The sequence below is a fragment of the Agrilactobacillus yilanensis genome (genome assembly GCF_003946725.1).
Lineage (GTDB): Bacteria > Bacillota > Bacilli > Lactobacillales > Lactobacillaceae > Agrilactobacillus > Agrilactobacillus yilanensis.
Genome location: NZ_RHOY01000004.1, coordinates 1 through 57,671, shown reverse-complemented (window position 1 = coordinate 57,671; position 57,671 = coordinate 1). Strand labels below are relative to the sequence as shown.

Genomic DNA, 57,671 nt, shown 5'->3' with positions numbered 1-57,671 from the left:
TTTGTCTGCTGAAGCCGCACTTTATTTAAAACAAATTATTAAGCCAAAAGATATTGTAGGCTTTGCCTGGGGCTCAGTGCTGGCGGGGATGGTAGGACAGTTGAACAATCCGATCAAAACCGAAGCAACTTTTGTGCCCTTAGTCGGTGGCCCCAGTACGGCAAATATGCAATATCACGTGAATGGCATTGTTTATGACGCAGCGCGGCAATTTGGTGGCCGTAGTTTATTTGTGGACGCAGCGGCGGTTCAAGAATCTAAGTATGTGCGGGATGGTATTATGAATGCCCAATACTTTCAAGAAATTCAACATTGCTGGGCAAATTTAGATATTGCGTTTGTCGGTATCGGTGGTGGTTTAAACAGTCATACCAGTCGCTGGCGTGATTTGTTAACGGCTACGGATCAACAGCTGTTAAAGGCGCGTCAAGCAGTGGGGGATTGCTGTTGTACATTTTATGATCGTTCTGGGAAAATTTTGACGGGTGATTTATTAAACCGGACAATTGCCATTGAATTGGCTGCCTTGAAGCAGACGCCTAATGTGGTGGGCGTGGCCCGTTCTTTGAGTAAAGTGCCTAGCATTAAGGCGTTATTAACAATGTCTGTTCTAAATACGTTGATTACAGACGAAGTGACGGCACAGCGTATTTTAGATATATCATAAGTGTGCTATAACTATTGATCAGCACATATGTGCAAAAATCAGCGAATTAAATTTGACGAATGGTGTTGGCTAAGGCTTGAGTAAGGTGTTTCGGAATTTTTGATTTAAGTTTCGTATGAAAGGTAACGTAAACTTGTTAAAGTAAAGACATCAAGTTCATTACTTTAAGGAGCGAATCATTATGGAATTTTTATTAGACACCGTACACCTTGCAGATATTAAGCGGTACCAAGCGATTATACCTTTGAGTGGGGTCACGTCCAATCCGACAATTTGCAAAAAAGAAGGTCAATTTCCATTTTTTGAGCATATGCGTGAAATTCGGCAGCTCATTGGCATAGATAAATCATTGCATATTCAAGTGGTTGCCCAAACGACAGCTGGGATGGTGGCGGACGCTCATCGTATTTTGGCGGAAGTGGATGATCAAGTCTATATCAAAATTCCAACGAATGAAGCTGGTTTAGCGGCCATTAAAATTTTGAAGGCGGAAGGTGTACACATTACAGCAACCGCAATTTATACAACGATTCAAGGACTATTGGCCATTGCGGCGGGTGCTGATTATATTGCGCCTTATTACAATCGAATGGCAAATATGAATATTGATGCTGCTGAGGTTGTACAAACTTTTGCCCAAGCGATTGAACGGGACCAAGCTCAGACTAAAATTTTGGCAGCAAGTTTTCATAATGTGGCGCAAGTGACAACGGCTTTGGCGCAAGGCGCCCAAGCGGTAACCGTGGGAACGGATATTTTGAAGAGTGGTTTGGGGATGCCGGCCATTAACCAGGCTGTTGTAGATTTTACAAATGATTGGGAAACGACATTTGGTGCGGGGACAACGATTGATACCTTCGCCTAGTCTCGTTGGACTATAAATATAATTAAGAAAGCAGCCGCTCAAAATTAACTTTTGCGTCAGTTGCTTTTTTGATTAGCTTGAGGATTAATTTACGGTAAAGCTAAGTTTAGTACAAGACATAAAAATAGCACACGCTTGGGGGACGTGTGCTGGATTGGGAGGAAGAAAATGAAATTAAATTTATTTTTATGGTATCAAGTAAAGGATACATTTTGGGAGGAAGTAATGATTTACTTGATGACCTTATCATAGCGGTGAAATGTGACTAAATTATGACCGAATTATTATAAAATAATGTTAATTTTAAAGACAGACTAAATCCGCTATAAACAAGGGATTAATCACATTATTTTTATAAAAATTAATGATTTAATTTTGGATTTTAAAAAAAATAGAGTTGACAAATGTTAAAAACAAATCTATAGTATCATTAAATTTTAATTTAAATGTCATAAAAAAACTTTGCGGAGAAGAGTAGCCCAACGCGTCAATAGCAGTGACTCTGACTAGTGAAAACAGAGATTGATAAATTTGGTGAAGATGAACTCTAAATAGTTAGTGATGTGTTAACGCACATGACTCGGTGGTAACCGTTAGCTTACAGAGTATCAACAGGTACTTTTTGAGTTGTAATATTGCAAAATATTACATAAACAAGGGTGGTAACGCGAATGTTCGCCCCTTACTATGTGCATCACGCCGTAGTAGGGGGCTTTTTTTATGACAAAAATGGAGGGAATTAATATGACACAAACTGTTCAAAATAAAATTAGCGCCCCATTTCGTTATGATGTTGTTGGTAGTTTATTGCGGCCGGCTGCTTTAAAGGCAACGGGTAGCACACCAGTTTCAATCGAAACGCAGCACAACGAAGTTAAGCGGGTCGTGACCGAAGTTGCCGGTTTAGGCTTCAAAGTCGTAACCGATGGTGAATTTAGCCGACGTTGGTGGCATTTAGATTTTTTATGGGGCTTAAACGGGGTTACCAATGTACCGCATGAAAATAATTATGGCTTTAATGGTGAAGTGGCCAATACCGATGATTTAACATTAACTGGTAAAATTGCCTTTAATCCAGAACATCCCTTCTTTGACGCTTTTACATATCTAAAAAGTGTTACCCCTGATGGCGTTTTGGCCAAACAGACGATTCCGGCGCCATCTTTAATCATTCGGGATAACTTAATTAAAAATGTGACCGATTTTTATGAAGATCGTGCGGCTTATTTGGCAGATATTGTCAAAGCTTACCGGCAGACAATTTTACATTTCTACGAATTAGGGGCCCGTTATATTCAACTGGATGATACGTCTTGGGCTTATTTAATCGAACAATTAAATGACACTTTAGATCAACCAGAAGCCCATGAAAAATATGAAAAACTCGGTGCTGAATTTACAACAGTGACCCAGGCAATTTTGAAGGATTTACCTGAAGACTTAACCGTAACAACGCACATTTGTCGGGGAAATTTCCACTCTACCTTTTTATTTAGCGGTGGTTATGAACCAGTTGTGAAATACTTAAAGCAATTGCCTTACGACGGTTTCTTCTTAGAATACGATAATGAACGTTCAGGGGATTTTTCACCATTAAAAGCCCTTCATGAAGGCCAACCTAACGCAGTTATTGTTTTAGGCTTAGTGACTTCTAAATTTCCAGAGTTAGAATCTAAAGCCACTTTAAAGGCGCGGATCAAAGAAGCAACTGCTTATGTACCATTAGAAAATCTAGCGTTATCCACCCAATGCGGCTTTGCCTCCACTGCAGAAGGCAATAAATTAACGGAAGCACAACAATGGGCCAAACTAACTTTAGTTAAAGAAGTGGCGCAAGAAGTTTGGCATTAAGCACAATTTATTTATAGCAAGCTGTTAATGAGAAGAGTAGTTCTACGAGTAAATTTTTAGCGACCACCGATTGGTGAAAGGGTGGATTTGAAAGTAGTCCGAAGATGAACTCATTTGGCATTAATTAGTGCAAGCTAATTGATCGTTAGGGTACGTTACCACCCCAGACATGAACACGTGTCGTTAAGGCTGAAAGTTTAAAATTCAGTGAATTTGGGTGGTACCACGGAATATTTTTCGTCCCTGTCGTAAAGATAGGGGCGATTTTTTTAGCCAAAAATAGGGGTGAGACACAGTGTTAAAGATAGATACAGCACAAATTGTGCAGGCTGATGAGATAAAAAAATTATTAAATGAAGCTTATGCCGCTGATAAAAAAATAGGCATTTATTTTAAAGCCGCTGATGTGACAACGCAACAAGTTCGCCAACACATTCAGACAACGCCTACTTTTGTTTTAAGTCAAGACAGCAAAATTATTGGAACCATTTCGGTACGCCTGCCTTGGTCAGCAAATCCCGGACCTTATCCGTGTCCGCACTTAGGCTGGATAGCCGTCGCCCCAAAATATCAAGGGTTAGGGTATGCTAAGCAGCTGATTCAATGGGCGGAACAACATTATGTTTTAGAAGTTTTAAAAGCACCAGGGGTAACTTTAGGCACAGCGTATGAACATCCTTGGTTAAAAAGAACTTATTTTAAATTAGGTTATCATCCGCTAGTTATTGTGGATAAATTTCCCGATCACCGGACCCTTTATCTCATGAAAATATTTGATGAAGCCCGTTTAAAAGCAAAGATGGCGCCACAGGTTACCCAATACTACCAACATGAAATTCTAATTTCCTAAGGAGGACTGTACTTTATGGCATTTGATTGGTCTTACTTTTTTAAAGCTTTTCCGCAGCTTTTTTCATATATACCCAGCACTTTATTCATGGCGTTTTTAGCCATGGCTTTAGCAGTTATTTTAGGAATTATCGTCGCCTTATTACAAGCGTCATCAATCACTTTTGTACGTAATATTGCCAAAATTTATGTCTCTATTTTTAGAGGCATACCTACATTGGTACAGTTGTTTATCGTTTATTATGGCTTACCCCAGATTTTTCCCGTCTTTAAAGGAGTGCCCGCGCTAATGACCGCTATTTGCGGGTTAGGGATTAAACAATCGGCTTATTTGGCGGAGATTTTCAGGGCAGCCATTAATTCTGTGGACCAAGGCCAAATTGAAGCGGGATTGGCTTTAAATATCAAATATCCAAAGCTATTGATTCATGTCGTTATGCCCCAAGCAGTGATTAATGCGATACCTGCCACTAGCAATACTTTTATCAGCTTATTAAAAGAAACGTCTTTGGCCTTTACCTTAGGCATTACAGAATTATTTGCACAAGGTAAAATGTTAGCCGGTGCGTCCTTTAAATACTTTGAAACTTACGTTGCAGTGGGACTTGTTTATTGGCTCTTGATTGTCGTGATCACTTGGGGCCAGCATCTCATTGAAAAAAGCTTAAATAAACCCTATAGGAGGTTCGTTCATGTCCCTAATTCAAGTACAAGATTTATCCGTAACCCTGGGAAACAGGCCAATCTTGAAACACATTAATTTAGAAGTTGAGGCCGGTAAAGTAACCGTCTTTATAGGGCCCAGCGGTTCTGGCAAAACCACGTTATTACGGACTTTAAATTTATTGCAGTTACCAACACAAGGCACGTTGCAAGTTGATGGCATTCAAGCTACTGCCGGTGCTATTCAAAAGCAGACCATTCAGCAAATAAGAAGTCATTCAGCAATGGTATTTCAACAATTTAATTTATTCAAAAATTTAACTGTTTTAAAAAACGTCACCGCTGCACTAGTTTTAAATAAACAGCTTTCAAACGCAGATGCTGAAAAAAGAGCAAAAGAAGTCTTAGAAAAAGTCGGGCTTTTAGAGGTGGCTGATCAGTATCCCAATACACTTTCCGGCGGGCAACAGCAACGGGTTTCGATCGCTCGGGCAATTGCCGTTCGGCCTAAAGTAATCTTGTTTGATGAGCCCACTTCTGCATTAGATCCAGAATTGGTAGAAAGTGTCTTGAATACGATTGCGGCTTTAGCAAAAGAAAATATCACGATGGTTATAGTCACCCACGAAATGGCCTTTGCCCGTAAAATCGGTGATCAAGCCGTTTTTATCGAAGATGGTGAGATTATTGCTAAAGGCCCGGCAGCGCAACTTCTGTCGGGGACAGTACCTGGCCGGATTAGCAGTTTTGTGAATTCTTTAAACACAACTACCGTGGCATAGTATTTTAAAAAAGAAGGGAATTTTATAATATGACTGAAAAAACATTAGCAGAACAACTAGAAAAGATTGATGTTACAGAGAATCTATCGGCTTGCCCGATCGATTTTTCAAAAAGTAAGGTTGCCAATCCTAGAGAAAGTACAGAACAAAAGGTTTATAAAAGCAACGGTGTTAACTCCAATTTTAACCAACGGCAAAAATTTGCTGAAGAACAAGGACCGCAATTTAATTTGAAATTCACCGACGGAACCTTACCGGTGACCCCCCAGCGCTATCGGTTAATCTGGTCTAAACATTGCCCTTGGGCCACACGCATTGCCATTGCGATTGATTTGCTGGGCTTAGATCAAGTCATTTCCAAAGGTGTGGTTGACCCTTTAAGACCTGCTGGCGTGGTGGGCGATTGGTTCTTTACGTTAGATCCAGACAATGAAGATCCTGTGCTTCATGTGAAATCATTATCTGAAAACTATTTAAAGGCCGATCCAAACTACAAGAAACGGACAACCGTCCCAGCTTTAGTGGATATTAAAACAGGAAAAGTTGTCAATAATAATTACAATACATTGATCAATGAATTAACCTTGGCTTGGCGGGATTATCAAGCTAAAGATGCGCCGGATCTTTATCCTGAAGCTTTACGTTCAGATATAGATGCTTTAAATAAAATTCTTTATGCAGATGTTAATGCTGCGGTGAATGAAGCGGGGTTAGCCAGATCTCAAGCAGACTATGAAAAATATTATAACCGCGTCTTTGATCGTTTAGATTGGTTGGAACAACGGTTAAGCCAGCAACGGTACTTGTTCGGCAATCAAATTACAGATAGCGACATCCGCTTATACGTTACACTGTCAAGATTTGATCTTGTTTTTTATCAAAAATACTATGTTAATAAAAAGAAATTAGTAGAATATCCCAACCTTTGGAACTATACCAAAGATCTATATTCAATTCCTGCATTTAAGAATAATACTGATTTCGAATCTATGAAGCAACGGTTTTATCAAGTAGACCATACACCACAATCAGATCTAGTGCGGATCATTCCTGCTGGACCAGATTTGACAATTTGGGAGGCACCAAATGACCGAGATCGATTCACTGAAACAAACGAATAGCGTTGAAAATAAAAGTCAGCAGCTGGCAAATTTGATTGTGCAGTCCAAAGCTTCAGAACATGCAGAATTACTACCGTTAGCTAAACTGAGTTTGATTGATTATTTAGCAGCGGTCCTTGGGGGCTGCAAAACAACGGCGGTCCAAAAGGTGATACAAACTTTAGCTTTACCGGTTCAAAAACTGCCGGTGTTTGGTGCTGAAATCAATCAGAATTTTGAATGCAGTGCTTTTGTTAATGGTTTTGCTGGTCATTATTTAGATATTGACGATACCCATGCAGATTTAAGAGGGCATCCCAGTGCGGTCATTGATGGGGCGTTGTTTGCGGTCAGTACGGGCAAAGAAACGTTGAACCAATTTCTTTGGGCAACAGTAATCGGGATCGAAGTTGCCGCCCAATTTGGCACCATTTTAAATCCTAAATTAGCCCAAAAAGGAATTCATACAACCGGTGCCATTGGGGCCATCAGCGCAGCCGCAGCGATTGCCGTTTATAAAAAACTGACTTGTGCCCAAACCCAACAACTGTTATCCATTGCGGCAACACAAGCTTTTGCCCTAGAAATTCAAGCGGGGAGTGACACAAAACCATTGAATGCCGGCTTTGCTGCTAGAAACGCCGTATCAGCTTGGCAATGGTGTCAGGCAGGTTTAAGCGCAAATGAGGATGTTTTCAGCGGCGCTCGGGGTTGGTTTCGAGTCATCGGGGATGTGGATTTTGAACTGCACAAAATAGCCCAGCAATGGTTGCGACCGGGCAAAATAAAGGCACCCGGGATGTGGTATAAAAGTCAGCCGTTTTGTTCAGCGGCAATGGCCGGCTATGATGCCGCCAGAATCCTTTATCAACGGGGATTTTCGCTAGAGAATTGTTTAGAAATCAGCCTTAATTTTCCTAAAAATGGCGATCGGCCTTTACGTTTTACAGCCCCTAGAACTGGACAAGAAGGCAAATTTTCCATCGAGTATATTGTCTGGCAAGTTTTAAAATATGGGAAACCGACTAAAACAGCTTTTGATAATCAGCCGGTACCCGCTGAATTTAAGCACGCATTAAGCAAGTTTAAACGGCATCACAGTTTAATTGCCAAAGATTGGCACGATCGGCCAATTGAAATAACCATCACCACGCAAACCAATGCGGTTATTTCCGTCCGCGTAGATCAGCCAAAAGGTGCGCCTAAAAATGCTTTAAACTTGGATGAGGTTATCGAAAAGTTGCAGATACAAGTGATGACCGATAGCCGCTATTTAAAACAAACGTTACAAAATCCAAAGCTTACAATGGAAGCTTTAATCCAAATTGTCAGGAGTGCTTAAATGTCTAAAAAATACAGAAAAATCATCACGGCCGTTATGGCTTTATTCGTTGGCATCACCAGTATTGCCAGTTCAGGGCAAGTATATGCTGCTAAAAAAACGGTGACTTTTGCGGCTACGGGGACGAGTTTTCCGACGGCTTATCAAAAAAATGGCAAACTTGTGGGCTTTGATGTGGCCGTTGCCAATACAGCTGCTAAACGATTAGGCTACAACGTAAAGTGGGTGACGGGCTCGTTTGACGGGCTATTTGGTCAGCTGGACAACGATAAAGTCGACAGCATTCCCAATGACGTTGCGATTACACCTGAACGGGCTAAGAAGTACTTATTCAGCACAGTTTATAACCGAGAAGAGACAACAGTCGCTGTAGCTAAAACAGCCAAATTAAAGACATTAAAAGATTTAGAAGGTAAAACGGTGGCTGGTGGGGCAGAATCAAACAACACAACAAATTTACGGAATTATGATAAAAAAATTAACATTAAGACCTTTGAAGGCCGCGATGATATTTATCAAGCATTACTATCAGGACATGTGGATGGGGTCATTAATACTAGAACAAACCTTAAGGCAGTGATCAAAGCAAAGAAGTACGATTGGAAAGTACTTAAAGGTCAGGCAGCGAGTGTTAACGTGGCTTTGCCCTTTAAAAAGACGGCTAGAGGTAAAAAATTAAATCAACAATTCAACAAAGCTTTGAAGCAGATGATTAAGGATGGAACGATCAAGAAACTATCTAATCAGTATTTCGGCTATGATATTACCCCAAATTTAGTACAGAAAAAATAAAGCGGCACCTTTAAAAAAGGTTGATTCAAAAAAATTTGAATCAATCTTTTTTTGTTGCAAAAAAATGGAATATGTTATATGGTTAGTTACACAAGTAATTAACCAACTACCTAGGCTGATTTAAGGAAGTGATATTCGTGAAATTTGATTTTAACAGTACAAAACCGTTGTTTCAGCAAGTTAATGATGAAATTGAAGCTGCCATTTTAAGCGGTGCTTTTCCTGAAGAAAGTCAAGTACCCTCCACAACTGAAATTTCTAAAAGCTTTCAAATTAATCCAGCAACGGTCTTGAAAGGAATGAATTTATTGGTTGATCATGATTTACTCGAAAAAAAGCGGGGGATTGGAATGTTTGTTAAAACCGGTGCCCAGGCAAAAGTTAAAACAATTCGAAAAGACAAATTTTTACACGAATCGGTTGTAACGGTTGTAAAACAGGCACAAGCACTGGGAATCACTGAAGCTGAATTAAAAGAATTAATTGAAAGAGGGTATCAACAATGACTTTGACCATTGCGCAAGTTTCAAAGCAATATAGAGATGTTAAAGTACTGGATGAAATTAGTTTGACCTTTGAAATCGGCCATATTTATGGTTTGTTAGGCCGTAACGGCGCCGGTAAAAGTACGTTGTTAAATATTATTAATAATCGCATTTTTGCCACCAGCGGTACTGTTGTCTTAGATGGACAAAAAGTGTCAGATAACGAAAAAGCACTAAATCACATCTTTTTAATGAGTGAGGATAATTTATATCCCGATGATCTGAATATTTTGAAACTATTTAAATTAACTGAGCATTTTTATGGTAGTTTTGACTATGAATTTGCAGCACATTTAGTTCGAGCTTTTAAAATTAATACAAAAACAAAGTTTAAAAAACTGTCCACCGGCTATCGTAGTATTGCCAAGTTGATCATTGCTCTTTGCGTACCGGCGGATTATATCTTTTTAGATGAACCTGTATTAGGATTGGACGCGTCTCATCGAGATGTTTTTTATAAATATTTATTGGATACATTTATGAAACGGCCCCGGGCATTTATCATTTCTACTCATTTAATTGAAGAGATTACGACCATTGCCGATGAAATTGTGATCATTGATCAAGGCGCCATTATGCAAAGTGCCACGACGGAACAAATTAAACGTAGCGGGGTTCGTGTTGTTGGCCCTGAAGCATCAGTTTTAGCTTTTACAAAAGAGATGACGGTCATGGACCAAGAAACTTTAGGCGGTTTGACCACAATTTATGTTCAAAATTATCCAAAAAATAGTATTGTTCCAGAAGATTTGACGGTAAGCCCCTTAACTTTACAAGATTACTTCATTCATATGACTTCGAAAGCAGGTGAATCAAATGAAATTTAAAACAGCATTTATTTATCAAGTGAAACGACAATTACTCTCTTTAGGTATTTTCTTAGTTTTTTGGTTCGTATTTACTTTTGGGATTTCCTTTATTTTGATGATTGTCTCAAAAGGAGATGTGCACACAACTAACGATTTTACCTTTGCGACGATCGCGTACATCATATTGCTCAGCTGTATGATGATGAAAAAAGATTTTCGCTTCTTTATTCAAAATGGCTTATCTAGAGGGCACATATTTTTAGTGAATGTCTTGTCAACAACGCTTAGCGCCTTGCTTTTAGGGTTGATGACCCAGTTTACCCTGCACCAATTCACCTTTGGTAATGGCGACACCTTTCGCTTTACCAACATATTTGTTACCATCTATAAACCGAGTCAATGGCTCATTAGTTTAGGTCTAATTTGGATGTTACTGCTTTGGATCAATAGCGTGGCCATATTGGTTGGCGGTTTCTTAAATCGAATTCGGGGTTGGCTGAGAATTTTATTGATCATAATATTTATTATTAGTCCAACGATACTCGTTGGCTTTGTTGGGGCAACAATGCCAACCAATCATCAAATCACAATTTTTGTAGCGCAATGTGTTGGTCTCCCAAATGGCTTACCTAATATCGGGGGACTCAGTGTAACGTTAAGTATCTTGATACTAATTAATTTAGGGCTGACGTATTTATTTAATCGGCGACAACCCATTGTCCGCATTGACGGCTAGTATTTTTGACCAAAAAAATAGCACACGCTTGGGGGACGTGTGCTAGATTGGGAGGAAGAAAATGAAAAATTTTTATTCTATTTTTAGGGGTATCAAGTAAAGATTAAATTTGGGAGGAAGTAATGATTTACTTGATGTTTATATAGTACCCAGAAATTGTGAACAAATTGTGAGACAACTGTTATAAAAAAAGGCTATTTTAAGCTAAATAAATAATCTGCAGCCAGTATTAGTTTTCTGGTTACAGATTATTTTTTTTGCTAACTTACTTTTTCTTCAACAGTTTCATAAAGTTACTGACTTTGGTGCTATTGACGAATTCAGTTACGTCTTCGGTTACTTCGATGCAGCCCAAATATTGGCCTTGGGCATCATGGAGAGCATAAAAAGCGATATGTACTTGTTTGCCCTTAGCCGGGATGGTCATTTCAATGCTGTCACGGGTACCGCTGTGCATTTCGGCCAGAACTTTTTTAACACGATCTGCACTATGTTTTGGATGGACTTCAAGGACGTGTTTATTTAAGACGTCTTTTTGCCTTGAAAAAATTGTATGGTTATCAGAATACCAACGGACAATATCGTTTTCGTCAATAAAGTCTAGTTCTTGAGGGATTACTGAGAAAATAGCTTCTAGCTGATCTATGGTTAACTGGCCAGTATCTAAATTAATTGGGATCATCATCATTAAACTCCTTTAAAAAATAGAATATTACCTATCTATCATAGCACATAGTTATAAAACGCTTTCAAAAAAATAATTGAATCTTCAAATAGAATAACAGCCAAACTTAATAATAAAGGCAACCGTTAAATAAATTGGAAGAATTGTTTGGATTTTTGAACTAACTTCCAAGTGGGGTAAATTGTTATTTAAATTTCATAAGTCTAAATATTTGCATTTAATTAAAAAACGTGCTATGTAGCCACAACACCATGTTAGATATGCGTTATCTTGATGAATTAAAACAAAAATAATGCAAAAAAAGTGTATCTTAAGACGACTTGTGATATTATGAACTTGTTAAAAACGTAATTATTGAATCATTGCTTAGTGTCAATTATTTGGAAAGGGAGTTGTGAAGGATGAGTCGTTTGTCTTTAGATACAACAACAGCAGCCGAACAAACAGCCAGCGCTTTGTATCAGTCATTACAATTGCGTATGGCTGCTGCCCCGACCGCGAGTTGTCCTGTAGAAATTGCCAGTGCCTACACCCATCTGTGCCACAGTCAAAGCTGTGGTAAGTGTGTGCCTTGTCGGATTGGCTTAGGACAATTAGAAAATCTCTTGGAGGCCGTTAAAAAAGGGGAAGCTACCGAGGCAACTTTAGATGTGATCGAGCGGACTGCCCGCAGTATCAAAAATTCAGCAGATTGCGCCATTGGTTATCAGGCGGCCGCTGAAGTTTTGCGGAGCTTAGTCGCTTTTCGACCAGATTTTGAAAATCATATTCAAAAAGGCTTCTGTTCTGCACCAAGACAAGGTATTCCGTGTGTTCAAGAATGCCCTGCCCACGTGGACATTCCAGGTTACATTGCTTTAATTGCCGATCATCGACCAACAGATGCTGTCAAGTTAATTCGTAAGGATAATCCGTTCCCAACGGCTTGCGCGTTCATTTGTGAACATCCTTGTGAAAATCAATGTCGGCGGAACTTGATTGACCGCAGTATTAACATCAGAGGGTTGAAGTCTTATTGTGTCGATAAAGCCACTGAAGATATTTTCCCAATGGATAAAATGGCGCCAACCGGTAAAAAAGTTGCGATTATCGGCGGTGGCCCTAGTGGTTTAACGACGGCGTTTTATCTAGAATTGATGGGGCATGACGTAACTGTATTTGAAAAACGCAAACATTTAGGCGGTATGTTACGTTATGGGATTCCTAGTTATCGGTTGAATCGGGATAACTTACAACGGGATATTAACTTGATCTTAGATAGCGGCGTTGAAGTTCACCGAGATTATGATATTGATAGCGCTGAAGCTTTTGAAAATCTAAAAAATGAATTTGATGCAACTTATATCGCCATTGGTGCTCATAGCCATAAAGCCTTAAAGATTGCCCATGCTGATGCCCGAGGCGTTTTGTCTGCCGTTGAGATGTTACGGGGCATTGGGGATGGTAATCTACCAGACTTCAAAGACAAAAAAGTCATTGTCATTGGTGGTGGGAATGTGGCCATGGACGTTGCCCGTTCTTCAATCCGTTTAGGTGCAGACGTGACCATTGCCTATCGTCGGCGTCAAGAAGATATGACAGCGCTGCCTGCAGAAGTTGAAGGCGCTATCGCTGAAGGCTGCCACATGGATGAATTAATGGCACCTGCAGAAGTTGTTGTAGATGAAAATGATCAAGTCACCGGCTTAAAAGTGCAGCCACAAGTGATTGGTCCTTATCGTAAAGGCCGGCCATCACCACGGGCAGCAGACGTACCACCAGTTGTTTTAGATGCAGATATTATTGTCATTTCCATTGGTCAAAGTATCGACAGTCAAAAATTTGAAGATGCCGGTTTACCAAGACAATGGGATCAATTAGATGCAACAGCTGAAACAACATTTGAAGGCCATAATGGCGTCTTCTCTGGTGGGAATTGTGTCACTGGACCAGCAACCGTTATTAAAGCAATTGCCGCTGGGAAAGTTGCCGCAGCCAATATTGATGAATATTTAGGTTATGATCACAAAGTTGAGACCCATATTGAGATCCCAGAACCACTGCTTCATGATCGGGTCCCTTGTGGTCGGGTCGAAATTAAAGAACGGCCAATTGGCGATCGGAAAGATGATTTTGATGATGTTGAATTGAAACTAAGTGATGAAGAAGCCTTGCAAGAAGCTTCCCGCTGCTTACGGTGCGATCATTTCGGCTATGCAGCGTTTCGTGAAGGGCGGCAACGGACATGGTAAAAATTACAATGGATCGACAAGAGATGGATGTACCAGCAGGGACAACGATTTTAGATGCCGCTGAAAATCATGGCATCCATATTCCAACTTTATGTTATTATGCACATTTGAATGAAATTGGGTCCTGTCGCATGTGCCTTGTGGAGATGCAAGGCAAAGATCAGTTGGTGACGGCCTGTAATACAAAGGTTTCAGAAGGTATGCGTTTAGCAACCAATACTCCAGCTGTCCGTGAAGCTCGGCAGACAAATTTGGAATTAATTTTAAGCCAGCATAGAGTGGATTGTACTAGTTGTGTGCGGGGGGATAATTGTAGTCTGCAGGATTTGGCCAACAATATGGGGGTCACGAGTCAAGACTATGAAAAAGAATTAGCAGCTCAGAAATGGGATATGGCTTTCCCATTAATTCGTGATAATAGTAAATGTATTAAGTGTATGCGCTGTGTCCAAGTCTGTGACAAGATTCAGCAGCTGCATGTGTGGGATGTGTTGCATCCTGGCAGTGAAAGCGATATTGGTGTTCGGGAAAATCTACCAATTAGTGAAGTAAATTGTTCATTATGTGGTCAATGTGTCACCCATTGTCCAGTTGGGGCGTTGAGTGAACGAGACGATGTGCCAAGAATGATGGCGGCTTTAGCTGATCCAGATGTTACGACTGTCGTCCAAATTGCCCCATCCATTCGGGCAGCTTGGGGTGAAGACTTTGGGATGACCCCTAAAGAGGGGACGGTTAAACGTTTGGCCAGTGTGTTACGGCATATCGGCTTTGATTATATTTTTGATACCAGCTTTTCTGCAGATTTGACCATTATGGAAGAAGCTTCAGAATTCTTACATTTTATGGGTGATCGACCAGATGATAATTTACCACTATTTACATCCTGTTGTCCGGGTTGGGTTCGGTTTGCTAAAACAGAATATCCAGAATTATTAGGGCATTTATCAACTTCTAAGTCACCACAGCAAATGTTTGGCGCCGTGACAAAAACTTGGTATGCTGAAAAAATGGGCTTAAAACCAGATCAAATTTTCTCTGTTTCAATTATGCCTTGTATTGCCAAGAAATCCGAAGCGGATATGCCAAGTATGACTCGTGAAGATGGGACGCCGGATGTAGATCTTGTTTTAACGACGCGGGAATTAGATCGGATGATTAAGAGTGAGTATTTAGATCCACGCAGCTTCCCAGAAAGCGAATTAGATGATCCTTTAGGCGTTGCCAGTGGTGCCGGTGTGATCTTTGGTTCAACCGGTGGGGTTATGGAAGCGGCTTTGAGATCAGCTTATTATTTCGTTAATGATAAAAATACCGATGCGGATACTTTTAAAGCCGCTAGAGGGCAAGACGGCTGTCGAGAAGTGGATACTGAAATCAATGGCATCCCAATTCGTGGGATTGCGGTAAATGGTTTAGGAAATGCGCGGCATTTGATTGAAGATCTAAAAGCTGGCAGACGGCAATGTGACTTTGTAGAAGTCATGGCCTGCCCTGGTGGCTGTGTTGGCGGCGGTGGTCAACCAATTCACGATGGTGAAGAATGGGCAGCACGCCGGGCACCAACTTTGTATAATTTGGATGAGCGGAATACCATTCGCTTCTCCCATGAAAATCCATCAATCAAAGAAGTTTATAAAGAATATTTTGGCACCCCACTTTCTGAAAAAGCAGAGGCTGTTTTGCATACGCATCACTCCGCAGCAGAGCGCTAAAATAATTATAAAATTAATAGAGATGACGAACTATGAAAGCTTCACCTGCAAAATGGGTTGCTAAGACGGCACTTTTTTTGGCAATTCTGATTGTTTTTCAAGCAGTAACAGCGCCTTTGGGGATGACTTTGGTCACAGGTTCTTTAGTGAATCTCACCTTAATTATCACCGTGATGTTAGGCGGTTTATCCAGTGGGGTAACGGTGGCTATTTTATCGCCGGTTTTGGCATCTATCTTAGGTATCGGACCTAAAGTACTGCCGTTATTACCTTGTATTATGATCGGTAATGTGGTTTTAGTTTTAATTTGGCATTACTTGACGGCTAAGCTAAATTTGCCGCAGTTAGCAACTTATATTCTAGCAACGATTGTCGCTGCTGGCTTAAAGTTTATCGTGTTATATTTGTTAATTGTAAAACTGCTGGTTCAAAATATTCTAGCCGTGGCACCACCGCAGAGTACTATTTTAACAGCGATGTTTTCAGCACCCCAGCTGATTACAGCATTAATTGGTGGCATTATCGCAACGGTTCTATTACCAATTTTGCGACCATTAATGAATAGCACCAAGTTAAGTTAGTTCACACTAAGCAAAGAAGCTAGATCAATTTAACGTTGATCTAGCTTCTTTACGTGCTTTTAAAGGCTGTCACTGCTTTGCTGAAGTAGGCCAAACAGCAATTGCTCTTGCTGCAAAGCTTCTTTTTTCAAATTGTGATGTTCTTGGGCGTCAAGAATTTGAGCCACTAGGCAATAATAGTTGGCCAATAAATACTGGGAATCATGGGCGCTAGTAAATTGAATACCCCGGTCTAAAAGCTGCAGGCTGCCAATGAAATCATGCAGCTGGTAGCAAGTCAGCGCCGTTAAGTAAAAACAAATATTTTGATTCTCATCATAAGCCGTGGCTGTTAAATCAGCTAAGGCCGTGTAAATACGTTGCTGAGCCTGTTTATTCAGGCCACGTTTGGCAGAGATGCAAGCTAAAGAACTGTACGTTAGACGGCTGAGCGTGGATAAATTGGCGGCCATGGGGGCGTTAGCTAAAGATAGTTGCCAACTTTGTTCAACTTGGGGGAGGCTTTGGTTTAACTGGAATTTAGCGATACCCAAATAATAGTAGTAGGCCTGTAATTGAGTGGCGGTTTGAATACTATTGATAGTTTGATCGATGGTCAAAAATTGATATAAATCTTTGTAGTTATGCTGTTCACATAATTGGCTTAAAGTCCGTTCGATTTTTAAATTATTACTAATATTGAAGGGCTGGGCTAAGTCGATTTGGGCCACTTCTAAAGTCAAACGCCGACATAAGGCAATCAGTAATTTGGCATTAGGGGTACAGCAATTGCGCTCAATCGCAGAGATAGTTGGCTGGGAACAGATATTTTCAGCAACTTGTTTTTGAGACAGGTGCTGGGTTAAACGGGCCTGTTTTAAAATTTCACCTAAGGCATGCTGCATTTTAAACACCTCGCTTGATTGGTTAAAAGATAAATTATATTTACTATATTTTAAAATAAAACCAGAAAAGGAGGCAATGTTTTTGCCTTGGAAATTTATAAATGGCATAATTTATTAAAATAAAATGGTAATGTGATTTAAAATACTTAAACGGTTATATTTCAGGTAAGGGAATGGAAACTGAAAAATTATTTCTGAAATCTGTGGGGGTGTAGCCGATTTCTTTTTTAAATAAGCGCATGAAATATTTGATATTTTTAAAACCCAAATAATAACCGATTTGTTTGACAGACATATTGGTTGTTAATAATAAGTCTTTGGCTTTTGAAATTTTTAAATTATGAATAAATTTAATTGTTGACACACCTTCATAAGTTTTAAATAGATAGGTTAAGTATTCAGGGGTGATATCAAATCTATTTGCAATTGCAGTTACTTCTAAAGTCTCATCGGCATGCAGTGCTAACCACTGCATGATTCTTTCAAATTTTGCTGGTGTACGCTTTAGTGGGGTATTTTTAGGACTATTTAATAGGTTATCTACAAATTGATCTCGAAGTTCGATTAAAATTTCAGATAAGAGATAGTCGTTACTTAAAGTGGATTTATAGGCCAGCTGGTTTAAATTGGTTTCCAATTTATTTAAGTAGGTTTCAACGGTATGAGTATTTTTAGGAAAATCAAATTCAGGCAAAGTCACATCAAAACCGTCATGGTGATCTAAAAAAGAAGTTGCAGCTTGATGAATCGTCGAGGACGAGGCGAAAGTCAGCAAATAGAATTGCGTTTTTGCAGTAGCTTCTATTTTTTGAATCATTTTTTGATCGGGGTTAAAGTACCATTGCCCTTGCTGTAAAGCCATATTTTTATCGGTAGTCGTTACATTCAATGCGCCTTCAATAACAAAAATTAGACAGCAGTTAGAGATTGGTATAGGTGTTGAATGGACTTGATACTTGTTTAATAGATACTTATGGCATTGATCAAAATGCGCAGGTTTGGCTAAATTAAGATGATAAAACAAATAAAAGCCTCCTCGAAAAAAATGAATATTTGATTTGTGTACCTTATTAATTAGTTTGTTAGTTTCTATGCACTCGGTAAGCGATTACACTAATTGTTAAAGTTTAGAATATTAATATATCACTTAATTGTGTTTAGTTTAATATTCTCTGCAATTATTTAATTTAAGGGAGTGTGTGGCATGGCTTTTAACAAGTTATCTAAGCGGATATACACTAAGCGAGATATAACGTTAGGTACAGCGGTTTCATTTGGGATTACAGACTTTATTGGTGGTGGGGGTCAAACAATCATCGGCGCATGGATGTTGTTTTTCTATACTTCCTACTGTAATTTAACGGCGACAGATGGGGCTATTATTGTTGGTGTTGGGAAAATTGTAACGGCCATAGTTGGTCTACTTATGGGTGGCTTTACCGATAATTTCTATAAACATCGTTTAGGTAAAAAATTTGGTAGACGGCATTTCTTCTTATTCATTGGATCACCGCTACTATTGTGTTTTGCATTGATGTGGGTCAGCGGCTTAAATTTCTGGTATTATCTATTGACCTTTGCCGCTTTTGATGCCATTTCCACTGCAGTAATGATTCCTTTTGAAACATTACCAACTGAAATGACGACTGACTTTAATAAACGGACAAAATTATCCACAGCACGGATGTTCTTTTCAGCAAGTGCGACATTTTTAGCAACATTTATTCCTGGGCAATTATTCAGAATTTTAGGCCAGAACAGTCCAGTACCTTTCTTTATTAATGGGTTACTCTTTGCCATTATTTTTGCGATTGCCATGTTCTTTACGGCATTTAACACTTGGGAACGGCCAGTAAGCGAAATTGCGACAGATGATGTTGATGAAAAAGAAAGCTTCTTCAAAGTTTTTGCCGAAGATATCAAAGCTTATTTCTCTACTTTTAAGATCAAGAGTTTTAGAAAACATTTAGCTATATATTTATTCTCATTTACAGGGAAAGATGTTTATAACACCGTATTTACTTATTTCTGTGTTTATGTACTCGGGGTAACCGCTACTGTAGCAGCTAATGTCTTGTCACTATCAATTGTTGGGGTTGCTATGACCTTAGTAGGTGGCTTTTTAATCATTAAATTTGGGCCACGTTGGTTATATATGTTCGGTTACAGTTTAATGTTGTTGATGCTAGTGGCTTATTACTTGATTGCTAAAACAATGCCTGAACATATTGTTGCCTTATTATTTGTTGTTTCATTTGTTTATCAAATTGGTCGGTCTACATTAGAGTTCACCCCTTGGAATGTTTATCCATTTATTCCCGACGTTGATGAAATCGTCGCTGGTAAAAATAGAGCTGGTGTTTTTGCTTCAGTAATGACCTTCTTAAGAAATGCAACGGCAGCTTTAGCAACGGTACTTGTAGGGGTATTTTTAGATGCCAATGGTTTTGTCAAAGGTGCTAAAACACAGCCTCTAGGGACACAACATGCCATTTTAAATGCGTTAGTATTTGGTGCAGGTGGTTTAATTATTATTGCCTTATTATTCGCATTAACTTTCAAAGTCAATAAAAAGACCCATGGTATCGTGGTAGACGAAGTTAATCGGCTTAAAGCTGGTGGTTCAAAAGCAGATGCCACTGAAGAAACGAAGTCAGTTGTCAAGACGTTAACAGGGATTGACTACGCTAATGTTTGGCCTGCTGGAAAAACGGTTAAAGGTAATAAGTAGTCGACTAATTTTTGAAGGATGTCGTGTAGATTATGGATATGTTTTTTACTCAGGAAAAGATTCAGAAACGTGTTCAGGAATTAGAACCTTATCGCTATCAAAATAAGCGCCCCATCCCTAATTGGCGGATGTATTTTGATAATACAAAACAAGTGAACTATCCGCCTAAAGCTGTGGCATGGCAAGCAGTTGAACCTGGTTATGAGTGGCGAGGCTTAGATCAGTATATTTGGTTAACAGCTGATTTTGAAGTGCCCGATCAAGATAATACAATTTTGTTATTTGATTTGGGCTTACCTAGTAATTTACATCAGACTGGTTTTGAAGGGCTACTTTTTATTAATGATGTACCTTATCAAGGCATTGATGCCAATCATAAAGAAGTTATTTTAGATAAAAAATGGCAGCATCAAAAAATTACATTAGCCATTAAACTCTGGACAGGGTTATACGGTCGGCATGGAGATCCTAATCAAGAAATTATTAATAAATTTCAAATGGCGGCTAGTGCGCACTTAGACCGGTCTGTTGATAATTTGTATTTTACAGCTAGAAATATGGTCGATACGGTGGCTATTTTAGCAAAAGATAGCTCAGATCGAGTTGAAATGTTAAATACCTTAGATCGGGGCTTTCAGTTAATTGATTGGCAAGTTCCGGGCTCAGAAGACTTTTATCTTTCCTGCAAAAAAGCAGATGCGCTATTAACGGATTATTTGACACATACAGTCAAAGGCACTAAGGCTAGTGTCACGGCTATTGGCCACACCCATATAGATCTAGCATGGCTATGGCGTTTAAAGCATACCCATGAAAAGGCAGCACGGTCATTTTCAACGGTCTTAAGATTAATGGAACAATATCTAGATTATGTTTTTTTACAGTCAACACCACAAATCTATCAATTTATTAAGGCGGACTATCCAGAAATCTATGCCCAAATTAAGGCACGTATTCAAGAAGGCCGTTGGGAAGTTGACGGCGGCATGTGGCTGGAAGCAGATTGTAATATGCCTTCAGGGGAGTCTTTAGTTAGACAAATTTTGTATGGCACCGAATTTATGGCAAAAGAGTTCCATAAGAAACCACATTATCTGTGGTTGCCAGACGTTTTTGGTTATTCTTGGGCTTTGCCACAAATTCTCAAGAAGTCAGGATTAACAACCTTTATGACAACTAAAATTAGTTGGAATGAATATAATCGTATGCCCCATGATACCTTTATGTGGCGAGGTATTGATGGCACTGAAATTTTGACACATTTCATCACAACACCAGATCCAGGTAAAATGGCAGAGAACCCAGATTCTTGGTTTTACACGTATAATGGGCTGATGACGCCCAGTTCGGTAAAAGGTATTTATGACGCTTATAGTGACAAAATATTTAATGAAAACCTATTATTGGCTTATGGCTATGGTGATGGTGGCGGCGGTGTTTCTCGGGATATGTTAGAAAGTCGGCGCAAATTAGATCAAATTCCAGGTCTGCCTCATGTTAAAACAGCAACCGCCAATGCTTTCTTTGATAAACTCCATGATACCGTTGCTAAAACAGACCGATATGTACCAACTTGGGATGGTGAACTTTACTTAGAATTTCATCGAGGGACTTATACTAGTCAGGCTTACATGAAAAAAATGAATCGTAAATTGGAATTAAAACTTAGAGAATTAGAATTTCAGACAATCTTTAATGGTAATTTTCCTAAAGCTTTGTTGCATCAAGCTTGGACGATTGTTTTGAGAAATCAATTCCATGATATTATTCCGGGCTCAGCAATTCATGAAGTCTATGAAGATGCGCACCATGAATATGACCAAGCGCTAGAAATTATTCAAAAAATTCAAGCAACACTGACTTCAAAAACAGCCGCTTCAGAAGCAGAAACGACGTACACTTTGTGGAATAGTGCCGGATGGGCTCGATCTGAAACCGTCTTTATCAGCGAGCAACGGGTTGGCCACTTTACAGATGTTAAAGGTCAAGCATTAACCAGTGTCAAAAAGGCAACGGGTTATCAAGTTTTTGTCCCTGAAATTCCGGGATTGGGCACTAAAAAAATTAAGTTCACACCTGTAAAATTAGTTAATGCTACCCAGGAAGCACCGGTAGCTACTATTTCAGAAAACACAGTGACTACAAATAATTACAAAATAACTTGGAATGATCAAGGTCAGTTAACTGAAATTTATGATCGACAGAATCAACGTCAAGTTTTAACGGAACACGGATTAGGTAATGTTTTTGAAATTTTTGAAGATAAACCTCGGGATTATGATGCTTGGAACATTGATGCTTATTATATTCAAAAAAAGCAAATCTTGAATGCAACTCAAATTAAAGTTGTTGAAAATACGGCTTTGCAAGCTGTAATCAATTTTGAATTCACTTATTTAAATTCTAAAATTCAACAATCTATGATTTTATATCGAGACTCAAGAAGAATTGATTTTAAGACGAAAGTGCTTTGGCAAGAGCGGCAAAAGCTATTAAAAACCGCATTTGAAGCCAATATTCGGGCAACAGAAGCGCGTTATCAAATTCAATTTGGTAATTTGACTCGGACGACAACTTGGAATACCAGCTGGGATTGGGCCAAATTTGAAACAGTTGGACATCAGTGGGCAGATTTATCCGAACACAATTATGGGGTTGCTTTATTGAATGATTCAAAATATGGCTATGCGATTAAAGATCAGCAGCTGACATTGACTTTGCTAAAGGGTGCCGTTAGCCCAGATCCTACGGCAGATATTGGCACACATGAATTCACATATAGTTTATTACCGCATGCTGGCGATTTTGTAACGGGGGCTGTGGAGCAAAATGCTTGGGCGCTAAATCAACCCATTACAGTAAGCAAAAATGAATTAGCTGAAAAAGAAGCTGTCTTATTCGAAATGCCAAAAACGCAAGTGCTTGCTGTCGATGCTATCAAACAGGGGGAAAATGACGAAACAATGATTTTGCGGCTTCATGATCATACTGGTGGACAAAGAAAGGTAACCTTAACCCCTAAATTCAAATTTAAAGAATGGGCAGAAGTTAACTTGATGGAAGAAGATACTGAAGAAACGGTTTGGCAGGACACGCCCGTTGTTACATTGACACTGGCACCTTATGAAGTAAAAACAATTCAGTTTCGGTTTAAATAAAAAAGGTGGCGAGACATGTTAGTTGGTAGTATAGAAGCCGGTGGTACAAAGTTCGTTTGTGCTGTAGGTGATGATAATTACAATATTGTAGATTCTAAATATTTTATTACAGAAAAACCAAGTATTACCTTAAAAAAGGTAATTGATTATTTTAAAAATTTTAAAATTGAAGCGTTAGGTATTGCCTCGTTTGGTCCATTAGAATTACGGCAGGATCATGCTAAATACGGCTATATTACAACTTCTCCTAAGCTTGATTGGCGGGATACAGACTTATACGGTATTTTAAAAGCGGGTCTAGAAGTACCAATCTATCTTACAACCGATGTTAATGGGTCTACTTATGGCGAATATATTATGTCCCGAATGACGGGTGAAAAAATTAATTCGCTAGCTTATTATACAATTGGGACTGGTGTTGGTGCAGGGATCATCAATAATGGTCAATTCATTGGGGATCTAGGGCATCCAGAAATGGGTCATGTGAATGTGAAACGACATCCTAAAGATATGGCTTTTGCGGGAACTTGTCCGTATCACGGGGACTGTCTGGAAGGTTTAGTTTCTGGACCAACATTTGAAGCCCGGTTAGGTAAGCGCGGTGAGACTGTGCCGCAAACAAACTTTGTATGGGATATTATGGCTTATTACGTTGCACAGGCGCTAATTCAAACAACATTAATGTTTCGCCCAGGAAAGATTGTTTTAGGCGGCGGTGTGATGAATGGTGAATTTCTAAAGAAAATTAAACAGCAATTTGTGAAATTACTAAATGGTTATGTTTCAACACCAGCAATTGATAACTATATTGTAATGCCGTTGATTAAACATAACGGCTCAGCAACGATTGGTGATTTTGCTTTAGCTTTGACTAAGGTTGCAATTTAAAGAGGAGCTGACATTTAATGAGCTTACAGAAACCTACAAATCTAAGGGTTAATTTGCAGAAAAAGGCAACAAATATTACTTCTGAACCTAAGTTTAGTTGGTGGGATGAAAGCACATTAGCCAATACCTATCAAACACAATATCAACTGGCATTTGCCAAAACAAAAGTCGATTTATTAAATAAAAACGATTTGTTATTAACGGATTGGCAAGTATCTTCACAAAATACAGCAGTGCGTTGTCTAGAACTTGAGCCTTATTTAGAGGCTGCACAAGTTTATTATTGGACCGTTCGGATTAAGGATAATTACGGCACTATTAGTGATTTTGCAGACGCAGGTACTTTTTTAACGGCTTTAACGACTTTTAATGCCAGTGGCATCTGGGCTGCAGAAACGGCAACTGCGGTTAATGGGCGGCCTAGCCTAGGTAATTTTGCTTTTATACGTAGTCCAAAATTTATAGCGCCAATTGCCCAATTAGATAGCGGCTATTTACACGTATTTATAACAGGTAATGAAAAAACATTAGCTCAATCTGGTGATATTTATCTTAATGATCATTGCCTAGGCGTGGGCACACCGAGACCCTATGAATATTATCATGATCAAGATAAAAAGGCTTATTTTTATGAAACATTTGATGTGACCACCTTGTTGCAGGCTGAAGATAATGTTATTGCAGCTTTAGTTACAGGCACAATGGCCAAGCGCGCTTTCTTTGCAACGATGACGGCGTTTTTAAAAAATGGTCAAAAAGAAACGTTGATTTTTACCAATGATCAATGGCGCAGTCTTGACGGTTCCAGTGCATTTGGTGATTATGGTGCAACAATAGGCAGTCAATATTTTCAAATGCCTCAAGAAAATATTGATCTGAATTTTTACCCGCAGCATTGGGCAGCAAAAGATTTCTCAGATCATGATTGGGAAAAAGCGACTGTGATACAGCCAACGTTAACATTAGGGAAAAATGAACTATTATTAGCAACACCAGTTGAGCCTACAAAACGTTTTTTGACAAACGAACCTTCTAAAAAAATTACTAAAATTGCGCCAATGACTTATATTGTAGACTTAGGAAAAGAAATTATTGGTGGTTTAGCAGTAGACCTGATAAGTTCAAAAGCTCAAAAGATTAATGTTTATGGTGGAGAACAGTTAACAGATGAGGGGCATGTACGCCATCATCTGGCTTGCGGACCAGATTATGTTGAAAATTGGCAGTTGACGGCAGGGCGTAATTTATTTACAACACTGCAAATGAAAAATTTTCGTTATGTTGAATTGCAAGGCTTTTCGGATGAGCTGCCGATAGACGCTATTTCAGGTTGGGCAATGCATCAAGATTTTGACGATCAACTCAGTTATTTTGTGTCAGATCAGGCATTATTGAATGAAGAATACGCATTGTCTAAATATACCATTAAGATGACTAATCAAGATCTATATGTAGATTCGCAAGCTAGAGAGCGTCGGGCTTACGAAGGCGATCTACTGGTGAATGCCAATAGTAGTTATGTTGTATCAGATAATTATGCTTTGGCCAGACATTCGGCGGATTACTTACTAGATAACCCAACTTGGCCTGAAGATTATAAGTTATTTAATGTTGAGGCACTTTGGTACGATTATTTATATACTGGTGATCCAACTGTGTTAATTCAACGGTATGATAGCTTAAAAGAAAAATTGAACCGTGGTGCTACGAAGACAGACAATACAGCGGCATCTTGGCGACCAGGTAAACAAGCAGATAACTTTGATCCAGCAGTTGGTCTTGTCACCAATAATGGGTTGATTGATTGGCCCATTAGAGAACGAGATGGGTATGTAGAGGGTAAATACAATACACCATTTAATGCAATTTACGTGGGTATTTATCAAATAATGGCACGAATTGCTAAACTAACAGGACATCAAAAAGACTATGAACTTTACGAATCTCGAGCGCAGCAAATTAAAAGTGCGATGTTAACACATTTATATGATCCAACCCAAGGCCGTTTTTATGATTCAATGAATGCAGATTTAACGGTTAATAAGCACTGCTCACATCATGCTTCGGCTTATGCGTTATGTTATGATGTTTATGATTCAGATGTGATGGCTGATAAACTTAGTACATTTGTTGCGAATGATGGCCAGTTTATTGGCAGTATTTACTTTATGTATTTTATGTTAAAAGGGTTATTGAATAGTGGGCATGCTGAAGCAGCGGCAAAATTATTATTAAATGATGATTGTCGTAAAGATCAAAAAACATTTGCAGCCATTATTAATCAGCTGCAAGCGACAATTGCGCCTGAAGCTTGGAGTAATTATTATAAACCAAACTTAACGTTGTCCCATCCTTGGGGTGCAACGCCGGGATTGACGATTGTTCAAGGCATTGCAGGTATCTTACCACTTAAGGCTGGTTTTGAAACTTTCATGGTACGGCCAAGAGTAGGCCAAGCAATTAAGCACTTCAAATTGAAGACGATTAGTGCCCGTGGTCCGATTAGTTTAACGTATCAACGGACAGAAACGACTACAGAATTAATGATCCAGGTACCAGTTAATACAACGGCTATCGTGGACTGCCAAACAATGCAAACAACAGTGCAAGTGGATGATCAAGCAATTTTATTGAAAGATCATTGTGTTCAGCTTTCATCAGGATGTCATCGTATTATTTATTGATAAGCCGTATTTAGAAAAGCCGTGTAAAACTGGGTTGACCCAGCGATACATGGCTTTTTAATCATTGGTTTATAAAAACTTTGTACTACATCATCAACTTCGAGTATAATAAAGCACATACAAAATTAAGGAGGTGGCTGAAAATGAGTTCTGATTCTTATGCAGTTTTGGGGACATCTATTTTGATTTGCGTTATTTTAATTGTATCAGGCATTCAGTTACTTCGCGGTCATTGGTTGGCATTATTATCCGGCAGTTCACGAAATCGTGATGAGGATAGCTTGAAGCGGGCAAAGTCATTAGGCCGAAGTTTTTTAGTGATAGGGGTAATTGCGCTAGTTGCTTTATTAGTTAATACATTTGTGCTTCACCGACCAATTTGGTAGTATTCTTTTGGATTTTATGTTATACTAATATTCGGTTTATTCGGGGATGATACGGATTCGACATGCGTAGGTGAGCGTGGGTTGCGGTTCGTAGGTTACGTCTACGTAAAAACGTTACAGTTAATATAACTGCTAAAAATGAAAACAACTACGCTTTAGCTGCCTAAAAGTAGCTTTGCGTGATCTCGCCGATTTCTCCCAAGGGTCGGATTTGAGGTCTCAAATTAATTGGGATACGTTGCTTATTGCCGTGTGAGGTAAGTAAAAGAGATTTGCATGCTAGTCATGATAAGCTTGCCCTGATAGGTGGCGCATTATTGTGGCGAATTCTAAAGTAATCTATCTATGATCGTAGAGGCCTGCGTGGCAATGCGTATGGACAGGGGTTCAACTCCCCTCATCTCCAATTATTAGTTTTACCCGAAATAAAAAAGTCTTAAAATACTGATAAGTCAGTGTTTTAAGGCTTTTTTGTTTTTCTTGAATATACATTTAAAGTCGTGGATCGATAAAATAAATGCAAAAAGTCTTCACTCGATTAGTTTTGAGGATATGGCGTTAAGCAATGCAAGAAAAAAACAAATAAAAAATGGGATGATCGAAACCAAGATAAGAAAAAAGCCCTATCGATACCGTTTCTATTCAAGAAAATTTATTTGAGTCTTAGTAGACATGGATAATTTAATAAGACTCGAAAAAATGATTAAATAAAAAAGAAATTATATATTAATAATTTGCTCTTTTGAATAGAATACGTGAGTTGACTTATCGTTGTAATTGTTATTTGAAATAATAATTAGATAAGAATTCAAACTTATATAGTCTTGACTTTTTGCTATTTGGCAAGACTTGATTTTAACATAAATAGTTATTTTAAATGGAACATATAGCTTTAAAAGACATTCTATAATATAATGTGTGTTATTTAATTTTAAAAATTAATGTTATTATATTTTATATGTTAAAGCCCACTCCACAATTATAATAGTTATATTTTGAACTTGTATATACTATCTTTTCGGATATAAATTAAGTGATTTATTATTTTGGATCATCAATAATTAGTATTGACATTAATAAAAAAGTGAATTATTCTTAACCACAAGAAAACGTTTTCTATATTTAGGTTTTTAAGGAGCGATCGCTATTGGTAACCATGAGGGATATTGCTAACGATGTTGGCGTTTCTATTAGTACTGTCTCTCGGACATTAAGTAGACCGGATGCAGTAGATTCAGAGACAAGAAGGAAGATACTCGAATCAATAGATAAATTAGGTTATACAACTAATCTTTTAGCAAGTGGCCTAAAGAAAGGTCAAACAAAAACACTAGGGTTTGTTATTCCGAACTTGGAAAACCTTATTTATCCGACACTAGCGACAAGCGTAGAACAAGAGGCTGAAAAACGCGGATATTTTGTTATATTCTGTAATACTTATGAAGATCTGTCCATTGAAGCGCAATATGTTAAAAGATTAAAGGGACAAGCGGTTGATGGATTCATTTTTTCGACAGGTTTATCTGATAATGCTTCTAAAACAATTCTGGAATTAAAAAAAGAACACTATCCACTGGTTTGTTTAATGCGTGATATTGGCGATAAAAAGGATAGTTTTGTATCTGAAAATTTCGAAGGAGGATATGCCGCTACCAAATACTTATTAGATAAAGGCTATAGAGATATTTATACATTAACTGGCAGAAAAGAGTTAGAACTTTACCGACAACGTACTTTAGGCTATAAAAAAGCTTTAGAGGATTTTGGAGTAAAGTATAAAAAAGATCATGTTTGGAATTGCGCTCGAAATGGTAAAGAACAAGCAGGCAATGTAATCAGCGAGAAATTACATGATGGGGTTATACCTGAAGCTATATTTTCTCAAAGTGATCCCTTCGCCTTCGATGCGATTATCAATTTGAATCAAAGTGGCTTACGAATTCCTGACAATGTCGGAATTATCGGCTTTGATGATACGTACTTATCTAAAAATTTTGATTTAACAACAATGGCACAACCATTAAAAGAATTAGCTGTTGATGCTACGAATCATTTAATTGATATGATTGAGGGTAAAAAGAAGATAGGACAGAGCATTCCAGAATATAAGGTTAACTTGATTGTACGTGGAAGTGTTTAGTATGTGTACCTGATGCAAACGTTTGCAGATTAGAATAATTAAGTTTGGCCTATATTGATGGGTATGCAAACGTTTGCATCGGCATATAAATTGAGTTTATTCAAATAGCATAAAATATGAATGATGCAAACGTTTGCAAATATAAAGGGTGATTCAAATCGATAACAAAATTAAATTTCAAACAGAATATCGTGAATGTAACACATTGGTTGTAGGCAGTGGTAGTGCGGCATATAATGCAGCAGATTGGTTATATACGTTGGGACAGCATGATATACAAATTGTCACCGAAGGTCAGAAGATGGGAACATCACGTAATACAGGTTCTGATAAACAAACGTATTATAAATTATCGCTTGCTGATGATGAACCAGATTCAGTTTATGCTATGGCAAAAACGTTATTTAGTGGTGGATCTGTAGATGGGGACACAGCCTTAGTTGAAGCTGCAAATTCTATAAAAAGTTTTATGAAATTAGTCAATTTAGGTGTTCCTTTTCCAAAAGATCAGTATGGGCAATATGTAGGATATCGCACGGATCATGATGAAACGCAACGTGCTACTTCGTGTGGACCGCTTACTTCTAAACTAATGACTGAAAAATTAGAATCATCCGTCTTTGGACGCAAGAATATAAAGTTTATGGATCATGTACGTATTGTAAAAATTCTGGTTGATGAGGAAATAAATTCTATTTTTGGAGCAATTGGTATTAAGCAGGTAGAAAATGTTGTGACCTGGGTCCAATTCAACTGTACGAATATTATTTATGCAACGGGTGGTCCTAGCGGATTATACAGAAGAAGTGTCTATCCAGTGACCCAAACAGGAGCTCATGGCCCAGCATTTTTAGCTGGTGTACATGGGAAAAATTTAACAGAATGGCAATATGGCATTGCTTCAACAGAATTTAGATGGAATCTTTCTGGAAGTTATCAACAAGTCATCCCGAAGTATTATTCAGTGGATAAAGATGGGAATGATAAAAGAGAGTTCTTGATGGATTATTTCAGCACAGGTAAAGATATGCTAAATGCCATATTTTTAAAGGGTTATCAGTGGCCATTTGATCCTAGAAAAATCGATACAAATGGATCATCTATTATTGATATTGCCATTTATGTTGAAGAAATTCTAAAGAAGAGAAAAGTTTTCATAGACTATAGAGAAAATTCTAGGTATGCAATCAAAGATAATAGTTTTCAGTTTACTTTTTTAAATAATACTGCATTCGAATATTTAGAGAATTCAAATGCTTTACAAGATACTCCTATCGAGAGACTCAAGTCGATGAACTATCCAGCGTATGAACTATACGCTTCTCATGGCATAGACTTAGAAAAAATGCCTTTAAATATTTCTATATGCGCTCAGCATAATAACGGTGGTTTAGAGGCTAATAATTGGTGGGAGTCAAATATTAAACATTTCTTTCCGGTCGGAGAAGTATGTGGCAATTTTGGTGTGTATCGGCCAGGCGGCAGTGCGCTAAATGCAAATCAAGTTGGTTCTCTAAGAGCAGCCGAATATATTAATTCACATTATTGTGTAGCACCCATTTTAAAGGAAAATTTTCTATTTAAAATAAAATCTGATATGGATGAATTAGAGAATTTTTGTGATGAAATCTTAAAATCCGAAGGGTCGATGAATGTTAAGAGGTATCGGGAAAATTTTCAGAAAAGATTTGATGAGTGCGGTGCATATATTAGAGATATTAGGTCAATGAAAAAAACATATTTGAGAATAGAAAATGACATAAAAAAATTTACTCATGAAAATAGAATTGATAAATTTACAGATTTAAAGCAAGCATTTATTTCTTTTGATTTACTAATATCAGAATTGGTGTATTTAAAAGCCTTCATAGATTATGCAGAAGATGGTGGTAAAAGTAGGGGCTCATACCTGATTAAAGAAGAACAGATGAATTTTGATCAAGTAAAGCGCTATGGGATTAAGGCTAAATTAGATAATGGTAAGAGAGATAATTTGATTCAGATTACCAGTTTTAAAGATGGAAAAGTGTACAGTGACTTTAGAGAGAGACATACCTTGCCACACACAAAATCGTGGTTCGAGGAAATTTATAATAACTATCGTAATGGCAGTTCTCACTAATAGGAGGAAATAACATGAATTTAGAACCTTTTCATTACAAAACATTATCAGTTGTAAAAGAAAAAAGAGAAGAACTGAATGCATATTTTCCGTTATCAGACAAGATTGACTCCATTTTTCAACCAATTAGTTTATATGGTAAGATGTTACCCAATCGATTAGGAATTGCGCCAATGGAGGGAAATGACTCTAAAGAAGATGGTGGCCCAAGTGAGCACACGATTCAACGATATATTAATTATGCTAAGGGTGGAGCCAGTATTATTTGGTATGAAGCAGTAACAGTTGTGCCTGAAGGCAGAAGTAGTAAACACCAACTGATGCTTACTGAAGAAACTATGCCAGCGTTTAAAATGATGAATGAACGTGTAAAAAAGGCCGGAAGAATCAATGGCTTTGAACCCGTTATTATTTTGCAAGCCAATCACAGCGGTAGATATTCAAACCCTAACGGCTATCCAGAACCTCTAATTGCCTATCATAACGATATCTATGAAAAAAATAATGCATTAGATGACTCAAGAATTGTTAGTGATGATTATTTATCGGAATTACCAGATAAATTTGGTGAAGCGGCAAGATTAGCTAAAACAGCAGGATTTGATGCGATTGACGTAAAATCTTGCCACGGATATCTATACGCTGAAATTATGTCTGCATATAGACGTGCAGGAAGGTATGGTGGAAGTTTTGAAAATAGATCCCGTCTTTTGATTGATTCAATTAAAGCAGCTAACAAATATAAAGATCAAGATTTCCACGTAACTTGTCGACTTGGTATTTATGATGGTTTTCCTTATCCAAATGGTTGGTGTAGCGATGAAGATAACAATATTGTACTGGATGAAGCAATACAATTAACAAAGATTTTGAAAGAAGATTTAGGATTAGAGTTATTAAATATTGTTATGGGTAATCCATACGTTAATTCTCATGTTTCTAGACCGTTTGATCATGGTAAATATAAAGCTCCTGAGCCACCGCTTGTAGGTATTTCTCGTATATACAAAGGTACTCAAACTATAAAACAGGCTTTTCCAGATTTAATGGTTATGGCCTCTGCACCTTCATATTTGAGACAATTCTCACCTAATTTAGCTGCTGGCGCACTAGAACAAGGGTATGCGGATTTTATTAACTTTGGTCGAGAATCATTCACAAACCCTAATTTCCCTAATGAGTTAAAGCTTACAGGAGGTTTGAAATTAAATCATGTTTGTATTACTTGCGGGAAGTGCGGTGATTTAATTAGAGCTGGGTACCCTGTGGGATGCGTAGTGCGAGGACCAAAGGAATTTAAAGAGTATTATAAAGAATTTATTGAAAATAAAAGTGTATAAAATAATTACAAAAGAAAGTTGGTTTGAGGATGAAAAAGATTGCGGTAGTAACGGGCGCAAGACGTGGTATTGGACTAGGTATTTCAAAAGAATTATTGAAAAAAGGCTATTATGTGGTCATGGTAGCCCGCTCTGAAGAGGCTGATGATGCTAAAGCGGAGATGTTTAAAATAAACCAAGATTTTTGTTATATTCCTTGTGATATATCGAGCAATAAAGATCGAGAAAAGTTCTTTGAAACAATAGTTAATAGTTTTGAAAGAATTGATTTACTAGTAAATGATGCAGGTGTAGCACCCAAAGTTAGGCTCGATATTCTGGAAACTACGGAAGAAAGTTACGACTATGTGATGGATACAAATGCGCGCTCTACCTTTTTTATGTGTCAATCCTGTTCTAAATTAATGATTCAGATGCTACAAAAAAATTTAGAAGACTTTCAGCCAAGAATTATAAATATTTCTTCTATGTCAGCTTATACATCTTCAGTTAATAGAGGGGAATATTGCATTTCTAAAGCGGCAATTTCGATGACTACTAAATTATTTGCTGATAGATTGTCTGAATATAACATTCCCGTTTTTGAAATAAGACCCGGAATTATAGAAACAGATATGACTTCAAAAGTTCATGAAAAATATGAAGATCTTATCAAAAATGGTTTGACACCTACCAAAAGATTTGGACAACCAGAGGATGTTGCAAAATGTGTTATTGCAATGGCTAGTGGACTTTTCGATTTTTCAACGGGGCAGGTAGTTAATGCTGACGGTGGCTTTCATATCAGACGTCTTTAATTAAGGAATATATTGTGAATTAGTGAGCTGTGCTACCAGGAGGATATATTAATGACTAAAGAAAAATCAGAAAATATGCCAAAAGAAAAAATGTCAACTAGAATTGTTGTATGGATTATAGGTATGTTTGTTTTAGCATTGGGAACTTCATTTTTTGCAAAAAGTCATATGGGTGTTAGTGCATTAGTCTCGGTACCACAATCTTGTTCTTTAATTTCTGGATGGACATTGGGCGTTTGGGTTAATATTATATATGCAATATTTGTTGTGTTAGAATTATTTATCTATAGGAAGTTTAGTTGGCAGGTAATAGTACAATTTCCATTTACTTTTATATTTGGAAGAATTGTCGACATGTGGGGTATCCATATATTTGGCAATTTAGATCCAGATAATATTTGGTTAAAAATAATCATATTAGTACTTGCTTTATTTTGTACTGCTGCGGGTGTAACTATGATGGTCCACGCTAATATTATTGTCAATCCGCCTGATGGTATATTAATGGCACTTACAACAGTTATTCCAAGAGATTATGGTACTTTGAAATACTGGGGTGATGCGCTTATGGTAGTTATCGCAGTGATTATAGGATTGGTGACCGGAAATTTAGGAAAATTAATAGGACCAAGTATTGGTTGGGGAACAATTATTGCAGTATTTACAATTGGTAATATGGTTAAATTCTTCAACAAAGTTATTGTTTCTAAAGTATCACCTGTAAAAAATTAATATAAACATATTAAGAGCGCTTTTGAAAATTAGAGATGTACTTTATTGAATAAATAAACAAAAATTCTGTAGTTAATTGCTGTATCCCCCTTATCAAAAGGTCACTAAGGGTTAAACAATTTATAAATAAAGGCACATCCTAATAGTCTGAAATGATCATAAAAGATACCCTCTAAATATTAGAGGGTATCTTTTTTAAGCCGTATTATCGATTCTGAACTTGGACGCTTACCATGAAAATTGATGATAGGGAGTAATAAAATAATAATAGATAAGATTGACATAGTAAGTAAATTTATAAAGGAATGATAGATCTCATTCTGCTAGCGAAAAGTGAGGCTTTTTATTTTTTTATGTTTTGCTGATCTAAAACCGATAGTAGAAGCTGATGGATGTTGTCTAGCCGGTTCTACTGAGTTTATGTAGTCTACAGAGATCACAGGCATGACTAGTTTGATAGTTCCTACAAAATTGAGAATTTAAAAAGCTGTTTAAGCGTTTTTTATCGGTGTTAACAATAATTTTGTGAGTTCTTAAATTTAAATTTTTTGTACTGCTAAAGACGCTGTGGAAACATTTTTGGATCGACCACCAAAAGTGGTACCGATAGCTGTTATAAGTAATCCAACTGGTAGAGTAGTATGCCAATGATACTACCTACGACAGCTTTACCAGCATGCCCAATCTTATCGCAGTTGAATGTCTTGTCAAAAGTCCAACTAAAGTTATCGCATAACAGGTTAAAAAACTAAAATCCATTTCCGTTTTACCCCTGTTAAATTGTTATTAATAATAGGAGATAACTGAACTTATCTAAAAAATAAACTGGAACGGCGGATACGATGGATTACTTTAAACAGCGACGGGTATATCGCAAATTAAAAAGAGAACAGCTGACGCTCTCAATGGCGCAAGATAGTTTGTATCGTGAATTATTAGATTATGCCTACGATGAAGGTAAATTAGAAGACACCTTTATTTTAAAAGATACCGCACTGATCGCATTTACCGGCCTATCTAAATCAAAATTAAAAGCAGTAAGGCAGGAATTGGTTGAGATGGGCCTATTAATTTATAGCCCTGAACAAGAAGGTCAGCAACAACCGCAATACAAAATCAAACCACTTTACCACACCGATTCGGTTATTCAGCAGGCAGCAAGTGCTGTAACCCAGACACCTAGTAGTGCGCCAACTCGGACCCCAACCAGTAACGCAACTGGTAGCACTAAAGTACTTACTAGTACTAGACCTTTACAAGACAATAACTTTAAAGAAAATATTAAAGAAAGGTGCACGCAAAGTGTTGCCGTTTTAAAAGTGCGCGGTGATGTTAGGACAAGCATCATTTTAAAAAACAGCGATATCTTAAAAAATAAAGCAACTTTGCGTTTATTTACGCTGCAAATTTGAGCAAATTTGAAATAAACCATTTCAGTTTTCACGAATTTTAGTTTGGTTAAAATTATCAAAATAACAGGCCGTTGATAATAAAAAAGCGTACATGTCAAGGGCTAAGCATCAAAAAAGATCAATAAAAATAAATGCAAAATATTGAAAAAATGTGCTATGTGTGATATATTTCACTTGTACTGACATCGAAAAACATTTGAGATGAAAGACGTCATCAATCCAACACACGCTTATTTAGGGTATTGAATGATAGCATCTTCCGGATGTTATCATTTTTATTTTTATTAAAGGAAGGGTAGGTTTTTATTTATGGAAACAAGAATTGCAGTTATTGGCATCATTGTGGAGAACACTGGCTCAGTACCAAAATTGAATGAGATTTTGCATGAGTATCGGGATCATATTATTGGTCGGATGGGGATTCCTTATCGTCAACGGAGTTTAAATATCATCAGTGTGGCGATGGATGCGACACAAGAAGATATTAGTGCACTTTCAGGCAAGATTGGAAAGTTAGATGGTGTCAGCGCTAAGACAGCTTATTCTAATGTTGTGAGTGACTAATGACAGCGCCGGTAGAACGGGAACGGCTCAAATCCGGTTCCAGTGTGGCGATTGGCTGGAAAATTCTTTTTGCCGTACTACCTTTAGCAGCCGCCGTTTTTTCTTTGTGCGTGGGGCGTTATGCTATGGCACCAATGGATGTGATCCATGCGATTACAGATAAATTTACGGGTGCTGTGACGGTTTCACCGCAAATTACCACGGTACTTTGGAGTATGCGTTTGCCGAGAATTATTTTAGCTTTAGTTGCTGGTGCTGGTCTTTCAGCAGCGGGCTGTGCTTTTCAGAGTCTGTTCTCTAACCCATTGGCGACACCGGATACATTAGGTGTGGCTTCGGGGGCTTCATTTGGGGCCGCATTATCCTTACTTTTTGGTTTTAAGATGTTAGGCGTCCAAGCGACTTCATTGCTCTTTGGTTTATTGGCGTTAGCATTGACCGCATTGGCCGGTACTGGGAAGCGACAGCGAAACTTGAACAGTATCGTGTTAGCGGGGATTATGATTGGATCTTTATTCACGGCATTAGTGTCGTTGGTGAAGTTTTCGGCGGATACAGAAAGCCAGCTGCCAGCGATTACTTATTGGCTGATGGGGAGTTTAGACTCCGCCAGTTATAATTCATTATTTCTAGGGGCTCCACCTATTCTTTTAGGTATGTTGATTTTATTGCTGCTACGTTGGCGTTTAAATTTATTGCCATTAAGTGAAGAAGAGGCCAGAACCACTGGGGTTAATATTAAAGCTTTACGTATCGTTACGATTTTATGTGCCACGTTAATCACTGGTTCCGTGATCTCCATGTGTGGTCAAGTCGGTTGGGTGGGGTTATTAATTCCCCATATGTGCCGGATGAAATTTGGGAATAATCACACCGCTTTATTACCAGCTTCTATTTTGGCTGGGGGCTCATTTTTGATTATTGTGGACACAGCAGCTAGAAGTTTGTCGGCGGCTGAATTTCCGATCTCAATTTTGACAGCAATCATTGGCGCCCCATTCTTTATTTATTTGATGCGGCGCACTGGAGGTTGGCAACTATGAACTTAGATGTAGAAAATGGCAGTTTTTCTTATGTATCAGGCACGCCGGTTATTAAGCAGTTGGATTTTCATGCAGCTTCAGGGCAGCTGATTGCGATTTTAGGGCCAAATGGTGCCGGGAAAACCACATTACTCCGCTGTATTATGGGGTTGTTGAAGTGGGATGGCGGTACCAGTACCCTAAATGGTCAAGAAATTGCCAAAATGAGCAGTAAAAAACTTTGGCAGCAAGTTTCATATGTTCCCCAGGCTCGGGGGGCGTTTGCGTCATTGACCGTGGAAGATATGATTCTTTTAGGTTGCACAAGCCGTATTGGTCTGTTTGCCACACCAGGTGAAAAAGAACGGCAGTTAGTCGCAGACTTAGTTGAAGAACTTGGTATTCAGCGCTTGCTTTATAAAAACTGCAGTGAGATCAGTGGTGGGGAATTACAAATGGTCTTGATTGCCCGGGCCATGGCGGCACAACCCCAATTACTGATTTTGGATGAACCGGAATCTAATCTTGATTTCAAAAATCAGCTGATTGTTTTAGATACGATGACGAAGTTAGCCAATGAAGGTATCTGTTGTATTTTTAACACGCATTATCCCAATCATGCGTTGATGCGAGCGTCACAATCGTTGATTTTACAAAAAGGCGGCGATTCAATTTTTGGGGATACAACCGAGGTGGTCACAGAATCAAATATTGAAGAAGCCTTTGGGGTGGAAGCGGTTATTGGTGAAATTGAGACACCCGGTCAGATTTATCAAAGTGTGATGCCGTTACGGGTTACTGAAAAAAATGGTGTTTGCGAAAAGGCCAAACCGTCACATATCACACAAATTGCGACGATTTCGATTATTGTATCGGATCCAGCGCTAAGTGAGAAAATTAACGCTTTGCTACATAATTATCGGGACTATATTGTCGGTCGAATGGGCTTACCCTATGTGCAAGGCGGTGTTTCAATTATTAATATTACTTTGGACGCACCGATTGAAAAAATAACGGCATTAACACACCAAATTGATATTTTACCGGATGTCAATGTTAAGACAACGGTGGCTAAAAAAGTTGTCCCTGTCGGTTAACTGCAATAGATTGTGAGGCCAAATTATGTTAAAACCATTGGGGCATACAGCAATGCCAACATCCCCAGCAGTAACACTAAAATCAGCTCAATTTCCCCAACCGTTCGCCGATGGGCTGTCTTATTCTGTGTTATCTTGTGGGGGTTGGCCGTTAGTTCAGACCGGGCTATTACTGCCTGAAGCCCACTTAATCTTTGTTTGTCCGCAAAATTGTTTGCGGGGCGTTGTGCTGGTGGCGGCTGAAATGAAGTTATCTCAGCGTTTTTCTACGGTGGCTGTTCGGGAACAAGACGTTATTTCAGGGGACATGGAACGGCTGACCATTGATGGTGTCGGGGAGATTATTGATCATTTGGCAGAAAAACCACCGGCTGTTTTAGTTTTTACAAATTGTATTCATCATTTCGTCGGCACGGATTTAGAGGTTGTTTACCAAACTTTGCGGCAGCGTTATCCGGAGATTCAATTTACCGATTGTTATATGAATCCGATCATGCGCAAAAGCGGTCTAAATCCAGAACAAATGATGCGACGCCAGTTGTATAGTTTGTTAACCCCTAGACCAAAAGTGGCGCGACAAGTGAACATTATTGGCAATCGTTTTCCCATGGATCCCCACAATGATTTATATCAATTGTTGCAACACCATGGCTATACGGTTAAAGAGGTGCCTCGGTGTGAAACATATGCCCAATATCAAACTTTGGCGGCCAGCAGTTTGAACATTACCACATTGCCGATGGCTCAAAGTGCGGGGACGTTATTAGCAGACAAACTAGAGCAACCACATTTATTTTTACCGTTAACATTTTGCTATGAAACTATTACGGAAAACTTAAAACGCTTGAGTGATGCTTTGGATTTACCTCGTGAAGATCCAGCGCCAGCAATTGCGGCTTGTGAAGCTGCCTTAAAAGCCGCGAAAAAAGTAATTGGGGCAACACCGATTGCCATCAGTTTTTCGGCATGTGTGTATCCCTTGAGTTTAGCGCGATTGTTAATCGAGCATGGGTTTAATGTGACTAAGATTTTCGCAGATAGTTTTATCCCCACTGAAAAAGCAGATTTTCTAGCATTACAAAAACTAGCGCCGAACTTACAGCTTTATCCCACCAGCCAAGTTCAAATGCGGGTTTTACCAAAAGAAAGTTCGGGTAAGACTTTAGCCATTGGTACGGAAGCTGCTTATTTCACCGGAACACGCTATTTTGTCAACTTAATTGAAGGTGCTGGCTTATACGGTTTTGACGGAATCGTGCATTTGATGGCGTTACTGCAGACAGCCTTTTTGGAACCAAAAGCACCTGAACTTTTGAATCAAATTAATCAGCGGGGGTGTGAGTGTTTGCTATGAAACAAACGGCACAGATTATTCCCAGTTATACCGGGGACACGTCCGGGGTTTGTTCGGCGCTGTATGAGCTGGGCGGTTTGATTGTGATGCATGATGCTGCCGGATGCAACGCCACATATAGCGCGTTTGATGAACCCCGGTGGTATACCCAAGAGAGTTTGGTTTTTGTTTCTGGTTTAACTGAGATGGAAGCTGTTTTAGGGGATGACCAACGGCTAATTGAAGATACGGTGGCTGCGGCGCAAAAGTTCCAGCCGGCATTTATTGCCTTAGTGGGCTCACCAATTCCAACGGTGACCGCCGTAGATTTTCCAGCGATTGCCCGGGAAATTGAACAGCTGACAAAAATACCAACGATGGGCTTTAATGCTACGGGGATGGCATCTTACGTTTCCGGCGCTGGGATGGCGTTTGAAGGGCTAGCTAAGAAATTTGTTTTGCCACAAGTCCCTAAAACACAAGCCGTGACGGTGAATATTTTAGGGGTGACGCCATTGGATTTTTCGATCAATGGGGCAGATCAAGCTTTAAAAGCTGTGTTGCAGGCGCAAGGTTTAACGGTTCAATCCAGCTGGGCTATGGGAGAGACGTTAAGCAATATCAAACAAGCCGCTGGCGCTAAGGTGAACTTGGTTGTTTCAGCCACCGGTTTGGCGGCAGCTAAGGTGCTGGCTCAAAAGTTTGAGATCCCCTATGTGGTGGGCTTACCTTATGGTCCAGCAATGGCACAGCAGTTGGCAGCAATGTTAATCCAAACGAGTCAAGATCATCAGAATCGAATTTTTTGTCAAGCAGTACCCGCTTCAGATACGGTTATTATTGGGGAAAGCGTTGCGGCACTTTCTTTAGCCAAGGCATTGGCAGCGACAACAGATTTTAAAGCCACGGTGCTTTGTCCGGTGGATACATTTCCTGAGTTACTGACAGCAGGGTGTATCAAAGCCCGGGATGAAGCGGAATTAAAACCGTATTTGCAGCAAGCAACAACAATTATTGCAGATCCACTTTACCAACCAATCTGTCCACCCAAAGCGCGGTTTATACCATTGCCGCAAGAAGCCTTCTCTGGTCGGATTTATCGTCAAGCAATACCAGAACTTGTTAAGGGATTTACAACATTTAGGAGGAATTTTGGGTTATGAAAAAATTATCAAAAATACTTATGGTCTTTTTTGCATCTATTATGATGTTTGGGGCTGTCACCACGAATCAAAACACGGTTAATGCGGCCAGCACAAAGAGTACGGCAACGGTTAAGACAAAAACCATTAAAGACCAAGCCGGCGACAAGGTTAAGGTTCCTAAAAAGATTAAACGGATTGCCGTTGTGGGCATCTATCCACTGCCTTCCGTCTTAGCGACATTCTTTGATTCCGCAGATAAAATTGTGGGTATGCCGGTGGCTAGTATGAAAGCTGCTAAAAACGGCTTACTGTCTGAAATGTATCCAGAGATCTTAAAGGCAAAGACAGATTTTGATGATCCGAATGGGTCAGATATTAATACCGAAGAATTGAAAAAATTAAAACCAGATGTTGTCTTTTATAGTGCTAATGATGCAACGATGAAACAGAAATTACAAAACGCTGGTTTCACAGCTGTTGGGGTATCTGCTGTAGGTTATAATTTTGATGCCATTAAGACTTTAAACGCTTGGATCAGCTTGCTGTCTAAGATGTTCCCAGCTAACGACAGAGCTAAAATTGTCAAAGATTACAGTAATAAAGTTTATAATAAAGTTCAAAAACGGGTTAAGAAAGTGGACAATGCCGATATTCAAAATGTCTTCTTCTTATTCCAATACACAGATTCTTCAATTGTTACTTCTGGCCCACATTTCTTTGGCCAATACTGGTCAGATGCTATTGGTGCTAAAAACGTTGCCAGCGACTTGACGCAAAAATCAGGGGTACCAGTAAATATGGAACAGATTTATAACTGGAATCCGCAGGTTATTTTCATCACAAACTTTACTCAAGCGCAACCAAAAGATTTGTATAATAATAGTATTGGTAATTATGACTGGAGCAAGGTGGATGCGGTTAAGAACCATCGTGTTTATAAGATGCCATTGGGGATGTATCGTAGTTATACACCAGGTGTCGATACGCCAATTACCTTACTTTGGTTAGCAAAGACCGCTTATCCAAGCGAATTTAAAGATATCAATATTACTAAAGAAACAAAAACTTATTATAAGAAAGTCTTTAATGTTAAACTGACAAATAAACAGGCAAAATCAATCTTTAAACCAACATCAGCCGCATCAGCTTATTAATTAATTAAGGAAGTGGTCGGATTATGAGTCTAAGTGGGACACCTGTCAGTGAACGGACACATATTGGCTTTTTTGGTCGGCGGAATGCGGGCAAATCAAGTCTTGTCAATGCAGTTACCGGTCAAGAACTTGCCGTTGTTTCAGCCCAAAAAGGGACAACGACGGATCCGGTGCACAAAACAATGGAGTTATTGCCCCTAGGACCAGTGGTGATTACAGATACGCCGGGGTTTGATGACACTGGAGATTTAGGCACATTGCGGGTTCAAAAGACAAAGCAGACTTTGACCAAAACAGATATTGCGGTTTTGGTAGTGGATGCAACCGACGGCTTACAACCCAATGATTTACAGCTGATTGAACTGTTTGAAAAAAAGAAAGTCGCCTATTTAGTCGCACTGAATAAAAGTGATTTATTAACGGCTAAACCGGCATTATCGGGGCATCAGATTTATGTGAGTGCCACGACTGGTGCTGGGCTTCAAGATTTCAAAGAACGTTTAGCCCATATGTCGGTGGCTGGGGGCGTAAAACAGCCATTGATTGGTGATTTGATTCAAGCCAATGATCTTGTCTTATTGGTGACGCCGATTGATGAATCAGCACCTAAAGGTCGGATGATCTTACCCCAGCAAATGATGCTGCGGGATGTTTTAGATCATCATGGCATTTGTTTAGTGACGCAAGTCCCAGAATTAGCCACGACTTTAGCCAGTCTGAAACAACCGCCGGCAATCGTCGTCACGGATTCTCAAGCTTTTGGCGCAGTCGCCCAGATTGTACCGGAAACGATTCCTTTAACATCATTTTCAATTTTGATGGCCCGCTATAAAGGACTTTTGAATAATGCCGTTGCTGGCGTGAATGCCATTGGCACCTTAAAAACAGGCGATAAGGTGTTAATTGCAGAAGGCTGTACCCATCATCGGCAATGTGGCGATATTGGCAGTGTTAAATTACCGGCGCTGCTGAAAAAATACACCGGTGCCACTGTCGATATTGAACTGGCCAGCGGTTCTGATTTTCCAGAAGATTTGACGAGTTATGCTTTAATTTTGCAGTGTGGTGGCTGTATGTTGACGAGTCGGGAAATGATTTATCGGATGAATTACGCTGCAGCACAAGGTGTACCGATGACGAATTATGGGATTTCTATTGCTTATATGAAGGGGATTTTAAATCGAAGTATCGCCATGCTGCCGGCAGCTTTAGCGGCACAAACACAGGTTTAAAGAAGTGATATTAAGGTTTGATTCAGTTGAGATTTAGCTCAATTTGGATCAAGCCTTTTTTGGTGGGCAGGCAATACCGTTCAGGCTGAAATTAAATTGGTAATCTTGATAAGATACTATTAAAATGTAAGTATAATGATTATAGGGGGTTATATATTGACAGAAACGTATACTTTAGCAGATGGTTTAGTCGTTCCTAAAATTGGTTTTGGGACTTACAAGTTGACGGGTGCCACTGGGGTCAACGCAATTACTTCAGCGATTGATGCTGGTTATCGCTTATTGGACACGGCAGTGAATTACGAAAATGAAGGGATGGTGGGTGAAGCCATTCGCCGCACCGCGGTCCCTCGTGCGCAACTCACGATTACTTCTAAATTACCCGGTCGGCACCACCATTATCAAGAAGCGATTGCAACCATTGAAGAATCGCTTTACCGAGCAGGGTTAGATTATTATGATCTCTATTTGATCCATTGGCCTAATCCTATTACGGGGCAATATGTAGAAGCTTGGCAGGCGTTAATTGATGCCCAAAGATTTGGGTTAGTGCGCTCTATAGGGGTTTCCAACTTTTTGCCAGAACATTTAGAAAAATTACAAAAAGAGACTGGGATTTTACCAGTCATTAACCAAATTGAACTGCACCCTTATTTTAATCAAGCAGCGCAACGTCAATTTGATACAAATCATCAAATTTTGACCGAAGCCTGGAGTCCTTTAGGTCGGGGTACCCGGAATAATGTCTTGCAAGATCCTGTAATTCAACAATTAGCTGAAAAATATCACCATACCGCTGGCCAAATTATTTTGCGCTGGCAGACGCAAATGAATGTCTTGCCCATCCCTAAGTCAACACATTTGAAGCGACAAATAGAAAATTTAACTATTTTTGATTTTGAACTCAGCGATACAGATCGCGCTAAAATTGACGCACTCACAAAAGTAGATGGTCGGTATAGCCAACAAGACCCAGCAAAATATGAAGAATTTTAAGGGTGCAAGCTAAGTAATTTGAAACATAGAACCACAAAAAAGCGGCTGAATCAAGAGATAAACTTTTGATTCAGCCGCTTATATTTATAATTAAGGTTCAACGCATAAGTATTAGGGGGCTTAATTGCTGAACCGAAATCAACAAGTTAAAAGACTATTACTTCGTAAAGTCGATGGATTTTGTTTCTTTCATCGTTAATAGTGAAATTAAGCTAGCTACAGCCATGATGCCTAAATAAATCCCAACGGAGCGGATCCCCCAGTTGTTGGCCAACCAAGTGGCGATTGTTGGCGCAAAGGCGGCACCGATGATCGCAGCTAAATTATAAGAAATCCCAGCGCCGGAATAACGGACTTTAGTAGAAAAGAGCTCTGGTAAAACAGCGCCTACAGGACCAAAGGCAATCCCCATTAGAATGAAGCCAACGACTAAAAAGGTGATGGCGCCAGCGAAATTTCGTTGACCTTGCAACAAATAAGGAAATAGGAATGAAAAGACGATTAAAGCAATGGAAGAGCCCATCAACACATGACGCCGGCCGATGACATCCGCAAAGTAAGAAGCGGCAACGATTAAGACGGCAAAAACAATAATTGCGCCCATCAATAAGAATAAGTATTCCCGATTTGTAAATCCAAGATTTGCGGTGGCATAGGTTAAAGACCAAGTTGCCAAAGTATAAAATAAAGTATATGTTACAGAGACAATAAAGGTACCTTGTAGAATTTGCCGCCAGCTGGTTTTAAAGACGGTAGCCAATGGTGATTTAGTTGTGTCATTTTTCTCTTGGGCCATGCGGAATAATGGCGTTTCTTGCATACGTTCACGAACCCAAAAGCCAACGATGACGAGAACAGAAGAAGCTAGGAAAGGCACCCGCCAGCCAAATTGAATCATTTGATCGGTAGTTAAAAAAGATTCTAATAGGAAGAATAGACCATTACTTAAGAAGAAGCCTAAAGGGGCACCTAATTCTGGAAAAGCACCGTACAAAGCCCGTTTATTAGCTGGTGCATTTTCAGTAGCGACTAAAGCTGCCCCGGACCACTCACCACCTAAACCAATACCTTGGACAAACCGGCATAGGCAAAGTAATACGACAGCTGCCAGACCTAAAGTAGCGTAACTTGGCAATAACCCGATAAAGACTGTGGAGATCCCCATCAGCAATAAAGAAACAACTAATGTTTTTTTGCGCCCGATCTTATCACCAAAGTGGCCGAAGACAAAAGAACCTAAAGGCCGGGCCACAAAGGCAACCCCGAACGTTAACAAACTCAGTAAAGTGGCAATAGCGGGGGTGACTTCTGGAAAGAAAACTTTTGGGAAATAAGCAGCGGCTGCCGTCCCATAAGCGTAGAAGTCAAAAAATTCAATGGCGGTGCCAATCATTGATGCGAAGATGACAGTTTTGACGGAATCTCTGGCTAAATCTGGTTCAACGGGGACTGTTTTGGTAAGTGGTTCGGATAATTCGGTATCTTGCATTTTATCAACTCCATTTTTAATTTAAAACTAATTTAAACGTCATAATTATTAGAAATACTCTAATCTTTCATCTTCTTTCACGGAAAAAAGAGAATTAAAAAAGGCCAAGGAATTTTGGTATCCTTGGCCTTTTAACAACCAACAACACCCACCTAGCAGCGGATGTTGATCCATAAAGAAATCACATCCGCTAACTAATGATGAGACTAATAATGACTTTGACTAAAGTGTTGGTTGCTAACATATTAATGACTTCTTTCATTTATTAATTATTTTTAATTATAATACAATTATATTAAAAATCAATTAGTTTTCAGAAAAATATTATTTTACTTTTGTATCCATATAATTATGTGCAGTTGTTGGCACGTTGTTCTTTGCAACAACTGGCCGTAAGAAGTGCACGCCTAAACCGATGACTAAACCGACTAATGCTGGCACAACCCAGTCCATGCCGATACTAGCAAATGGTAAATATTGTTGGAAGCTGGCTAATGTTTTGGCAAAAGCACTTTGACTGACAACGGCTGGAAAGGCAGCCATCATGTCTAATAAAGCAGGTACAGCAGTAAATAAGACAACAAAGAAGTAAACTGCAGCATCTTTGTGGAATAAAGGTGAGGTAAGGGATAATAAGATTAAGACCATTGCAAATGGGTATAAGAACATTAGCATTGGGGTGGACCAAGCTAAGATTTGTTCTAGGCCAAAGTTAGCAGTTAAAAAGGAAGCCAAACACATGAAGGCTAACCAAGCTCGATAACTGATTTTTGGAAAATGTTTATGGAAATCTTGGGCAAAGGCGGCGACTAGACCGATAGCAGTTGTTAAACAAGTTACGGTCAATAATGTTGCTAACATGGCATGCCCAAAGCCGCCCATGTAATACGTAACGATTTGATTAAAGACCGTGCCGCCTTCAGCAGAAACTTTATAATTGGCTAATGATGAAGCGCCTAAAAGAATAAGGCCTAAGTAGATTAAACCGATCATCCCAGTTGCCAACACACCTGCTCTGGCGGTGACAACGGAAACCCGTTTGGCACTACGGACACCTAACCCTTTAACGGCTGTCACAACAGTCACCCCAAAGGCTAACCCAGCTAAAGCGTCCATAGTATTGTAGCCTTCAAGAAAACCATTAAAGAAGGATGCGTTTTGATAAGCTTTAGTGACGGCTTGTTGACTAGCACTGCCCATTGGTGATAAGAAGCCAAACGCAAAAACAACAAATAATAAAACTAAGAATAATGGATTTAAAGCTTTACCAACACTGTCCATGATACGATTTTCTTTGTAGGAGAATAAGTAAGCTGCGCCAAAGAATAAAGCAGAAAAGACTAACAAGCCAGCATGTTCAAAACCGCTAGGCAATAAAGGTTGAACCCCAACAGAAAAAGGAATCGTGGCAGTTCTTGGTGTCCCAAATAGTGGGCCGATGGTGGCGTGGATTAAGATCATGAAAGCTAATGCAAAAGCAGGACCAAGGGGTTTGCCGATGTCATAAACCCCTTCGGAGTGGGTGACACTGATGGCTAAAACAGATAATAGCGGTAAAACGACTGCGGTAACCAAAAAGCCTAAAGCAGCGGTGCCCCAATTACTGCCGGCTAATTGTCCTAAGTGTAATGGAAAGATTAAATTACCAGCACCAAAGAATAAACCAAATAATAAAGATGCTACAAGGAAATAGTCACGTTTGTTTAAGGGCCGTTCTTCTAAATTTTTCATAAATAAAACACTCCTGTTTGTTTAATAGAATATGAGATAAAACACTTAAATTTTTAATCTGAATCGGACCTTCCATGACCATCATCTCCTTTAAAATGTGTTATAAAATAAAAAAAGCCCTTAAAATAATTGAATTCAATTATTTTAAGGGCGCTGGTTTGCACGGTACCACCTTAATATACAGTACACAAAGATACTGTCTCAATTCACGCACGGCTAACTAATTAGCGAGGCGCTAACACGGTAATGGGTGTCCCCAAGGTACGTTACTGTAATTCGGTACCTAGCTCAAAAGTGATTTTCGCTGGAATTTTAATTGCTTCCTTACACCAAACCGAAGCTCGCTAAAATTAAAACTACAACTACTTTTCTTTTTCACAGCATTTATTAACTATATCTTAATGAAGAGTTTAAATGTTACACATAAAAAAGTCAAGGGCTTAAAATCAAAAAATATATTTGTTTACAAAAATAATTTTTAGGATTACACTTTAGTTGTTAAGAAATGAGGTGCCTTGATGACTAAAGAATGGCTCGAAAAATGGATAAGTATTAAGATGACGTCTACGTTTTAGATTGTAAAATCTGAAGGTAGGCGTTTATTATTTTTTCGAACTTCACGGCGCATTAAGACAACTCAAAGTTGTAACTGATTGGTTTTTCTGTAAAATAGATTTTATAGTAATTTTAAGATAATAAGGGAGCAAGAATCATGACACGTTTAGAAATACAAAATGATAATAAGATTAAGGGCATGACTTTAGCAATTGCCGGGCCTTTATTATGGGGCTTTTCAGGAATCGCGGCCCAATATTTATTTGCTAATTATAATGTTTCACCTTATTGGTTAGTCTGCTTGCGAATGTTAGGGGCGGGCATTTTATTATTGATTTTTGGCCTGATTGTTAGCGGGCGACAGTTATTTGACGTTTGGCGGGAACCTAGGCAAGTCATCCGGTTAATTATTTTTAGTTTGATCGGGATGCTACCGGCTCAATTAACTTATTTTATGGCGATTCATTATAGCAATGCTGCGACAGCAACGATTCTACAATTTTTAAGCCCAGTTGTTATTGTTATTTATTTAGCCTTGCGGCAGCGACAAATGCCTACCAGGGTGAATATGATGTCCGTGGTATTAGCCTTAGTAGGGACAAGCTTATTAGTTACCGGTGGCCATTTTAATGAATTAAATATTGCACCGGCAGGTTTAATCTGGGGTTTATTAGCCGCAGTCAGTACAGCGATCTATACATTATATCCGCGCCCGTTATTGCGGCAATATGGTTCCGTGTCCATCGTCGGCTGGTCAATGTTATTGGGTGGCGCAGCTACGTTACCTTTAGCAGTACAGCATCCTGCCACGCAAATGGACTTAAGAGGCCTGCTTATTGTAAGTTTTGTTATTGTGTTTGGGACTTTATTTGCCTACCTGTTTGTACTGCAGAGTTTGCGGTTCATTGCCCCAACGATGACGAGTCTATTAGGTGCCTTTGAACCAATGACCTCAACCTTATTGACTGTTTTATTCTTTAATGTTGCCTTTGGATTACCAGAACTAGCCGGCATCATCTTAATCATTGCCACCACCGTCATCCAAGCCATCTTCGCCAATCGAAGAGTGAATAAAATAAGAAATAATCCAAGAGCGTGAACCAACACGGGTGATTTCGCAATATAACCTAGACTTGGCAGGCAGTCGCTTGCGACTGGCAACAAGGCGTAGTTATATGTAGAAATCAGTGTTAGTGAACGCGTTTAGATCAGAGCGTGAACTAGAGTGGGAAAGCTATGAACCCTAAAATTAAGCATATAAAAGGCCGAATCAAAAGTTGACTTCTGATTCGGCCTTTATTCATTTAAAGATTTAATTTGATTGTGAATGTTCTGTTTCTTCCGATCCTAATTTGTTAGATTCAATAGCATATGATGCGATCAATTCATTAATCAAAGCAGCTAATTGATCTGCAATGGCTTTTTCTGCGTCGTAGTTTGTTGGGCTCTTTAAAACATGAAGAACCATCGGATCCTCGTAGTTATTAAAGGAAGCAACAACAACAGGGCGATTAATAATGGCATTGTGGGAAGATTCAATTTTATCTTGAACTTGAGCTTCTTTCCATAACAAATGTTTCGGATAAATCATGATCCGATTAAAAGAACGATCGTCACTATTATCAACATCGTAGAGCTGCCACAAGTCTTCCAAAATTGTTTCAGAATCTCTTTCGTACGCTAAGCTCATGAATTTCCCCCCTCATCCGTAAGTCGTAAATATAGAAAACCCAACCTTAGTTACTGTAATTATCTTATATTATTTCAAATAAATCAAGTATAAATTAAACAAAACTTAAATATTTTACGCCTAAGGTATCATGTTAAATTGTTATAATCTGCTTTTCAAATAACAATTTTTTCCACCAAAAAGCATATAGATAGTAGTAATTTACAGAAAAAAGATCAAATATTCTAGGTACTATTTGTCAAATATGATACACTTTTGTTAGAAGAATTTAAAGGGGAGATTGTATGGCAAAAACATCAATTGGTTCTTTAAAGAGAGAAACAAAGGCTCTATTCAAGGGTAACTGGCTCACGGCAATTAAAGTAACTTTTTTACCGGCTATTTGGGCCGTTATCGGTGCAATTATAGCTGGCATTGTATTTACGCTTATTGGCATTATGCTATATCAAAATCACAGCTCGATTTGGCAGGAATTCAGCAATGGCGCTGCAACTAGCAATCATTCTGGTGGTGGCGGGGTAGCTTCAGGACTACTGTCTACTTTAATTTCTATCTTATTATATGCGGGGATAGAGTTTACATTTTTAGATTGGCTGCGGGATCCGGAAACAGAAGTCAGCCATCCCTTTAAATCCGCATTTCAAGGCTTTAGGTCAAAAAATATTGGGACCATAATCGTCTTGACATTATTAGTCATTTTATTTACTTTCTTATGGCGGCTATTATTCATTATTCCTGGACTAATTATGTCTTACGCCTACCGGATGGTCTTTTTTATCTATAAAGATCACCAAGGCCAGCAAGTGGGCTTTTTAAAAATGATTACGATGAGTAAGGTAATGATGAAAGGGCATAAAGGGCGACTGTTCTTATTGGATTTAAGCTTCGTCGGCTGGTTTGCTTTAAGTATCCTTTGCTTTGGCATTCCACTATTTTGGGTCTTGCCTTATTATCATGGAACTTTAGCAGCTTTTTACAATGATTTAGCAAAACAACAACCACTTGATCCGGAGCTATTTTAAAAGAGGGTTTCATTTTGATAATTTTTAAAACGTATGTGTTACCTTGGCTGTTATTATTCGTTATTATTTATAGTTATACTTTTGTTTTAAAATGGTTATTGGATCATACTAAGCAGCGGATCAGTCAAACATTTGGTGTTAAAGCACAATTGTATTTTGGCTTTTTAGGTATTTGGATTCATGAAATCAGTCATGCTTTTTTTGCACTGCTTTTCCATCATCGCATTGTGGATATGAAATTGATGGAATACCGGCCTACAGGACAAGATGTGACTTTGGGCCACGTAGATCATTCATTTAATAAACGCTCAATTTATCAAATGATGGGCAATTTTTTTATCGGCATTGGGCCTTTGATTGGCTGCAGTGCCTTTTTAGTATTCGCATTTCGACTATTAGTCCCCGCAAGCTATGACGGTTTTGCGACAATATTAGAAAACTTTGTAAGTCGCCCAGAACCGCTGCTTTTGATGCACCAACTTTGGCAGGCAATTTTACAAATCCATTGGCAAGGCACAACGTTTTTCTTTTTACTACTGCTGATTTTGACGACAATTGGTTTTGGATTAAGTATGGCCGATATCAAAAATTCAGTCACCGGGTTACCTTATATGCTAATTTTATGCATTATTATCAGTCTATTAACATTTGCTTTGAAGTTAAATCTCACCTTATTTCTAACAAAATTAGACCTTGTTTCAATGCTGATATTAAGCGTTATTTTAGTGATTTCAATTCTGTATAGTCTATTGATTAGCGGCCTCTGCCGCATCTTTTAAATAAAAAAGGATGTATAACCTCATGAATAATTTTGAAATATTACACAAAAAATTCTAAATAACGTGCATATTTATTAATTATGATGTATAATTGAAAAAATTAAGAAGTTATGAGGATGGTTGAGATGAAAAAAAATAAATGGCAATGGGTGCTAAAAGTATTTGTCGCATTTGGCTTGGTACTAGGTGCTTTTTTACCTTTGATGAATTTAACGACACAAAATACGGTACAGGCCGCAACAGAAACCAGTACCAAAACAGATCCCTATCTAAAGAAGATCAAAAAACGGAGGACGATGGTAGTGGGGTTATCTGCCGATTATCCCCCTTACGAATTTCATAAGACGGTCAAAGGTCAAGATGAGATCGTGGGCTTTGATATCAGTATTGCCCAACAAATTGCAAAAGATTTAGGGGTGCATTTGGTTATCAAAGAAATGAGTTTTGATGCGTTATTAGGGGCATTAAAAACTGGGAAGATCGATATGATTATTTCAGGGATGTCTGAAACACCGGAGCGGGCTAAAGAAGTTACTTTTTCAGATACTTACTTAGTGGTTCAAAACTCAGTTATGGTTCGTAAAAGTGATTTGAGCAAATATAAAAACACCACTGATTTCGACGGCGTTAAAGTCGGGGCACAGAAACAAACAACTCAAGAACAATTGGCTGAAGAAGAGTTACCGGGTTCAAAAGTGACTAGTTTGGAAAAAATGACAGATTTAGTTTTGAATTTGCAGCAAAGTAAAATTGATGCAATTGTCATTGAAAAACCAGTTGCAGATGCCTATGTGGCCCAGGATAAAGCTTTGGCCATTGATAAAAGTGTCAAATTCGCGAACTCTACAAAGAACACAGCGATCGCTTTACCAAAAGATTCACCGACTTTAACCGCACAAGTGAACAAAACGATTAAACGGATTAAAAAAGATAATTTATTAAATGGCTACATTAAAAAAGCGCAAAAACAAATGTTTAGCAATGAAAGCTTTATTCAACAATATGGCAGCTATTTCTTAAAAGGGACAGGTATTACCATTGCCTTGACGATTTTAGGGGTTTTATTTGGGACAATCTTAGGAACTTTATTAGCCTTGATGAAACGGGCCAAAAATTTTATTGTGCACTGGATTGCTGTAATTTATATTGAATATTTCCGGGGTACCCCATTACTAGTTCAAGTATTTATGATTTATTTTGGGACACAAATTATGGGCTTGGATTTATCCGCCTTTACGTCCGCAGCGATTGCTTTAGCTCTAAATTCCGGCGCTTATGTTTCAGAGATTATTCGTTCGGGGATTGAAGCCGTACCGGTGGGACAAACTGAAGCAGCGCGGTCATTAGGGATTTCTCAAAGTGACAGCATGCGTTTTGTCATTTTACCTCAAGCAGTCCGGACAATTTTACCAGCTTTAGGGAATGAATTTATTTCGTTATTAAAAGAGTCCGCAATTGTCAGTGTCATTGGGGTTGGCGAATTAATGTTTGAAACCAGTGTTATTCAAGGGGCTAGTTTCAAACCATTTAGTCCATTAGTTATTACCTCATTTATCTATTTTGCGTTAACATTGTTATTATCCGCAGGTTTATCTCATTTCGAAAAACGGATGAAATTAGGCCGGCCAAAGAACCAAGTATTATAATTTATTAATAGGAGCGCGATTATTTTGGTAAAACCCATCGCAAAATTATTTCAAGATCCAGAGAAAAATATTTTAGCTGAAATTGGCAAAACCGCCGCTTTAATGGAAGGTATTATTGACCTATCCATTGGCGATCCAGATCCCACAACGGCTAAACCGATTTTAGATGATGCCTACGAGGCGATGAAAAATGGGGCCACGCATTATACCGCTTCCGCAGGTGATCCGGCTTATTTACAAGCCGTTTTAGAGTTTCATAAAAAATATTTTAATTTAGATTATGATTTAAGTAATGTCCGTGCAACCGCGGGGGCATCTCATGCACTATTTATTGCAATGGGGGCAATTTTAGATCCCGGTGATGAAGTTTTAGTGTTAGAACCCTATTTTTCATCTTATAAAGTAGAAATTGAAGCTTTCGGCGGCAAACCTGTTTTTGTCAAAACGAAACCAGAAAATGGCTTCCAGCCTGATGTGGCCGATTTAGAGACCGCCGTCAGCACAAAGACAAAGGCAATCATTGTGAACTCACCTTGTAATCCAAGTGGGGCGGTCTTTAGCCGAGAAACATTAACTAAAATCGTTCAATTTGCGGAAAAATATGATTTATATATTTTCGCGGACGAAGTTTATTGGCCTTATGTTTTTGGGGATAACGAATTTATTCCAATTGAAAGTTTGGCCAAGGATCGAACCATTGTCACAGGCTCCTTGTCCAAAGCCTTTTCGATGACCGGCTTTAGAATTGGTTACTTATTGGCTTCAGAACCGATCATTACGGCAGCGAGTCTATTGAATGAAGGCGTCTGCTATACACCAGTAGCCGTGTCTCAGCACGCTGGGACCTATGCCTTGAATCACATTGAAGAATTTATGCCACCGCTACAAAAAAGTTTTGAAGAACGATTAACTTATTTATCTGAAGCTTTAGCTAAAGTACCATATTTAAAGGTTAGTCCAGCGGCCGGCAGTATTTATTTATTTGTAGATATTCGCCAAACAGGGATGGACGATGTGGCCTTTAGTGATTATTTATTGAAAGAAAAGAATGTCTTAGTTATTCCGGGACAAGCTTTTGGCGCATCCGGCAAAGGCTTCATCCGAATTGCGGCAACCCAGGATATGCCGGCATTAAAACAGGCAGTAGCGGCTTTTGAAACTTTAGAATTACCAAATTAGGAGGCACGATCATTGAAATTATTGGCAACGAATGCATTTACAGAAGAAACAGTGGAATTAAAAAAATGGGCTGAAATGAATGCCCAAGACTTGACGATTACCCATGAACCTTTAACTGCAGATAATATTGAACAAGTTAAAGGTTTTGATGCTTTATCTGTCCAGCAAGTTGTCCCTTTAGGCGGCCCAGAGGTTTATGAAAAGCTGGCCAGTTTTGGGATTAAACAAATTGCGGTGCGTTCAGTCGGTTACGAATTCGTTGATCTGGCTGCAGCTAAGGCAAATCATTTAACGGTGACCAACGTGCCGGTTTACTCACCACGCTCTGTAGCAGAATATGTATTAGGTCAAAGTATGCGGCTGTTTCGAAATTTTGATAAATTTGATGCTGATGTGGCAAAACAAGATTTCACTTGGTTAGGCAAAATTTCACCAGAATTTGCAGACTTAACGGTGGGCATTATTGGGGCTGGTCATATCGGCAGTGCGGTTGCTAAAATTTATCACGCTTTAGGGTCCAAAGTATTGGTCAATGATCCAATCCACTATGATGAAGTGGCTGCTGTTGCGAAGTACGTCTCTTTAGAAGATGTTTTGAAATACAGTGATATTGTGACCTTGCACGTGCCATTGACGGATGAAACGCATTATATGATTAATGCCGATACATTGGGACAAATGAAACCATCCGCTTATTTGATTAATGCGGCCAGAGGGGCAGTTACCAAAACGCAAGATTTAATTGCAGCCCTTAAAAATCAGCAAATTGCAGGTGCTGCATTGGATGTTTGGGAAGGTGAAGGGGCTTATTTTGATTATGATTGGCAAAATAAACCGTTAAATAATCCGGAATTAGAGACATTATTAGCGTTACCAAATGTCATTTTGACACCGCATATTGCCTTTTTCACGGAACATTCTGTCCATAATATTGCTTTTACAGCGTTAGATGATGCTTTCTTAGGTGCCAGTGGCAAAACGGTTAAAAATCCGGTTTTAGGCTAATAATTTTAGGCATCCATTGTTTTTATGGCAATACTTTGATAAAATCACCGTATATATTAGTTTTTTATAATTTTAATTTAATCAGACGGAGTTGACGTTTTTGCGTAAGTTGAATCCAAAAAAAGTTGTTGTCAAAGTAGGGACAAGTACGATTGTCTTGCCTAATAATAAAGTTAATCTAAGAACAATCTCTCGGTTAGCCTTTGTGTTAACCGATTTGTGTAATCGGGGCATTGAAGTTGTCTTAGTGTCCAGTGGTGCGATGGGGGTTGGCTTAGGGATTTTGAACTTAGCCAATCGACCGGCAGAGATTCCTGAACAACAGGCGATTTCCGCTATTGGCCAAAGTAATTTAATTGGGATTTATACTAAGGAATTTTCCATTTACCAACAAATTGTGGCGCAAGTGCTGTTAACTCGGGATGTGCTGCTCTATCCAGAAAGTCATCAAAATGTGATTAATACTTTTGATACTATGTTGCGGCGGCGAATTATTCCAATTGTTAATGAAAACGATTCGATTTCGATTGATGAGTTGGATCATAAAACGGCTTTTAGTGATAACGATGAGCTTTCAGCGATTGTTACTGAAGTAGCTGATGCGGATCTATTGATTGTTTTATCGGATATTGATGGTTTTTATACTGGTAATCCTCATAAAGATGAAACGGCCACGTTAATTCCAGAAATCAATGAAATTGATGATGAGATTTTGAGCTATGTCGGTGGCAAAGGCAGTAAGTTGGGGACCGGTGGTATGGCGACTAAAATTAGTGCTGCCAAACGGGTTTTGGCCCACGGTAAGCCAATGGTACTGGCAAATGGCCGTAATCCAGAAGTGATTTTTGATATTTTGGATGGTCAGGAAGTGGGGACGTTGTTTACCCCTAAAAAGACAGTTCATGTAAAGGAGTAACGCGAATGGACACATCATTAGAAACAATTGGACAACAGGCCACAGCAGCGGCGTATGTTTTAGGTCAGGCGGATACGGCCATTAAAAATCAAGCTTTATTAGCAATGGCGGATGCTTTATTAACGCACCAAGATGCAATTTTGCAGGCGAATGCTAACGACATGGCTAAAGCAGCAGAGAACCAAGTCCGGCAGGTCATGTTAGATCGCTTGTTATTAACAGAAGCACGGATTACCGCAATGGCGGATGGGTTACGACAAGTGGCGACTTTGCCCGATCCAATTGGTGAAGTGGTTGCTGGCTGGCGGACACCAAATAATTTGGATGTGAAACAAGTTCGCGTGCCCCTTGGCGTGATCGGTATGATCTATGAAGCTCGACCTAATGTGACGGTTGATGCGGCAGCATTAACGTTAAAAGCGGGCAATGCAGTGGTGCTTCGGGGTGGTAAAGAGGCCATTGAAACAAATATTGCATTGTCTGATACATTACGCCAGGCATTAGTTCAAGTCGGCCTGCCAAAAGACAGTGTGCAATTACTGCATGACACGTCCCATGAAACGGCAAATGCGCTGATGCAGTTGACGGCGTACTTAGATGTGCTGATTCCTAGAGGCAGTGCTAATTTTATTAAGATGGTTTTAAAAACGGCGACGGTACCGGTAATCGAAACGGGTGCGGGGAACTGCCATATTTATGTGGCTGAAGACGCGGCGATCCCAGAAGCCATTGCCATTATCATCAATGCTAAAACACAGCGGCCTTCTGTTTGTAATGCAATGGAAAAACTGGTTGTAAATCAAGCGATTGCGCCAACGTTACTACCTCAATTAGCACAAGCACTGGCACCTTATAATGTAACTTTAAAAGGCGATGCGCAAGCTTGTGAAATTTTACCAGATATTGAACTGGCGACTGAGGCGGATTGGGGTACGGAGTATAACGATTTGATTTTGGCGATTAAAGTCGTTTCAGATATTGATGCGGCAATTACGCATATTAATCGTTATAATACAAAACATTCTGAGGCAATTATTACCAATAATTATCAATATAGTCAGCAGTTTACCAAACAGATTGATGCGGCAGTTGTCTATGTGAATGCTTCCACACGGTTTACCGATGGTTTTGAATTTGGTTTTGGGGCTGAAATTGGTATTTCTACTCAAAAATTACATGCTAGAGGGCCTATGGGCTTACCGGCACTAACGTCTACGAAATATATCGTAAACGGAGATGGCCAGATCAGGGCTTAGGTTAAACGGGGCTTTTGTCCCATGACGTCAGATAAAAAATTAGATAAAATAAGACATTAGGTCAAAAGTTAAATTTTGAGCCCAATGCCTTATTTTTTTATCTAGTTATAATTAGGGTTAGCCTGTTAAAGTTGCTTGTGTTGTGAGTCTAGGTTAGTGCTTGAGGCTTTCTTGTTCTAGTTTTGAAATGCGCTCTAAGCTACTGACAATTTACATAACTACGTCTTACTCACAAGCCAAGTTCGGGCTTATGTCGTAAGCCTAGGTTATGTGCATTGTCAAACCGTAGCTTATCGCGCTGTTATGTAATGACCCCTGTCAAGTAAAAAATCACAATTATCGTTAGCACTAACAAACTCCAGAAACTAAAATC

General features: G+C 38.9%; 48 protein-coding genes, 1 other RNA gene and 1 other annotated feature (1 of these 50 running past the window's edge). Of the genes, 43 read left to right on the top strand and 6 right to left on the bottom strand.

Annotated features, from left to right (window positions below; all coding sequences use genetic code 11):
• The 12 genes from EKM93_RS04485 to EKM93_RS04425 all read left to right on the top strand — a co-directional run.
• Positions 1-667 carry the 3' portion of a sugar-binding transcriptional regulator gene (locus EKM93_RS04485; protein WP_125713499.1) on the top strand. It extends 281 nt beyond the left edge of the window, so the window shows 667 of its 948 coding nt (coding positions 282-948); its start codon lies beyond the left edge, outside the window; it ends in the stop codon at positions 665-667.
• A 181-nt stretch (positions 668-848) separates the two neighbouring features.
• Positions 849-1,532: a fructose-6-phosphate aldolase gene (locus EKM93_RS04480; RefSeq protein WP_125713497.1), complete on the top strand. Its 684-nt coding sequence runs from the start codon at positions 849-851 to the stop codon at positions 1,530-1,532.
• 720 nt (positions 1,533-2,252) lie between these two features.
• Complete coding sequence (locus EKM93_RS04470) at positions 2,253-3,383, top strand: 5-methyltetrahydropteroyltriglutamate--homocysteine S-methyltransferase (protein ID WP_376923071.1); 1,131 nt, start codon at positions 2,253-2,255, stop codon at positions 3,381-3,383.
• Between the two features lie 295 nt (positions 3,384-3,678).
• Positions 3,679-4,233 (top strand): GNAT family N-acetyltransferase, encoded by a 555-nt coding sequence (locus EKM93_RS04465; protein WP_225423625.1) that lies wholly within the window; start codon positions 3,679-3,681, stop codon positions 4,231-4,233.
• Positions 4,234-4,248: 15 nt separating this feature from the next.
• Complete coding sequence (locus tag EKM93_RS04460) at positions 4,249-4,992, top strand: amino acid ABC transporter permease (protein ID WP_125713493.1); 744 nt, start codon at positions 4,249-4,251, stop codon at positions 4,990-4,992.
• On the top strand, positions 4,925-5,677 hold the full coding sequence (locus EKM93_RS04455; RefSeq protein ID WP_125713490.1) for an amino acid ABC transporter ATP-binding protein: 753 nt from the start codon (positions 4,925-4,927) through the stop codon (positions 5,675-5,677). Before EKM93_RS04460 ends, EKM93_RS04455 begins: the two co-directional genes overlap by 68 nt.
• Before the next feature lie 29 nt (positions 5,678-5,706).
• Positions 5,707-6,798 (top strand): glutathione S-transferase C-terminal domain-containing protein, encoded by a 1,092-nt coding sequence (locus EKM93_RS04450; RefSeq protein ID WP_125713488.1) that lies wholly within the window; start codon positions 5,707-5,709, stop codon positions 6,796-6,798.
• Entirely contained in the window at positions 6,764-8,119 is a 1,356-nt protein-coding gene (locus EKM93_RS04445) for an MmgE/PrpD family protein (protein WP_125713487.1), read from the top strand. The genes EKM93_RS04450 and EKM93_RS04445 overlap by 35 nt, the downstream gene beginning before the upstream one ends.
• Positions 8,120-8,911, top strand: a complete 792-nt coding sequence (locus EKM93_RS04440; protein WP_125713485.1) for a transporter substrate-binding domain-containing protein — start codon at positions 8,120-8,122, stop codon at positions 8,909-8,911. It abuts the gene before it with no gap.
• 137 nt (positions 8,912-9,048) lie between these two features.
• Positions 9,049-9,417, top strand: a complete 369-nt coding sequence (locus EKM93_RS04435; protein ID WP_125713483.1) for a GntR family transcriptional regulator — start codon at positions 9,049-9,051, stop codon at positions 9,415-9,417.
• Positions 9,414-10,283, top strand: coding sequence for an ATP-binding cassette domain-containing protein (locus tag EKM93_RS04430; RefSeq protein ID WP_125713481.1), 870 nt, complete (start codon positions 9,414-9,416; stop codon positions 10,281-10,283). Before EKM93_RS04435 ends, EKM93_RS04430 begins: the two co-directional genes overlap by 4 nt.
• On the top strand, positions 10,273-11,001 hold the full coding sequence (locus EKM93_RS04425; RefSeq protein ID WP_125713479.1) for a hypothetical protein: 729 nt from the start codon (positions 10,273-10,275) through the stop codon (positions 10,999-11,001). Before EKM93_RS04430 ends, EKM93_RS04425 begins: the two co-directional genes overlap by 11 nt.
• A 265-nt stretch (positions 11,002-11,266) precedes the next feature.
• On the opposite strand, the gene EKM93_RS04420 is transcribed toward EKM93_RS04425, so the two are convergent.
• On the bottom strand, positions 11,267-11,683 hold the full coding sequence (locus EKM93_RS04420) for a PAS domain-containing protein (RefSeq protein WP_125713659.1): 417 nt from the start codon (positions 11,681-11,683) through the stop codon (positions 11,267-11,269).
• Between the two features lie 404 nt (positions 11,684-12,087).
• On the opposite strand from EKM93_RS04420, the gene EKM93_RS04415 reads away from it, so the two are divergent.
• The 3 genes from EKM93_RS04415 to EKM93_RS04405 are packed head-to-tail and all read left to right on the top strand — an operon-like array spanning position 12,088 to position 16,213.
• Positions 12,088-13,917: an NAD(P)-binding protein gene (locus EKM93_RS04415; protein WP_125713477.1), complete on the top strand. Its 1,830-nt coding sequence runs from the start codon at positions 12,088-12,090 to the stop codon at positions 13,915-13,917.
• Positions 13,911-15,632 (top strand): [FeFe] hydrogenase, group A, encoded by a 1,722-nt coding sequence (locus tag EKM93_RS04410; protein WP_125713474.1) that lies wholly within the window; start codon positions 13,911-13,913, stop codon positions 15,630-15,632. Before EKM93_RS04415 ends, EKM93_RS04410 begins: the two co-directional genes overlap by 7 nt.
• A 32-nt stretch (positions 15,633-15,664) precedes the next feature.
• The gene (locus EKM93_RS04405; protein ID WP_125713472.1) at positions 15,665-16,213 is read left to right on the top strand and encodes an ECF transporter S component family protein; all 549 of its coding nucleotides are present in this window, start codon (positions 15,665-15,667) and stop codon (positions 16,211-16,213) included.
• Between the two features lie 59 nt (positions 16,214-16,272).
• Here the strand turns inward: EKM93_RS04405 and EKM93_RS04400 are convergent, their stop codons facing one another.
• Together EKM93_RS04400 and EKM93_RS04395 are read right to left on the bottom strand one after the other, a co-directional pair.
• Positions 16,273-17,097 (bottom strand): helix-turn-helix transcriptional regulator, encoded by an 825-nt coding sequence (locus EKM93_RS04400; protein WP_164506987.1) that lies wholly within the window; start codon positions 17,095-17,097, stop codon positions 16,273-16,275.
• Positions 17,098-17,251: 154 nt separating this feature from the next.
• Positions 17,252-18,121: a helix-turn-helix domain-containing protein gene (locus EKM93_RS04395; protein ID WP_125713468.1), complete on the bottom strand. Its 870-nt coding sequence runs from the start codon at positions 18,119-18,121 to the stop codon at positions 17,252-17,254.
• Positions 18,122-18,301: 180 nt separating this feature from the next.
• On the opposite strand from EKM93_RS04395, the gene EKM93_RS04390 reads away from it, so the two are divergent.
• From EKM93_RS04390 to EKM93_RS04295, 20 genes are all read left to right on the top strand, one after another.
• Positions 18,302-19,828: an MFS transporter gene (locus EKM93_RS04390; RefSeq protein ID WP_125713466.1), complete on the top strand. Its 1,527-nt coding sequence runs from the start codon at positions 18,302-18,304 to the stop codon at positions 19,826-19,828.
• A 32-nt stretch (positions 19,829-19,860) separates the two neighbouring features.
• The gene (locus tag EKM93_RS04385; RefSeq protein ID WP_225423624.1) at positions 19,861-22,986 is read left to right on the top strand and encodes an alpha-mannosidase; all 3,126 of its coding nucleotides are present in this window, start codon (positions 19,861-19,863) and stop codon (positions 22,984-22,986) included.
• Between the two features lie 15 nt (positions 22,987-23,001).
• Positions 23,002-23,874, top strand: coding sequence for an ROK family protein (locus EKM93_RS04380; RefSeq protein ID WP_125713463.1), 873 nt, complete (start codon positions 23,002-23,004; stop codon positions 23,872-23,874).
• 17 nt (positions 23,875-23,891) lie between these two features.
• Positions 23,892-26,558 carry a family 78 glycoside hydrolase catalytic domain gene (locus tag EKM93_RS04375; protein ID WP_125713461.1) on the top strand — a complete coding sequence of 889 codons (2,667 nt, stop codon included), beginning with the start codon at positions 23,892-23,894 and terminating at the stop codon, positions 26,556-26,558.
• A 143-nt stretch (positions 26,559-26,701) separates the two neighbouring features.
• Positions 26,702-26,944 carry a hypothetical protein gene (locus EKM93_RS04370; protein ID WP_125713459.1) on the top strand — a complete coding sequence of 81 codons (243 nt, stop codon included), beginning with the start codon at positions 26,702-26,704 and terminating at the stop codon, positions 26,942-26,944.
• Positions 26,945-26,986: 42 nt separating this feature from the next.
• Positions 26,987-27,353, top strand: a transfer-messenger RNA (tmRNA) gene (gene ssrA / locus EKM93_RS04365).
• A 747-nt stretch (positions 27,354-28,100) separates the two neighbouring features.
• A complete protein-coding gene (locus EKM93_RS04360) occupies positions 28,101-29,084 on the top strand; it encodes a LacI family DNA-binding transcriptional regulator (RefSeq protein WP_125713457.1) in 984 nt (327 codons plus the stop codon).
• Positions 29,085-29,289: 205 nt separating this feature from the next.
• Positions 29,290-31,206, top strand: a complete 1,917-nt coding sequence (locus EKM93_RS04355) for an FAD-dependent oxidoreductase (protein ID WP_164506985.1) — start codon at positions 29,290-29,292, stop codon at positions 31,204-31,206.
• A gap of 14 nt (positions 31,207-31,220) precedes the next feature.
• Positions 31,221-32,546 (top strand): oxidoreductase, encoded by a 1,326-nt coding sequence (locus EKM93_RS04350; RefSeq protein ID WP_125713454.1) that lies wholly within the window; start codon positions 31,221-31,223, stop codon positions 32,544-32,546.
• A gap of 29 nt (positions 32,547-32,575) precedes the next feature.
• A complete protein-coding gene (locus tag EKM93_RS04345) occupies positions 32,576-33,343 on the top strand; it encodes a 3-ketoacyl-ACP reductase (RefSeq protein WP_125713452.1) in 768 nt (255 codons plus the stop codon).
• Positions 33,344-33,394: 51 nt separating this feature from the next.
• A complete protein-coding gene (locus EKM93_RS04340) occupies positions 33,395-34,075 on the top strand; it encodes a YczE/YyaS/YitT family protein (RefSeq protein ID WP_125713450.1) in 681 nt (226 codons plus the stop codon).
• A gap of 842 nt (positions 34,076-34,917) precedes the next feature.
• Entirely contained in the window at positions 34,918-35,487 is a 570-nt protein-coding gene (locus EKM93_RS04335; RefSeq protein WP_125713448.1) for a hypothetical protein, read from the top strand.
• A 309-nt stretch (positions 35,488-35,796) separates the two neighbouring features.
• Positions 35,797-36,051 carry a TM1266 family iron-only hydrogenase system putative regulator gene (locus EKM93_RS04330; protein ID WP_125713446.1) on the top strand — a complete coding sequence of 85 codons (255 nt, stop codon included), beginning with the start codon at positions 35,797-35,799 and terminating at the stop codon, positions 36,049-36,051.
• Complete coding sequence (locus EKM93_RS04325) at positions 36,051-37,094, top strand: FecCD family ABC transporter permease (RefSeq protein WP_125713444.1); 1,044 nt, start codon at positions 36,051-36,053, stop codon at positions 37,092-37,094. The genes EKM93_RS04330 and EKM93_RS04325 overlap by 1 nt, the downstream gene beginning before the upstream one ends.
• The gene (locus EKM93_RS04320) at positions 37,091-38,170 is read left to right on the top strand and encodes a TM1266 family iron-only hydrogenase system putative regulator (RefSeq protein ID WP_125713442.1); all 1,080 of its coding nucleotides are present in this window, start codon (positions 37,091-37,093) and stop codon (positions 38,168-38,170) included. The genes EKM93_RS04325 and EKM93_RS04320 overlap by 4 nt, the downstream gene beginning before the upstream one ends.
• Before the next feature lie 25 nt (positions 38,171-38,195).
• Positions 38,196-39,524: a nitrogenase component 1 gene (locus tag EKM93_RS04315; RefSeq protein ID WP_125713440.1), complete on the top strand. Its 1,329-nt coding sequence runs from the start codon at positions 38,196-38,198 to the stop codon at positions 39,522-39,524.
• A complete protein-coding gene (locus tag EKM93_RS04310) occupies positions 39,521-40,666 on the top strand; it encodes a nitrogenase component 1 (RefSeq protein WP_125713438.1) in 1,146 nt (381 codons plus the stop codon). The genes EKM93_RS04315 and EKM93_RS04310 overlap by 4 nt, the downstream gene beginning before the upstream one ends.
• Positions 40,663-41,802, top strand: coding sequence for an ABC transporter substrate-binding protein (locus tag EKM93_RS04305; RefSeq protein ID WP_125713436.1), 1,140 nt, complete (start codon positions 40,663-40,665; stop codon positions 41,800-41,802). The genes EKM93_RS04310 and EKM93_RS04305 overlap by 4 nt, the downstream gene beginning before the upstream one ends.
• Before the next feature lie 23 nt (positions 41,803-41,825).
• Positions 41,826-43,034: a [FeFe] hydrogenase H-cluster maturation GTPase HydF gene (gene hydF, locus EKM93_RS04300; RefSeq protein ID WP_125713434.1), complete on the top strand. Its 1,209-nt coding sequence runs from the start codon at positions 41,826-41,828 to the stop codon at positions 43,032-43,034.
• Between the two features lie 156 nt (positions 43,035-43,190).
• The gene (locus EKM93_RS04295) at positions 43,191-44,030 is read left to right on the top strand and encodes an aldo/keto reductase (RefSeq protein WP_225423623.1); all 840 of its coding nucleotides are present in this window, start codon (positions 43,191-43,193) and stop codon (positions 44,028-44,030) included.
• Positions 44,031-44,187: 157 nt separating this feature from the next.
• Here the strand turns inward: EKM93_RS04295 and EKM93_RS04290 are convergent, their stop codons facing one another.
• Together EKM93_RS04290 and brnQ are read right to left on the bottom strand one after the other, a co-directional pair.
• The gene (locus EKM93_RS04290; RefSeq protein WP_125713430.1) at positions 44,188-45,519 is read right to left on the bottom strand and encodes an MFS transporter; all 1,332 of its coding nucleotides are present in this window, start codon (positions 45,517-45,519) and stop codon (positions 44,188-44,190) included.
• A gap of 324 nt (positions 45,520-45,843) precedes the next feature.
• Positions 45,844-47,250, bottom strand: a complete 1,407-nt coding sequence (gene brnQ, locus EKM93_RS04285; RefSeq protein ID WP_125713428.1) for a branched-chain amino acid transport system II carrier protein — start codon at positions 47,248-47,250, stop codon at positions 45,844-45,846.
• A 143-nt stretch (positions 47,251-47,393) separates the two neighbouring features.
• Positions 47,394-47,638: a binding site (T-box leader), on the bottom strand.
• A 324-nt stretch (positions 47,639-47,962) separates the two neighbouring features.
• On the opposite strand from brnQ, the gene EKM93_RS04280 reads away from it, so the two are divergent.
• A complete protein-coding gene (locus tag EKM93_RS04280; RefSeq protein ID WP_125713426.1) occupies positions 47,963-48,904 on the top strand; it encodes a DMT family transporter in 942 nt (313 codons plus the stop codon).
• Positions 48,905-49,117: 213 nt separating this feature from the next.
• On the opposite strand, the gene EKM93_RS04275 is transcribed toward EKM93_RS04280, so the two are convergent.
• Positions 49,118-49,495, bottom strand: a complete 378-nt coding sequence (locus EKM93_RS04275; protein ID WP_125713424.1) for a hypothetical protein — start codon at positions 49,493-49,495, stop codon at positions 49,118-49,120.
• A gap of 284 nt (positions 49,496-49,779) precedes the next feature.
• Between EKM93_RS04275 and EKM93_RS04270 the strand changes: the two genes are divergently transcribed.
• From EKM93_RS04270 to EKM93_RS04240, 7 genes are all read left to right on the top strand, one after another.
• Positions 49,780-50,517 (top strand): DUF975 family protein, encoded by a 738-nt coding sequence (locus EKM93_RS04270; RefSeq protein ID WP_125713422.1) that lies wholly within the window; start codon positions 49,780-49,782, stop codon positions 50,515-50,517.
• 14 nt (positions 50,518-50,531) lie between these two features.
• Positions 50,532-51,296 carry a hypothetical protein gene (locus tag EKM93_RS04265; RefSeq protein ID WP_125713420.1) on the top strand — a complete coding sequence of 255 codons (765 nt, stop codon included), beginning with the start codon at positions 50,532-50,534 and terminating at the stop codon, positions 51,294-51,296.
• A gap of 125 nt (positions 51,297-51,421) precedes the next feature.
• On the top strand, positions 51,422-52,942 hold the full coding sequence (locus EKM93_RS04260) for an ABC transporter substrate-binding protein/permease (protein ID WP_318530790.1): 1,521 nt from the start codon (positions 51,422-51,424) through the stop codon (positions 52,940-52,942).
• A 24-nt stretch (positions 52,943-52,966) separates the two neighbouring features.
• Positions 52,967-54,121 carry an aminotransferase class I/II-fold pyridoxal phosphate-dependent enzyme gene (locus EKM93_RS04255; RefSeq protein ID WP_125713416.1) on the top strand — a complete coding sequence of 385 codons (1,155 nt, stop codon included), beginning with the start codon at positions 52,967-52,969 and terminating at the stop codon, positions 54,119-54,121.
• Positions 54,122-54,133: 12 nt separating this feature from the next.
• Positions 54,134-55,126, top strand: coding sequence for a D-2-hydroxyacid dehydrogenase (locus tag EKM93_RS04250; RefSeq protein WP_125713414.1), 993 nt, complete (start codon positions 54,134-54,136; stop codon positions 55,124-55,126).
• Between the two features lie 91 nt (positions 55,127-55,217).
• Positions 55,218-56,042, top strand: a complete 825-nt coding sequence (proB, locus tag EKM93_RS04245; RefSeq protein WP_125713412.1) for a glutamate 5-kinase — start codon at positions 55,218-55,220, stop codon at positions 56,040-56,042.
• A 5-nt stretch (positions 56,043-56,047) separates the two neighbouring features.
• Positions 56,048-57,298 (top strand): glutamate-5-semialdehyde dehydrogenase, encoded by a 1,251-nt coding sequence (locus tag EKM93_RS04240; protein ID WP_125713410.1) that lies wholly within the window; start codon positions 56,048-56,050, stop codon positions 57,296-57,298.
• Positions 57,299-57,671: the final 373 nt, after the last annotated feature.

What these genes read in the sequence shown, in the direction of transcription:
- EKM93_RS04480 (WP_125713497.1), top strand. Translation starts at nt 849, where the DNA reads ATGGAATTTTTATTAGACACCGTACACCTTGCAGATATTAAGCGGTAC.
- EKM93_RS04470 (WP_376923071.1), top strand. Translation starts at nt 2,253, where the DNA reads ATGACAAAAATGGAGGGAATTAATATGACACAAACTGTTCAAAATAAA.
- EKM93_RS04460 (WP_125713493.1), top strand. Translation starts at nt 4,249, where the DNA reads ATGGCATTTGATTGGTCTTACTTTTTTAAAGCTTTTCCGCAGCTTTTT.
- EKM93_RS04455 (WP_125713490.1), top strand. Translation starts at nt 4,925, where the DNA reads ATGTCCCTAATTCAAGTACAAGATTTATCCGTAACCCTGGGAAACAGG.
- EKM93_RS04450 (WP_125713488.1), top strand. Translation starts at nt 5,707, where the DNA reads ATGACTGAAAAAACATTAGCAGAACAACTAGAAAAGATTGATGTTACA.
- EKM93_RS04445 (WP_125713487.1), top strand. Translation starts at nt 6,764, where the DNA reads ATGACCGAGATCGATTCACTGAAACAAACGAATAGCGTTGAAAATAAA.
- EKM93_RS04440 (WP_125713485.1), top strand. Translation starts at nt 8,120, where the DNA reads ATGTCTAAAAAATACAGAAAAATCATCACGGCCGTTATGGCTTTATTC.
- EKM93_RS04430 (WP_125713481.1), top strand. Translation starts at nt 9,414, where the DNA reads ATGACTTTGACCATTGCGCAAGTTTCAAAGCAATATAGAGATGTTAAA.
- EKM93_RS04425 (WP_125713479.1), top strand. Translation starts at nt 10,273, where the DNA reads ATGAAATTTAAAACAGCATTTATTTATCAAGTGAAACGACAATTACTC.
- EKM93_RS04420 (WP_125713659.1), bottom strand. Translation starts at nt 11,683, where the DNA reads ATGATCCCAATTAATTTAGATACTGGCCAGTTAACCATAGATCAGCTA.
- EKM93_RS04415 (WP_125713477.1), top strand. Translation starts at nt 12,088, where the DNA reads ATGAGTCGTTTGTCTTTAGATACAACAACAGCAGCCGAACAAACAGCC.
- EKM93_RS04410 (WP_125713474.1), top strand. Translation starts at nt 13,911, where the DNA reads ATGGTAAAAATTACAATGGATCGACAAGAGATGGATGTACCAGCAGGG.
- EKM93_RS04405 (WP_125713472.1), top strand. Translation starts at nt 15,665, where the DNA reads ATGAAAGCTTCACCTGCAAAATGGGTTGCTAAGACGGCACTTTTTTTG.
- EKM93_RS04400 (WP_164506987.1), bottom strand. Translation starts at nt 17,097, where the DNA reads ATGCAGCATGCCTTAGGTGAAATTTTAAAACAGGCCCGTTTAACCCAG.
- EKM93_RS04390 (WP_125713466.1), top strand. Translation starts at nt 18,302, where the DNA reads ATGGCTTTTAACAAGTTATCTAAGCGGATATACACTAAGCGAGATATA.
- EKM93_RS04385 (WP_225423624.1), top strand. Translation starts at nt 19,861, where the DNA reads ATGGATATGTTTTTTACTCAGGAAAAGATTCAGAAACGTGTTCAGGAA.
- EKM93_RS04380 (WP_125713463.1), top strand. Translation starts at nt 23,002, where the DNA reads ATGTTAGTTGGTAGTATAGAAGCCGGTGGTACAAAGTTCGTTTGTGCT.
- EKM93_RS04375 (WP_125713461.1), top strand. Translation starts at nt 23,892, where the DNA reads ATGAGCTTACAGAAACCTACAAATCTAAGGGTTAATTTGCAGAAAAAG.
- EKM93_RS04370 (WP_125713459.1), top strand. Translation starts at nt 26,702, where the DNA reads ATGAGTTCTGATTCTTATGCAGTTTTGGGGACATCTATTTTGATTTGC.
- EKM93_RS04360 (WP_125713457.1), top strand. Translation starts at nt 28,101, where the DNA reads ATGAGGGATATTGCTAACGATGTTGGCGTTTCTATTAGTACTGTCTCT.
- EKM93_RS04350 (WP_125713454.1), top strand. Translation starts at nt 31,221, where the DNA reads ATGAATTTAGAACCTTTTCATTACAAAACATTATCAGTTGTAAAAGAA.
- EKM93_RS04345 (WP_125713452.1), top strand. Translation starts at nt 32,576, where the DNA reads ATGAAAAAGATTGCGGTAGTAACGGGCGCAAGACGTGGTATTGGACTA.
- EKM93_RS04340 (WP_125713450.1), top strand. Translation starts at nt 33,395, where the DNA reads ATGACTAAAGAAAAATCAGAAAATATGCCAAAAGAAAAAATGTCAACT.
- EKM93_RS04335 (WP_125713448.1), top strand. Translation starts at nt 34,918, where the DNA reads ATGGATTACTTTAAACAGCGACGGGTATATCGCAAATTAAAAAGAGAA.
- EKM93_RS04330 (WP_125713446.1), top strand. Translation starts at nt 35,797, where the DNA reads ATGGAAACAAGAATTGCAGTTATTGGCATCATTGTGGAGAACACTGGC.
- EKM93_RS04325 (WP_125713444.1), top strand. Translation starts at nt 36,051, where the DNA reads ATGACAGCGCCGGTAGAACGGGAACGGCTCAAATCCGGTTCCAGTGTG.
- EKM93_RS04320 (WP_125713442.1), top strand. Translation starts at nt 37,091, where the DNA reads ATGAACTTAGATGTAGAAAATGGCAGTTTTTCTTATGTATCAGGCACG.
- EKM93_RS04315 (WP_125713440.1), top strand. Translation starts at nt 38,196, where the DNA reads ATGTTAAAACCATTGGGGCATACAGCAATGCCAACATCCCCAGCAGTA.
- EKM93_RS04310 (WP_125713438.1), top strand. Translation starts at nt 39,521, where the DNA reads ATGAAACAAACGGCACAGATTATTCCCAGTTATACCGGGGACACGTCC.
- EKM93_RS04305 (WP_125713436.1), top strand. Translation starts at nt 40,663, where the DNA reads ATGAAAAAATTATCAAAAATACTTATGGTCTTTTTTGCATCTATTATG.
- hydF (WP_125713434.1), top strand. Translation starts at nt 41,826, where the DNA reads ATGAGTCTAAGTGGGACACCTGTCAGTGAACGGACACATATTGGCTTT.
- EKM93_RS04290 (WP_125713430.1), bottom strand. Translation starts at nt 45,519, where the DNA reads ATGCAAGATACCGAATTATCCGAACCACTTACCAAAACAGTCCCCGTT.
- brnQ (WP_125713428.1), bottom strand. Translation starts at nt 47,250, where the DNA reads ATGAAAAATTTAGAAGAACGGCCCTTAAACAAACGTGACTATTTCCTT.
- EKM93_RS04280 (WP_125713426.1), top strand. Translation starts at nt 47,963, where the DNA reads ATGACACGTTTAGAAATACAAAATGATAATAAGATTAAGGGCATGACT.
- EKM93_RS04275 (WP_125713424.1), bottom strand. Translation starts at nt 49,495, where the DNA reads ATGAGCTTAGCGTACGAAAGAGATTCTGAAACAATTTTGGAAGACTTG.
- EKM93_RS04270 (WP_125713422.1), top strand. Translation starts at nt 49,780, where the DNA reads ATGGCAAAAACATCAATTGGTTCTTTAAAGAGAGAAACAAAGGCTCTA.
- EKM93_RS04260 (WP_318530790.1), top strand. Translation starts at nt 51,422, where the DNA reads ATGAAAAAAAATAAATGGCAATGGGTGCTAAAAGTATTTGTCGCATTT.
- EKM93_RS04240 (WP_125713410.1), top strand. Translation starts at nt 56,048, where the DNA reads ATGGACACATCATTAGAAACAATTGGACAACAGGCCACAGCAGCGGCG.